General features: G+C 44.6%; 46 protein-coding genes, 1 tRNA gene and 1 riboswitch. Of the genes, 23 read left to right on the forward strand and 24 right to left on the reverse strand.

The genetic code is table 11. The features are described 5' to 3' along the window. Window positions 1–78 precede the first annotated feature (78 nt). Window positions 79–588, forward strand: a complete 510-nt coding sequence (gene dsbB, locus AB4517_RS06065; RefSeq protein WP_102394342.1) for a disulfide bond formation protein DsbB — start codon at window positions 79–81, stop codon at window positions 586–588. Between the two features lie 127 nt (window positions 589–715). Here the strand turns inward: dsbB and AB4517_RS06070 are convergent, their stop codons facing one another. Beyond that, entirely contained in the window at window positions 716–1,336 is a 621-nt protein-coding gene (locus AB4517_RS06070; RefSeq protein ID WP_017062164.1) for a YecA family protein, read from the reverse strand. 175 nt (window positions 1,337–1,511) lie between these two features. On the opposite strand from AB4517_RS06070, the gene dusC reads away from it, so the two are divergent. Next, the gene (gene dusC / locus AB4517_RS06075; RefSeq protein WP_017069187.1) at window positions 1,512–2,468 is read left to right on the forward strand and encodes a tRNA dihydrouridine(16) synthase DusC; all 957 of its coding nucleotides are present in this window, start codon (window positions 1,512–1,514) and stop codon (window positions 2,466–2,468) included. A gap of 150 nt (window positions 2,469–2,618) precedes the next feature. Here dusC and AB4517_RS06080 read toward each other — a convergent pair whose 3' ends face one another. The 3 genes from AB4517_RS06080 to yfbV all read right to left on the reverse strand — a co-directional run bounded on the left by AB4517_RS06080 (window position 2,619) and on the right by yfbV (window position 6,057). Then, window positions 2,619–4,085 carry a sensor domain-containing diguanylate cyclase gene (locus AB4517_RS06080; RefSeq protein WP_229647109.1) on the reverse strand — a complete coding sequence of 489 codons (1,467 nt, stop codon included), beginning with the start codon at window positions 4,083–4,085 and terminating at the stop codon, window positions 2,619–2,621. A 251-nt stretch (window positions 4,086–4,336) separates the two neighbouring features. Then, window positions 4,337–5,302, reverse strand: a complete 966-nt coding sequence (locus AB4517_RS06085; RefSeq protein WP_017062167.1) for an ABC transporter substrate-binding protein — start codon at window positions 5,300–5,302, stop codon at window positions 4,337–4,339. A gap of 302 nt (window positions 5,303–5,604) precedes the next feature. Beyond that, window positions 5,605–6,057: a terminus macrodomain insulation protein YfbV gene (gene yfbV / locus AB4517_RS06090; protein WP_017062168.1), complete on the reverse strand. Its 453-nt coding sequence runs from the start codon at window positions 6,055–6,057 to the stop codon at window positions 5,605–5,607. Window positions 6,058–6,398: 341 nt separating this feature from the next. Here yfbV and AB4517_RS06095 point away from each other — a divergent pair, with 341 nt between their 5' ends. Continuing rightward, window positions 6,399–7,595: an acetate kinase gene (locus AB4517_RS06095; protein WP_017107306.1), complete on the forward strand. Its 1,197-nt coding sequence runs from the start codon at window positions 6,399–6,401 to the stop codon at window positions 7,593–7,595. Between the two features lie 147 nt (window positions 7,596–7,742). After that, complete coding sequence (pta, locus tag AB4517_RS06100; protein ID WP_017062170.1) at window positions 7,743–9,908, forward strand: phosphate acetyltransferase; 2,166 nt, start codon at window positions 7,743–7,745, stop codon at window positions 9,906–9,908. An 82-nt stretch (window positions 9,909–9,990) separates the two neighbouring features. Here pta and AB4517_RS06105 read toward each other — a convergent pair whose 3' ends face one another. The 11 genes from AB4517_RS06105 to moaA all read right to left on the reverse strand — a co-directional run bounded on the left by AB4517_RS06105 (window position 9,991) and on the right by moaA (window position 20,131). Next, a complete protein-coding gene (locus AB4517_RS06105) occupies window positions 9,991–10,929 on the reverse strand; it encodes a glutathione S-transferase family protein (RefSeq protein WP_372148060.1) in 939 nt (312 codons plus the stop codon). A gap of 198 nt (window positions 10,930–11,127) precedes the next feature. Next, entirely contained in the window at window positions 11,128–12,114 is a 987-nt protein-coding gene (oppF, locus tag AB4517_RS06110; protein ID WP_017062172.1) for a murein tripeptide/oligopeptide ABC transporter ATP binding protein OppF, read from the reverse strand. Then, on the reverse strand, window positions 12,111–13,082 hold the full coding sequence (locus tag AB4517_RS06115; RefSeq protein WP_012603544.1) for an ABC transporter ATP-binding protein: 972 nt from the start codon (window positions 13,080–13,082) through the stop codon (window positions 12,111–12,113). The genes oppF and AB4517_RS06115 overlap by 4 nt, the downstream gene beginning before the upstream one ends. A 42-nt stretch (window positions 13,083–13,124) precedes the next feature. Then, entirely contained in the window at window positions 13,125–14,027 is a 903-nt protein-coding gene (oppC, locus tag AB4517_RS06120; RefSeq protein WP_017067675.1) for an oligopeptide ABC transporter permease OppC, read from the reverse strand. Between the two features lie 15 nt (window positions 14,028–14,042). Further along, window positions 14,043–14,963, reverse strand: coding sequence for an oligopeptide ABC transporter permease OppB (gene oppB, locus AB4517_RS06125; protein ID WP_017067676.1), 921 nt, complete (start codon window positions 14,961–14,963; stop codon window positions 14,043–14,045). Between the two features lie 103 nt (window positions 14,964–15,066). Then, the gene (locus AB4517_RS06130) at window positions 15,067–16,698 is read right to left on the reverse strand and encodes an ABC transporter substrate-binding protein (RefSeq protein ID WP_372084079.1); all 1,632 of its coding nucleotides are present in this window, start codon (window positions 16,696–16,698) and stop codon (window positions 15,067–15,069) included. Between the two features lie 652 nt (window positions 16,699–17,350). Next, window positions 17,351–17,806 (reverse strand): molybdopterin synthase catalytic subunit MoaE, encoded by a 456-nt coding sequence (gene moaE, locus AB4517_RS06135; protein WP_017062176.1) that lies wholly within the window; start codon window positions 17,804–17,806, stop codon window positions 17,351–17,353. 2 nt (window positions 17,807–17,808) lie between these two features. Continuing rightward, complete coding sequence (gene moaD, locus AB4517_RS06140; RefSeq protein WP_017063465.1) at window positions 17,809–18,054, reverse strand: molybdopterin synthase sulfur carrier subunit; 246 nt, start codon at window positions 18,052–18,054, stop codon at window positions 17,809–17,811. Beyond that, window positions 18,051–18,530, reverse strand: coding sequence for a cyclic pyranopterin monophosphate synthase MoaC (gene moaC / locus AB4517_RS06145; protein WP_004734026.1), 480 nt, complete (start codon window positions 18,528–18,530; stop codon window positions 18,051–18,053). The genes moaD and moaC overlap by 4 nt, the downstream gene beginning before the upstream one ends. Before the next feature lie 12 nt (window positions 18,531–18,542). Further along, the gene (gene moaB / locus AB4517_RS06150; protein ID WP_004734027.1) at window positions 18,543–19,055 is read right to left on the reverse strand and encodes a molybdenum cofactor biosynthesis protein B; all 513 of its coding nucleotides are present in this window, start codon (window positions 19,053–19,055) and stop codon (window positions 18,543–18,545) included. Between the two features lie 86 nt (window positions 19,056–19,141). Next, window positions 19,142–20,131, reverse strand: coding sequence for a GTP 3',8-cyclase MoaA (gene moaA / locus AB4517_RS06155; RefSeq protein ID WP_009848642.1), 990 nt, complete (start codon window positions 20,129–20,131; stop codon window positions 19,142–19,144). Next, window positions 20,120–20,272: riboswitch (molybdenum cofactor riboswitch) on the reverse strand. (Overlaps the previous gene by 12 nt.) 194 nt (window positions 20,273–20,466) lie before the next feature. On the opposite strand from moaA, the gene AB4517_RS06160 reads away from it, so the two are divergent. Further along, window positions 20,467–21,354, forward strand: coding sequence for a YvcK family protein (locus tag AB4517_RS06160; RefSeq protein WP_017062178.1), 888 nt, complete (start codon window positions 20,467–20,469; stop codon window positions 21,352–21,354). A gap of 74 nt (window positions 21,355–21,428) precedes the next feature. On the opposite strand, the gene luxU is transcribed toward AB4517_RS06160, so the two are convergent. From luxU to uvrB, 3 genes are all read right to left on the reverse strand, one after another. Next, window positions 21,429–21,773, reverse strand: a complete 345-nt coding sequence (luxU, locus tag AB4517_RS06165) for a quorum-sensing phosphorelay protein LuxU (RefSeq protein ID WP_017062179.1) — start codon at window positions 21,771–21,773, stop codon at window positions 21,429–21,431. 24 nt (window positions 21,774–21,797) lie between these two features. After that, complete coding sequence (gene luxO, locus AB4517_RS06170) at window positions 21,798–23,186, reverse strand: quorum-sensing sigma-54 dependent transcriptional regulator LuxO (RefSeq protein WP_004734031.1); 1,389 nt, start codon at window positions 23,184–23,186, stop codon at window positions 21,798–21,800. Window positions 23,187–23,490: 304 nt separating this feature from the next. Next, window positions 23,491–25,521 carry an excinuclease ABC subunit UvrB gene (gene uvrB / locus AB4517_RS06175; protein ID WP_372148061.1) on the reverse strand — a complete coding sequence of 677 codons (2,031 nt, stop codon included), beginning with the start codon at window positions 25,519–25,521 and terminating at the stop codon, window positions 23,491–23,493. 508 nt (window positions 25,522–26,029) lie between these two features. On the opposite strand from uvrB, the gene AB4517_RS06180 reads away from it, so the two are divergent. The 8 genes from AB4517_RS06180 (at window position 26,030) to nth (ending at window position 33,657) form a co-directional block, all read left to right on the forward strand. Continuing rightward, window positions 26,030–26,105: transfer RNA gene (locus AB4517_RS06180), tRNA-Asn, on the forward strand. Window positions 26,106–26,591: 486 nt separating this feature from the next. Continuing rightward, window positions 26,592–27,170, forward strand: a complete 579-nt coding sequence (rsxA, locus tag AB4517_RS06185) for an electron transport complex subunit RsxA (protein WP_004734039.1) — start codon at window positions 26,592–26,594, stop codon at window positions 27,168–27,170. A 2-nt stretch (window positions 27,171–27,172) separates the two neighbouring features. Continuing rightward, window positions 27,173–27,766: an electron transport complex subunit RsxB gene (gene rsxB / locus AB4517_RS06190; RefSeq protein ID WP_004734040.1), complete on the forward strand. Its 594-nt coding sequence runs from the start codon at window positions 27,173–27,175 to the stop codon at window positions 27,764–27,766. A 7-nt stretch (window positions 27,767–27,773) separates the two neighbouring features. Then, on the forward strand, window positions 27,774–30,476 hold the full coding sequence (gene rsxC / locus AB4517_RS06195) for an electron transport complex subunit RsxC (RefSeq protein ID WP_372148062.1): 2,703 nt from the start codon (window positions 27,774–27,776) through the stop codon (window positions 30,474–30,476). Further along, window positions 30,476–31,522 (forward strand): electron transport complex subunit RsxD, encoded by a 1,047-nt coding sequence (gene rsxD, locus AB4517_RS06200; RefSeq protein WP_017063459.1) that lies wholly within the window; start codon window positions 30,476–30,478, stop codon window positions 31,520–31,522. The genes rsxC and rsxD overlap by 1 nt, the downstream gene beginning before the upstream one ends. Before the next feature lie 13 nt (window positions 31,523–31,535). Continuing rightward, a complete protein-coding gene (rsxG, locus tag AB4517_RS06205; RefSeq protein ID WP_017061171.1) occupies window positions 31,536–32,165 on the forward strand; it encodes an electron transport complex subunit RsxG in 630 nt (209 codons plus the stop codon). Continuing rightward, a complete protein-coding gene (locus tag AB4517_RS06210; RefSeq protein WP_012603531.1) occupies window positions 32,165–32,857 on the forward strand; it encodes an electron transport complex subunit E in 693 nt (230 codons plus the stop codon). The genes rsxG and AB4517_RS06210 overlap by 1 nt, the downstream gene beginning before the upstream one ends. A gap of 164 nt (window positions 32,858–33,021) precedes the next feature. Beyond that, the gene (gene nth / locus AB4517_RS06215) at window positions 33,022–33,657 is read left to right on the forward strand and encodes an endonuclease III (RefSeq protein ID WP_017061172.1); all 636 of its coding nucleotides are present in this window, start codon (window positions 33,022–33,024) and stop codon (window positions 33,655–33,657) included. A gap of 180 nt (window positions 33,658–33,837) precedes the next feature. Here nth and AB4517_RS06220 read toward each other — a convergent pair whose 3' ends face one another. Further along, entirely contained in the window at window positions 33,838–36,591 is a 2,754-nt protein-coding gene (locus AB4517_RS06220) for a cation-transporting P-type ATPase (protein ID WP_017061173.1), read from the reverse strand. Window positions 36,592–37,356: 765 nt separating this feature from the next. Between AB4517_RS06220 and gloA the strand changes: the two genes are divergently transcribed. Then, complete coding sequence (gene gloA, locus AB4517_RS06225; protein ID WP_004734046.1) at window positions 37,357–37,773, forward strand: lactoylglutathione lyase; 417 nt, start codon at window positions 37,357–37,359, stop codon at window positions 37,771–37,773. 200 nt (window positions 37,774–37,973) lie between these two features. Further along, window positions 37,974–38,408 (forward strand): DUF2753 domain-containing protein, encoded by a 435-nt coding sequence (locus tag AB4517_RS06230; protein WP_004734047.1) that lies wholly within the window; start codon window positions 37,974–37,976, stop codon window positions 38,406–38,408. A 95-nt stretch (window positions 38,409–38,503) separates the two neighbouring features. Here AB4517_RS06230 and motY read toward each other — a convergent pair whose 3' ends face one another. Beyond that, a complete protein-coding gene (gene motY / locus AB4517_RS06235) occupies window positions 38,504–39,385 on the reverse strand; it encodes a flagellar protein MotY (protein ID WP_017063457.1) in 882 nt (293 codons plus the stop codon). A gap of 188 nt (window positions 39,386–39,573) precedes the next feature. On the opposite strand from motY, the gene rnt reads away from it, so the two are divergent. Both rnt and AB4517_RS06245 read left to right on the forward strand, forming a co-directional pair. Beyond that, on the forward strand, window positions 39,574–40,218 hold the full coding sequence (gene rnt / locus AB4517_RS06240) for a ribonuclease T (protein WP_017061178.1): 645 nt from the start codon (window positions 39,574–39,576) through the stop codon (window positions 40,216–40,218). A 65-nt stretch (window positions 40,219–40,283) separates the two neighbouring features. Continuing rightward, entirely contained in the window at window positions 40,284–41,609 is a 1,326-nt protein-coding gene (locus AB4517_RS06245; protein ID WP_048611564.1) for a Na+/H+ antiporter family protein, read from the forward strand. Window positions 41,610–41,799: 190 nt separating this feature from the next. Here the strand turns inward: AB4517_RS06245 and AB4517_RS06250 are convergent, their stop codons facing one another. Together AB4517_RS06250 and AB4517_RS06255 are read right to left on the reverse strand one after the other, a co-directional pair. Beyond that, on the reverse strand, window positions 41,800–42,429 hold the full coding sequence (locus tag AB4517_RS06250; RefSeq protein WP_372148063.1) for a DsbA family protein: 630 nt from the start codon (window positions 42,427–42,429) through the stop codon (window positions 41,800–41,802). Between the two features lie 98 nt (window positions 42,430–42,527). Further along, a complete protein-coding gene (locus AB4517_RS06255) occupies window positions 42,528–42,866 on the reverse strand; it encodes a Grx4 family monothiol glutaredoxin (protein WP_004741702.1) in 339 nt (112 codons plus the stop codon). A gap of 269 nt (window positions 42,867–43,135) precedes the next feature. Between AB4517_RS06255 and sodB the strand changes: the two genes are divergently transcribed. The 3 genes from sodB to AB4517_RS06270 all read left to right on the forward strand — a co-directional run bounded on the left by sodB (window position 43,136) and on the right by AB4517_RS06270 (window position 45,433). Continuing rightward, window positions 43,136–43,720: a superoxide dismutase [Fe] gene (sodB, locus tag AB4517_RS06260; RefSeq protein WP_004734050.1), complete on the forward strand. Its 585-nt coding sequence runs from the start codon at window positions 43,136–43,138 to the stop codon at window positions 43,718–43,720. A 247-nt stretch (window positions 43,721–43,967) separates the two neighbouring features. Beyond that, entirely contained in the window at window positions 43,968–44,471 is a 504-nt protein-coding gene (locus AB4517_RS06265; protein WP_261881426.1) for a VC2046/SO_2500 family protein, read from the forward strand. 278 nt (window positions 44,472–44,749) lie between these two features. Further along, complete coding sequence (locus tag AB4517_RS06270; protein ID WP_372148064.1) at window positions 44,750–45,433, forward strand: SDR family oxidoreductase; 684 nt, start codon at window positions 44,750–44,752, stop codon at window positions 45,431–45,433. A 186-nt stretch (window positions 45,434–45,619) separates the two neighbouring features. Here AB4517_RS06270 and adhE read toward each other — a convergent pair whose 3' ends face one another. Beyond that, a complete protein-coding gene (adhE, locus tag AB4517_RS06275) occupies window positions 45,620–48,325 on the reverse strand; it encodes a bifunctional acetaldehyde-CoA/alcohol dehydrogenase (protein ID WP_017061183.1) in 2,706 nt (901 codons plus the stop codon). 638 nt (window positions 48,326–48,963) lie between these two features. Between adhE and AB4517_RS06280 the strand changes: the two genes are divergently transcribed. After that, a complete protein-coding gene (locus AB4517_RS06280; RefSeq protein ID WP_017061184.1) occupies window positions 48,964–49,602 on the forward strand; it encodes a YchE family NAAT transporter in 639 nt (212 codons plus the stop codon). A 149-nt stretch (window positions 49,603–49,751) separates the two neighbouring features. Then, window positions 49,752–50,594, forward strand: coding sequence for an ion transporter (locus AB4517_RS06285; RefSeq protein WP_029235134.1), 843 nt, complete (start codon window positions 49,752–49,754; stop codon window positions 50,592–50,594). Between the two features lie 152 nt (window positions 50,595–50,746). On the opposite strand, the gene asd is transcribed toward AB4517_RS06285, so the two are convergent. After that, window positions 50,747–51,865 (reverse strand): aspartate-semialdehyde dehydrogenase, encoded by a 1,119-nt coding sequence (gene asd, locus AB4517_RS06290; protein ID WP_017061186.1) that lies wholly within the window; start codon window positions 51,863–51,865, stop codon window positions 50,747–50,749. A 500-nt stretch (window positions 51,866–52,365) separates the two neighbouring features. Here asd and nhaC point away from each other — a divergent pair, with 500 nt between their 5' ends. Next, window positions 52,366–53,802 (forward strand): Na+/H+ antiporter NhaC, encoded by a 1,437-nt coding sequence (gene nhaC, locus AB4517_RS06295; RefSeq protein WP_017063453.1) that lies wholly within the window; start codon window positions 52,366–52,368, stop codon window positions 53,800–53,802. Window positions 53,803–53,877: the final 75 nt, after the last annotated feature.

Genomic DNA, 53,877 nt, shown 5'->3' on the forward strand with positions numbered 1-53,877 from the left:
TTATCCAAGATAAAAAGCTCTGAGTAATCAGGGCTTTTTTATTTTATAGACAGGATTCAATTCGTGAACTTTTTAGCAATGATCAAAGACTTCTCTAAGGGACGTTTATCTTGGCTTTTACTGCTGGCTTTTATTGTCTTTTTTGAAGCGTGCGCTCTCTTCTTCCAACACGTGATGATGCTTGGTCCTTGCGTGATGTGTATCTATGAGCGCGTTGCTATGCTCGCTATCGGTGTTGCCGCCATGATTGGTGCGATTGCCCCGAATAACCCAATATCACGCTGGTTAGGCCTTGCTAGCTGGGGATTTGGCGCATACAAAGGTTTGATGCTTGCTTTAGAGCACGTCGATTACCAGTTCAATCCGTCCCCTTTCGCAACCTGCGACTTATTCGTAACCTTCCCTAGCTGGGCGCCTTTAAACCAATGGGCTCCGTGGATGTTTGAGGCTTACGGCGATTGCAGCAAGGTTGTGTGGCAGTTCTTCGATCTTTCTATGCCTCAGTGGCTAGTAATTATCTTTGCAGGTAACTTGGTTGCTTTCGGTATTGTGGTTATTTCTCAATTTGTGAAGTCGAAAAACGACTAACAGTAAGCCGTTGACACTTGGACAACAAAAAAGTCGACCACGAGGTCGACTTTTTTATTACTTAAGCTTTTGAACATATTAAGAGAGTCTGTTATTCACACAAACTAAGTTGCTCAACAAGCCGTGATTAGCTGCTTTTACCGCAGCATTGTTTAAACTTCTTGCCGCTTTCACAAGGGCAAAGGTCGTTTCGACCAATGTCTTTAAACGGGTTCACGCTCTGGGACTTATTGCCCAACATAGCTTCATCCGCTGCCATTGCCACTTCTGAGATCATCAGATCGACTTGACCCACTAAATCGGCAAGCGATGGTGGGTTAGTAAGCCCTGCAGCGATCATTTGTTGTTGAGTTTGCTCTTCATCAATCGCAAGCATCAAGGTGGTTAAGAGTGCTTGCAACATGCGCAGAGTACCATCCGCGACTGTCACGCTCTGCCACTGCTCTTCCACTGTTGGCCAAACCATCATGAAGCCTTCAGAAAAATCAGCGAACTGTTCGTTAAAGTCACCTTCAGCCAGTACGTCTGTTAATAGGTATTCATTACGCTGAATCAGGTTGTGCTGGCGATTAATCTGTTCTGTCACCGTTGTTACCAGCTCTTTACCCGCTTCAGGCGCAACGATAACCAGCCACTCTTCTGGATCGAGTGGTTTGGTCGCTAAGTTAGAGGCAAGGATTGCACCTTCCATAAACTGCGGAGTAATGTCAGTGATTGATTCTGGTAGGCTTAATAATTGATATGTCATGAAAGCTCTGGATATTGGGCATTTTCGATATTATAACGCCATCCTCCCAAAGATGTCGCTATTAAGAGACGAAACCATCATTAAGACATGCACCACACTCATAGTGACAATTCTGTAAGCACACCGTACAATCACGCCTCGAATTTTTCGGTTCATTCAGTTTTGGTAAAGCAACATGCGCGTAATACTTGGCCCTATGGAGGGCGTTCTAGACCACCTAATGCGTGAAATTCTCACAGAGATTAATGATTACGATCTCTGTGTGACAGAGTTTGTGCGCGTCGTAGATCAACTTCTTCCCCCGCATGTGTTCCACCGTATTTGCCCTGAGCTACATCAAGGCTCTCAGACCATGGCTGGTGTGCCAATCCATCTCCAACTTCTAGGGCAACACCCAAATTGGATGGCCGAGAATGCTTTTCAAGCTGCTAGCTTAGGCGCGAAAGGGATCGATCTTAATTTTGGTTGCCCAGCAAAAGCGGTCAACAAAAGTAATGGTGGCGCTTCATTGCTAAAAGAGCCAGAGCTCATCTATCAAGTGGTGAACGCCTGTCGAGAAGCGGTACCGGCACACATTCCTGTGTCCGCAAAGATTCGATTAGGTTGGGAGCATCCGGAAGAGTGCTTTGAAATCGTCGATGCCATCGAACAAGCCAAAGCTGACGAACTCACCGTGCATGCAAGAACCAAAGTTGGCGGCTATAAAGCCAGCGAAATCAAATGGGACTTCATCAATCAAATAAGAGAAAAAACATCTCTGCCGTTGATTGCTAATGGGGAGATCTGGAACTATCAAGATGGTCAAGATTGCATAGAAGCAACAGGCGTCGATTCATTAATGGTCTGCCGTGGTGCTTTCAATATTCCAAACCTTGGTAACGTCGTTAAGCACAACCACCAGAAAATGCCGTGGGATAAAGTCATTGAACTTTTGCTGCGCTATTCAGAGTTTCAAATTAAAGGGGACAAAGGCATGTACTACCCCAATAGAGTGAAGCAGTGGTTTGTTTATCTAAGTAAAGGCTACCCTGAAGCGAACGAACTGTTTAAAGAAATTCGTACTTTCAAAAAGGCGCCACCGATTGTAGAACGCCTTCAGCGTTATCAAGAAGAACGCCGCCAACCTGTTTAAGATTATGTTTAGGGTTAAATACCCAACGCTACAAACGTGTTTACCGGTGCAAATAAGCTTTGCTTGGTAGACACGTTCGCTCTTCCCTCTTTCATTTTCATTTTCATTTTCATTTTCATTTTCATACAAAGCATCGATTCAATAACGTGGTTAAAATTCAAGACGGTCTTTACCCGTCGTCTTAGCCACGTACAGCTTTTCATCGGCGTACTTAAATATCTCATCGAAGTTAAGTTTACTTTGCTCAGTTTCAACAATGCAGACACCGCCAGACACCGTAAATCCATTTGGAATAATGTCGGCTGAAGTGGAACAAATCGCATTCTTCACTCGCTCTAATGTTCTCATCAAAGTTTCACGATCTTCGCCTTTCATATAAACGACAAACTCTTCACCGCCAAACCGTGCTGCAACGTCACTGCTTCGAATACTGTTGCTGATCTGACGCGACATATAACGAATCACATCATCCCCCTTATCGTGGCCGTAGGTGTCGTTAATTGACTTAAAATCATCAATATCGAAGACGGTTAATGCAAACAGTTGATCGTGCTCTACACTGCGCCAGAACGCTTCTAAGCCACGACGATTCAATAACCCTGTCATAGGGTCTTTGGCTGCGAGATCTTTGAAGTAACCACGTTCAATATTGGAATTGACGTAGAAGAAGATGGTTACTGAGAACAGATACACAATGATGGCAACAATAAGGCTGTCTTTCTCGTAGACGAAAAAGTGCTCAACCTCTTTCGCGATGTCTAATTTGTAATACATCGCATGGTGAGACGAGACACCATCCAGTTTGATCTCGTGATAAAACGCCGCAGAATCTACCGGAGTCGCTAAAGTGGTATCAATGATATCGATCCGACCTGCAAGATGCTCATTCGAGTTTGCGAGCAGCTTGTCAGCATTAATATCCACCGACAGCATCCCTTGGTGAACGCCTTTATGGAATACAGGGATCGTCATACTGATTATACGGTCAAGGGAATCAAAACGATAACCAGGGCCTGAAAGGGTGAGTTGGTCAGGGTTGTTGGCTGTTTTCTGCCAATAAGGACGACTCTTTATGGTCGAGAGTAACTCTTTGCTCAGCCCTTTGGCAAAACCTTCAGGTGAAGAGATCACATAGCCGCTCGTATCAATAAAGTGCACGCCGGCATGGTATTCATCAAGCTGGGATAAAAATGAAAGAATAGGAGCTAACGCTATTTTTTCTGACGCGCTCTTATAACTATCACTGCTTTCAGAACAAAGAGACTCTTGACCAATTAGCATATAGTCGATATCGACAGAGGGAATGTCTGAGGTTTTACCGTCGGCAAGTAGCAATACATCAATAGGCCAGATTTGGCAAAGACCATCCACAACATGTTTGTTGTGATCAAGAAAGAGAGGGTTTCCTGATTTATAATAGTTGGAGAAGCTGTAGTCTAGGGCTGTCGCCACTTTTGTGGTTCTTTTGAACACATCTTCAATACGATGAAACTCACTACTGATATCTTTTTCTACCGCGTCAAAATGATTCTTTCCTATTAGGCCAAGTAACATCGCGGCGATCACAGCGGGAAACCCGAAAACAAAGGTTAGGCTAAAGTGCCTATTTACTTTCATATAATGTGCTCTTAGCGTTCAGCTATTTTCATTTTCCCCATTAATATTATTACATTAATCGGCAATTCGCTCGACGTAAAATAATGTAAATTGATATTAACGACACACCTAACGGTCAAATAACCGCTTACAAATGAATAAAATAGAGAAGCGCCAACATATAGAGCAGGTGAGTTTGTTATCTGAGCCCATTTCAATGCTGTTAATAATATGACTTATGGCCTATTAGCTCACCTAACACCAAACTCAATTCACCGGCTAATGACCGCACGCTCAATCACAGATTGAGGCACTGTCACGCCAAGCTCACGAGCAGCATCTAGGTTGACCACCAGCTGAGAGCTCTGCGCAGTTTTGACACTCAACTTCCCGGGCTTCTGTCCTTCCAAAATGGCTGCGACATAATCCGCGGTCTGAACCCCAACATCATAATAATCTAGACCTAAACCAGCAATCGCTCCCTTTCCGACATAAGATGTGGCGCCTGCGACGACTGGCGTATCTGCATGGTTAGCCGCTTTGATAAGACCCTCCATGCCGCTTGCAACCGTATTATCGGTCAAGGCATAGATAACATCGGACTTCTTAGCAATGGATTCTGCTTTTGCTTCGACATCGTCAACAGTCAGCGCTTTTTCGGTGTGAAGTGTATAACCGAAATCTCGAGTTGCCTTTCTCAATAACCCAACTAACGCAACGGCATTTGCTTCTGCTGGGTTGTAAACTACACCGATTGAATTAGCTTCAGGGAGCAGTTCTTTGATTAATGACACATGCTGAGTGATCGGAGATAAGTCAGAAAGCCCCGTGACATTACGCCCCGGCTTTTCTAATTGTTTAACGAGCCTAGCGCCGATAGGATCCGTAACCGCGGTAAACACGATAGGAATCGAGCGAGTCGCCGACACTAAGGCTTGTGAAGTCGGTGTCGCGATACCAACAAGTACATGTGGATTTTCACTGACGAGCTCTCTGGCAATCTTGGCTGCCTGAGCCGGGTTACCATTCGCCATTTCATAGGAGAATTCTAAGTTCTTACCGGGTTCATAACCATTGGCTCTCAATCCTTCAAGAAGCCCTAAACGTGTCGCATTCAGATCTGGATGGTCAACAACTTGTGAAACCGACACTTTGGCAACGTTTGCCATTGCATTGCCAGTCCATAGCAACATCAAGCAACTTAAAACCGCTGCCAATACCTTTCTTACAGAACTCATTATCGCTCCCTGAATCAAGCTCTACCCGTCATTACTCGCTCAAAGAGAACAACATCAAAATCACTATTGACATTATTACCAGTAACCATTGATAACTTGAAGTGATATTTAACAAAAATACAACAAGGCTCGAGTTATGTGAGAAAGGTTATATTGACTTCGGAGGAAGGTAAGAAACCAAGTGAATAAGGACAGGTAAGCTAAACGGAAAGTAATCGAGGTAACAAAAAGAGGAGCAAATCTGAGAACAAGCTATAGAAGATGAATAGTTGTTCTCAGACAAGAGGGAGAGCTGGGATTCTTTAGAACCAACGCTCCATTGAGGATTTATCTAACTGACGAAAGGCACGATTTAAAATGATTGCCAATTCTTTATAGCGAGGGCGCGGCTTCATAGGCTCTAACGCAAAACCCGTTTCAGTGATCTTTTCATGCAGTTCGCGGTACCACGATACTAGCGCCGGCGGAAGTTGTGTATTTGAGCGATTGCCCAACCACCACATACCTTGTAGCGGCAAGCTGATCGCAAACAAAGCCATAACCACAGCCTGTGGCATCGCTTGGTAATTATTAAAGACCATTTGTGTAAGAACACTGATAGCGGCAATCGCAGGCATCACTTTCACGCCAAAACGGGTCGCTTTAATAATGCGTTGTTCTGGGAAGATCGCGTTTAACTCTTTTCGGACGGGCCAGAGATCCATGTACTTTTGGCCATCTTTTAAACTACTAGCTAAACCAACTCTATTGCTCATATGAGTCTCCCATTAAAAAAAAGTTGAAATCATCAACTAAAAACACAAAAATTTGACGAAAAATAATATTCTTTCAAATTTTTTTGTTATATTTGCACAATATCGCTATTATTTGCAGACCTCAATCTCATTGTTGCCCTTATTTACAATTTAAGCAACTTTGAGAAGACTTCTGCAAGGAATGCACAAGCCTCTTTTTGATAAAGAGCGCTTTCACTTTATACGGAAATTAACGTTTTTTTGACCAAGGTTAGTACGCAAGCCTATGTGCTTCGACTATTCTTGAGATTAATTTTCATCCTTAACTGATTTCGATCAGAAAAATAAACAGGTAGTCATTAATGTCTAAGCTAGTTTTAGTTTTAAACTGTGGTAGTTCTTCTCTTAAATTCGCTGTTGTTGATGCAGAAACAGGTGCGGAGCACCTAACTGGTCTTGCTGAGTGTCTAGGTCTTCCAGAAGCTCGTATGAAGTGGAAACTTGATGGCAAGCATGAAGCACAACTAGGCGCGGGCGCAGCTCACGTAGAAGCACTATCTTTCATGGTAGAAACTATTCTTGCTTCTAAGCCTGAGCTTAAAGCTAACCTTGGCGCTATCGGTCACCGTATCGTACACGGTGGCGAGCAGTTCACTTCTTCTGCACTTATCACTGATGAAGTTCTTAAGGGTATTCAAGACGCTGCGACTTTCGCACCTCTTCACAACCCTGCTCACCTTATCGGTATCGAAGCGGCTCAACAGAACTTCCCTGGTCTACAAAACGTTGCTGTTTTTGACACTGCGTTCCACCAAACAATGCCTTCTGAGTCTTACCTATACGCTCTACCGTACAACCTGTACAAAGAGCACGGCATCCGTCGTTACGGCATGCACGGTACTTCTCACCTATTCATCACTCGTGAAGTTGCAGGCCTACTAAACAAGCCAGTTGAAGAAGTTAACATCATCAACTGTCACCTAGGTAACGGCGCTTCTGTTTGTGCTATCAAGAACGGTCAATCTGTAGATACTTCTATGGGTCTTACTCCTCTTGAAGGTCTTGTAATGGGTACTCGTTGTGGTGACCTAGATCCTGCGATCATCTTCCACCTACACGACGCTCTTGGTTACTCTGTTGAAGAAATCAACAACATGCTAACTAAAGAGTCTGGTCTTGCTGGTCTAACTGAAGTGACTTCTGACTGCCGTTTCGTTGAAGACAACTACGGTGAGAAAGAAGAAGCAACTCGTGCAATGGACGTGTTCTGTCACCGTCTAGCTAAGTACGTTGCTGGTTACACTGCAACTCTAGAAGGTCGTCTAGACGCAATCACTTTCACTGGCGGCATCGGCGAGAACTCAGGCCCAATCCGTGAAATGGTTCTAAACCGCCTAGGCATCTTCGGCATCGAAGTTGACGGTGAAGCTAACCTTAAAGCTCGTTTCGGCGGCGAAGGTACTATCACTACAGCTAACAGCCGTATCCCTGCAATGGTTATCTCTACTAACGAAGAGCTAGTAATTGCTGAAGACACTGCGAAACTAGCAGGTCTTTAATTGATTTTCCTGACTAGCTTCACTCGAAGCTAGTCAGTTTTTCATATCAAGAAAATGGGGCTCAACTTCTATTCCTACCCCAATTTAAATATCGGTGGGAATAGCAGTTGAGCTTTTTTTATTTCCAATAGTCAAAGGTGTTCGTCAATGTCACGTACTATTATGCTTATCCCTACAAGCGCTGGTGTTGGTCTTACTAGTGTTAGCATGGGTGTTCTTCGCGCTATGGAGCGTAAGGGCGTAAGTGTTTCTTTCTACAAGCCAATCGCTCAGCCTCGCAGCGGTGGTAACCAACCAGATCTAACGTCTACTATCATCAGCGCAAACAGCGACATTAAGATTGGTGAGCCAATCGCAATGACTAAAGCTGAAGCTTTGATCGGTAGCGAAAAAATGGACGAACTTCTTGAGTCTGTTGTTGAGCAATACAACAAGATCAACAAAGACGCAGAAGTTACGCTAATCGAAGGTCTAGTACCTACTCGTAAGCACCCATTTGCTAACCAAGTGAACGCGGAAATCGCAAAAACACTTGGCGCGGAGATCGTATTCGTTGCGACTCCTGGTACTGACAACCCTACGCAGCTTAAAGAGCGTATAGAAGTAGCATGTTCTAACTTCGGCGGTACTAAGAACAAAAACATCAAAGGCGTAATCATCAACAAGCTTAACGCTCCTGTTGATGAGGCTGGCCGTACTCGCCCTGACCTATCTGAAATCTTTGATGATGCAGACAGCGCTCAGCAAGCGAACCTTGAAGTAATGCAAATCTTCAACTCTAGCCCTATCCGTGTTCTTGGCTGCGTGCCATGGAGCATCGATCTAATCGCAACTCGTGCGGTTGATATGGCTAAGCACCTTAACGCTGAAATCGTTAACGAAGGTGAAATCTCAACTCGTCGTATTAAGAGCATCACTTTCTGTGCACGTTCTCTACCGCACATGATTGAGCACTTCAAACCAGGCTCACTGCTAGTAACTTCTGCAGACCGTCCTGACGTTATCGTTGCTGCGGCTCTTGCTGCGAAAAACGGTGTTGAGATTGGCGCAATCCTGCTTACTGGCGGTTACGACATTCCAGAAAGCATTGCTAACCTTTGTGCACCAGCATTCGCTTCAGGTCTACCGATCTTCAAGGCTCAAGGTAACACTTGGCAGACATCTCTAAACCTACAGAGCTTCAACCTAGAAGTTCCTGCAGACGATAAAGAGCGTATCGAGTTCGTTAACGATCACGTTGCAAGCCACATTGATGGCCCTTGGATTGATTCTCTATCTGAAGGTACTCAAGGCATCCGTCGTCTAAGCCCACCAGCATTCCGTTACCAGCTAACTGAATTTGCTCGTAAAGCGGCTAAGCGCATCGTTCTTCCTGAAGGTGATGAGCCACGTACAGTTAAAGCTGCGGCTATCTGTGCTGAGCGCGGTATCGCAACGTGTGTACTTCTAGGTAACCCTGAAGAAATCCGTCGCGTTGCAGCGCAGCAAGGTGTTGAGCTTGGCGCTGGCGTTGAGATCATCGATTCTGCATCAGTTCGCGAAAACTACGTAGCTCGTCTAGTAGAACTTCGTGGCGCTAAAGGTATGACTGAAGTTGTTGCTCGTGAGAAGCTAGAAGATTCAGTATTCCTAGGTACTATGATGCTTGAAGCTGGCGAAGTTGACGGCCTAGTTTCTGGTGCTGTTCACACAACGGCGAACACTATCGTTCCTCCGTTCCAGATCATCAAGACTGCTCCTGATGCTTCTATCGTATCTTCGATCTTCTTCATGCTTCTGCCTGATCAAGTTCTTGTATACGGTGACTGTGCGATCAACCCAGATCCAACAGCTGAACAGCTTGCTGAAATCGCTATCCAATCTGCAGATTCTGCTGCGGCATTCGGTATCGACCCACGCGTTGCTATGATCTCTTACTCTACTGGTGAATCTGGTAAGGGTGCAGACGTAGATAAAGTACGTGAAGCGACGAAGCTTGCTCAAGAGAAACGTCCAGATCTAGTGATCGACGGTCCTCTACAATACGATGCTGCTATCATGGAAAACGTTGCTGCTTCTAAAGCACCGAACTCTCCAGTAGCTGGTAAAGCGACTGTATTCGTATTCCCAGACCTAAACACTGGTAACACGACTTACAAAGCGGTACAACGTTCAGCAGATCTAGTATCTATCGGTCCAATGCTTCAAGGTATGCGCAAGCCAGTAAATGACTTGTCTCGTGGCGCTCTAGTAGACGACATCGTTTACACAGTAGCTCTAACGGCTATCCAAGCAGACCAAGCTGCGCAAGCTGAAGAAAAAGTAGTTAACTAATTTTCTTTTTCAGAAAGCAAAAACCCTAGATGTTTATCTAGGGTTTTTTTACGCCTGAAGAAAAGCGGATTAATTAATGATTCTAACCACGTCCGTGAGGCGAATCTAAATCCAGATCAGGCCCTTTAGGCACCACTTGAGTCGGGTTGATGCCCGTATGGCTGTAATAGTAGTGGCGCTTGATGTGGTAGAAATCCGTCGTCTCTTTAATACCCTCTATTTGATAGAGCTCTTTTAGATAACCTTGGATATGTTTGTAATCCGCAATTCGTTGCTTGTTACACTTGAAGTGACCCACATACACAGCATCGAATCGAACCAAGGTCGTGAACAACCGCCAATCCGCTTCAGTAACCTGCTCTCCCGCTAAATAACGTTTCTCACTAAGATGCGCATCCACTTTATCTAACGCTTCAAATAACGCTTCATACGCCTCTTCGTAGGCTTCTTGTGTTGTCGCAAAGCCGGTTCGGTATACGCCGTTGTTGATGTTTGGGTAGATATAATCATTCCACTCATCAATCTTCTTGGACAACTCCCACGGGTAGTAATCATCGGTGTTACCCGTTAGCTCGTTAAACTCTGAGTTAAACATGCGAATGATTTCAGACGACTCGTTACTCACAATGGTGTTGGTTTTCTTATCCCACAGCACAGGTACCGTTACTCTACCCGAGTAGTCAGGCTTGGCTTGAGTGTAGATTTGGTGCATGCGGGTATGGCCAAATAGAGGTTCAGGTAACCCCATTTGCCAACCTTCACTCATCATGTCTGGGCAAACAACCGTCACGTCAATGTGATCGGTTAGGTCTTTCAGCTCACGGAAGATAAGGGTTCGGTGCGCCCAAGGGCAAGCCAATGATACGTATAAGTGATAACGGCCGCTTTCCGGCTGAAACTGCGCGCCCGGTTTGTTCTCTATCCAGTGACGAAAGCCCGCATCTTCACGAACAAACTTACCACCGCTTTCTTTGGTGTCGTACCACACATCGTGCCAAACACCTTCAACTAACTTACCCATATCCAAACCTCTGTCATCGAAACTTTTCTCTAGTATAAAAAAAGCCAACTTTTTCAAAACTAGAAGAAGTTGGCTTAGTTGTTCGAATATTTTGATGAAGCTTGTTGAGCGAACCAATAAGCCTAAGACAAAAAAAGCGCGACTCTAATAACTAGTCGCGCTTAAGCCTGTCACAGGCTGAACCGTTTTAAATAGGCTCTAGACTTGTACGTGCAAGCAAGATACTGCGTGAACGTCATCGCCTTGAATCGTTGGCTTAGTTTGCGCACACGCCTCTGTTGCTTGTGGGCAACGAGTACGGAACACACAACCTGATGGCGGATTGATTGGCGATGGGAGATCACCTTCCAACATCTGAATGGTTTTGCTGCGCTCTAAGCGTGGGTCTGGAATTGGAACTGCAGACATCAACGCTTTGGTGTATGGGTGCTTAGGATCAGAGAACAATGCATCTGATTCGCCAAGTTCTACCGCGTTACCTAGGTACATCACCAATACACGGTCAGAGATGTGTTTAACCACTGACAAGTCGTGCGCGATGAATACCAAAGACAAACCAAGTTCTTTCTGTAGCTCTTTCAGAAGGTTAACTACTTGAGCTTGGATAGATACATCCAGTGCAGAAACAGGTTCATCACAGATGATCATCTTAGGTTTCAAGATTAGCGCACGTGCAATACCAATACGCTGACACTGACCACCAGAGAATTCATGAGGGTAACGGTTGATTACGTTGGGTAGTAGACCAACCTTTGCCATCATCTCTTTAACTCTGTCCTTCACTTCTTGTTTAGAAAGTTCAGGGAAGAAAGTCTCTAGAGGCTCAGCAATAATATCGCCTACTGACATACGTGGGTTAAGCGATGCTAGCGGGTCTTGGAAGATCATCTGAATCTCTTTACGAGTCTCACGACGCTTCACTTCCTGCATCTTAGTTAGGTCTTGACCTAACCACATCACTTGACCTTCAGTCGCTTCAACCAAGCCGATAATCGCACGGGCAAAAGTCGACTTACCACAACCAGACTCACCTACTACACCCAGAGTCTCTCCTTCGTAAAGGTGAACATCAACACCATCAACCGCTTTAAGGTTTGATGGTTTTGCCCAAGGCCAAGCAGACTTAGCTGCAATGCTAAAGTGAACTTTCAGGTCTTTAATATCTAATAGTAATTCTTTACTCATTTTGTCCAAGTCTCCCAATCTGAAAAACAAGCACGCTGACGGTCTTTAGCAAATGGCTGCAAAATCGGTGCTTCTTGCTTACAACGGTCCATTACACGGTGACAACGGTCTTGGTAAGGACAACCTGTTGGTAGGCGAAGTAAGTTAGGTGGGTTACCTGGAATCGTCGGTAGAATTTCACCTTCGGTATCCAAACGAGGAATCGCTTTAAGCAGGCCTTCCGCATATGGGTGGCTTGGCTCGTAGAAGATTTCATCAACCGTGCCGTACTCCATTGTACGACCCGCGTACATCACAAGTACTTTGTCACATGAGCCAGCAACAACACCCAAGTCATGGGTGATCATGATGATTGCCGTATTGAACTCATCTTTAAGTTCGTTCAGCAATTCCATGATTTGCGCTTGAATGGTTACATCCAGTGCCGTTGTTGGTTCATCAGCGATAAGTAATTTAGGACGACACAGCAGTGCCATTGCGATCATCACACGCTGACGCATACCGCCAGAAAATTCGTGTGGGTACATGGTGATACGCTTACGTGCTTCAGGGATTTTAACCGCTTCAAGCATGCGTACTGATTCTTCAAACGCCTCTGCTTTACCCATGCCTTTGTGCAGCATAAGTACTTCCATCAACTGATCACTTACTTTCATGTAAGGGTTCAGTGAGGTCATTGGATCTTGGAAGATCATCGCGATCTGTTCAGCACGAACCTTGTTCAGTGCTTTTTCAGGCAGGTTGAGAATTTCATTGCCTTCAAACTTTGCACTGCCTGAGATGATGCCGTTCTTAGCCAGCAGCCCCATCAGTGCAAATACCGTTTGTGATTTACCTGAACCCGACTCACCAACAATACCCAGCGTTTCGCCTTGGTTAAGTGAGAAGTTCAAGTCGTTTACTGCGGTTACGATACCATCTTGTGTGGTAAATTCGACGCGCAGATCTTTGACATCTAATAAGCTCATTATTGCTTCCTTAATCTTTTATAGCTTTTAATTGCTATTTCGTTATCTGTCTTTTGGATCAAGCGCGTCGCGCAGACCATCACCTACGTAGTTAAAGCAGAACAGCGTAACTACCATGAATGCCGCAGGGAATGTCAATTGCCAGATTGCAACTTCCATTGTTTGCGAACCTTCTTGAAGCAATGCGCCCCAGCTTGTCATAGGCTCTTGAACACCAAGACCAAGGAAAGATAAGAATGATTCTGTAAGGATCATGCTTGGAATAAGCAACGTAGAGTAAACCGCTACGATACCCAGTACGTTCGGTACGATGTGACGTGTAATGATCTTCCATTTGCTTACACCACATACGTGTGCAGCTTCAATGAACTCTTTACTACGTAGGCTCAACGTTTGACCACGTACAATACGCGCCATATCTAGCCAAGCAATCGCACCAATAGCAACGAAGATTAGGACGATGTTACGACCAAAGAACGTTACCAGTACGATTACTAGGAACATGAATGGCACTGCGTACAAGATCTCTAGGATACGCATCATCACTCGGTCAGTACGACCGCCGATGAAGCCTGAAGCTGCACCGTAAAGCGTACCAATCAGTACCGCTACGAAGGCACCCATCACACCAACCATCAATGAGATACGACCACCGATAAGAGTACGAACGTACAAATCACGGCCTAAGCTATCAGTACCAAACCAGTGGTCCGCGCTTGGCGCTGCATGCATTGCGTACCAGTCAGTATCATCATAAGTGTACTGAGCAAGCATCGGTAAGAAGATAACCGCCAGTACCATAAGCGTAAGAATAAACAGGCTTACCATTGCCGCTTTGTTTCGCATAAAACGAATGCGGGCATCCTGCCACAAACTGCGACCTTCAATCTCTAAGCTCTCAGAGAACTTTTCGATCGCTTCTAAATTTTCTTTTTTCTTCAACATAACCATGCGTCCCTGTTAGTAGCGAATTTTCGGGTCAATTAGCGCTAGCAAAATATCAACGATTGCGTTGAACAAGATGAATAGGAAACCAATCAAGATGGTTACACCCATTACTAGCGAGTAGTCACGGTTAAACGCGGCGTTAACAAACAGCTTGCCGATACCTGGTAGGCCGAAGATGGTTTCAACAACAACAGAACCTGTAATGATACCTACAAACGCAGGTCCCATATAAGAAACGACAGGCAGCAGTGCTGGCTTCAGTGCATGTTTTAGAACGATGTAACGGTAACTTAGGCCTTTTGCACGAGCAGTTCGGATAAAGTTACTGTTTAGCGTTTCAATCATGCTACCGCGAGTAATACGAGCAAATGTGGCTACGTAAAGAAGAGACATCGCGATAACTGGCAGGACGATGTACATATAAGTACCGCCGTGCCAACCACCTGCTGGGAATATGTTCCAGTGCAGAGAGAACAGGTAAATAAGCGCTGGAGCCAACACGAAGGATGGCATTACTACCCCGAGCATAGCGGTCGACATTATGGTGTAGTCAATCCAGGTGTTGTGCTTCAAGGCGGCAATCGTCCCGACCGATACTCCCATAATCAGGGTAAAGATAAAGGCAATAAAACCTACCTTCGCAGATACTGGAAGTGCGACTGCGATCAGCTCATTTACGGTGTAATCTTGATATTTGAATGATGGACCAAAGTCACCTTGAACGATGTTAGTCAAGTACGTGGTGTACTGTTCAAATACAGGTTTATCTAAGCCGTATTTAGCTTCGATGTTAGCCATAACTTCTGGCGGTAATGGGCGTTCGCTCGAAAACGGGTTACCCGGTGCAAAACGCATGAGAAAGAAAGATATAGTGATCAACACCAACATGGTTGGAATCGCTTCGAATATCCTTTTCATAATGAATTTAAGCATAAACTCACTCTTTTCAGTCTGTGACAATTAAAAATTAAATAGACACTGCGTGCGATTTCTCGCACACAGGTCTAAGTTAGTTATATTTTATTTTTATAGGAGGTTATTTTGCTTTGATATAAAGATCTTTTGAATAGATCTTATCTTCGGCGTTACCTTCTGGGTAACCACCTAGCTGAGGTGATACAAGACGTGTTGTAACGTACTGGTAGACTGGAGCAATTGGCATGTCTTTAGCTAGCAATTTTTCTGCTTCGATGTATAGCTTAGTACGCTCTTCTTCTGAAGTAGAGCTTAGTGCTTTATCGATAATCTTGTCATAGTCTGCGCTCTTATAGTGCTGACCAGCAGTTGTATTTTGACTAACCATCAATGTTAGGAATGAAGATGCTTCATTGTAGTCACCACACCAACCTGCACGAGCAACGTCAAAGTTACCAGTATCTTTACTGTCTAGATATGATTTCCACTCTTGGTTTTCGAGTTTCGCGTTAATACCAAGCTCTTTCTTCCACATTGATGCGATTGCTACAGCAAGCTTCTTGTGGTTTTCAGACGTGTTGTAAAGCAGGTTAAATTCAAGTGGGTTGCTCTTCGTGTAGCCCGCTTCTTCAAGAAGACGCTTCGCTTCAGCAATACGCTCTTTTTGAGAAAGTTGACCATACTCTGGAGTTACCGGGTCAAAACCAGCAGTAATTTCAGGAGTCAAGAAGTAAGCTGGTTTTTGACCTTGACCAAGAATCGCTTTCGTCACGATGTCACGATCCATCGCATAAGACATTGCTTTACGAACACGTACGTCGTCGAAAGGTGCTTTCTGTGCATTAAATTGGTAGTAATAAGTACACAGGTTACCCTTAATGTTTACATCTTCTGGGTATTCTTTCTGTAAGCGACGGAAGTGCTCGTTAGGAACTTCGTATGTGAAATCTAGTTCGCCAGAGAGGAAGCGGTTCATTTCCGCTACTTGGTTTTCGATTGGTAAGAATGTTACTTTGTTAAGAACTGTATGTTCGTTATCCCAATAATTTTCGTTGCGTACTAGTTCAAGACGCTCGTTAACTACCCATTGATTTGGAACAAATGCACCATTACCAACAAAGTTTTCAGGCTTAGTCCACTGGTCACCGAATTTTTCAACAGTTGCTTTATGTACTGGCTTCACTGTTGTGTGACCCATCATCATTACGAAATATGGGACAGCTGTATCTAAAGTCACTTCTAACGTGTAGTCATCTAAAGCTTTAACGCCTAGTTCACTCTTGTCTTTCTTACCCGCAACGATGTCTTTCGCATTCGCCATCTTGGTATATTCCATGTACCAAGCGTATGGAGAAGCAGTTAAAGGATCAACCGCACGTTGGAAGCTGTAAACGAAGTCATTTGCCGTTACAGGATCGCCGTTAGACCATTTTGCGTCTTTACGTAGGTGGAAAGTGAATGTTTTGTTGTCTGTCGTTTCCCAGCTTTCAGCTACTCCTGGGATAGTATTGCCGTCGCCATCTTGGTTCACTAAACCTTCTAGAAGGTCACGAATTACGTGAGATTCTGGTACACCTTGAGATTTGTGAGGGTCGAGTGTTGCTACTTCAGTACCATTACCGCGAACCAGTTCCTGAACTTTTGCCAGTTCTGTGCCTGCTGGAACTTCAGCAGCGATAGAAAGAGTAGAAGAGGCAGCCACTGCCAAACCAGCACCTAGAAGAAGGGCCTGAGTGATTTTATTCTTGTACATTTAATAAACTCCAAGTTTTATGTATTGCATCCATGACTTCTTTGCTTGGTTCACTGAACGGCAGTGATTTAGATTTATTTAGCTCAAAATTTAAGCATAAAAATCTAAAACCTTACAAAGATTGAGGCACACACTATCAACCATTGAAGTAATTTGCCACAAACAAGTCGCAAAAAATCGGATAATTCTCCGAAATACTTAAGGTATCAGTGTAAATATCTAAAAAATCCCAAATCAGTAGTGACTTGCATAGAGGGATTAATTAAAAAACAGCCTTTAGTGTTGATGTGTCTGTGTTGATGCTTTTTTTTAGCATCTTATGCTAGAACACTGAGCGCAAATTAACATTAATGCCACATGAAATCTAATTGCACATCACATATCACCTAAACCGTCTACACTATTTGTGAGGATAATCACTTTATACAAGACAGCATAATGCTCTGCACCAAACCGGGTTATCCAATGCACCAATCAAGACAAAATTACGCGCTGAATTTATATGCAACCACAATGAATTATCATTTATCAAATCAATGATTATCTATAAATAGATTTATAGCAGGTACAAAAAAACCGACCTAAGTGGTCGGTTTTTGACTGTCTCATATACAAATGAGTAAATGCTGAAGCAACATCACTTTAAGAGAAATTACTTCTCCCAGCGTTCCGCTGCTTTCGTGTCTGAATCACGAGAATCAACCCAACGCGTCGTTTCGGTCGTGCGTTCCTTTTTCCAAAAGGGAGCCTTGGTTTTCAGGAAGTCCATAACGAATTCACAGGCTTCAAATGCAGCACCACGGTGTGCACTGGATACACCAACGTAAACAATCTGGTCGCCGATATCTAAGTCACCTACACGGTGGATAACACGCATCTTCTGAATAGGCCAGCGAGCCTCAGCTTGGTCACAGATCTCGCTCAGTGATTTTTCTGTCATACCCGGATAGTGCTCCAGAGACAAACCAATCACATTGTCGCCAAGGTTCATGTCGCGAACTTTACCAACGAACGTCACAATCGCTCCGGCAGCTGTACCTTGAGCCAAGTAGTCGTATTCGTCGCCTACCGAGAAGTCCTCAGCTGTCACTAATACTCTTGGATCCATGCTTAGCCTCCAGTCACTGGTGGGAAGAAAGCCACTTCGTCGCCGTCTTTCACTTCAGCTGTCAGAGGTACGATTGATTGGTTAAGTGCAGCCAGAAGCTTCCCCTCTTCCAATGCGATATCCCATTTGCCTTCTTGTGTCACAAGATGACTACGAATCGCTTCAATCGTCTTAAATTGTGCATCAACTTCAACGCTGTCCACACCAACAAGTTCACGAGTTTGAGCAAAGAAAAGTACTGTAATCATGACTCCACCTTAAAGTGACCAGATTTACCACCTGTCTTCTCTAGCAGGCGCACGTTTTCGATAACAATGTCTTTCTGAACAGCTTTACACATATCGTAAATCGTTAACGCAGCCACAGAAGCAGCCGTTAGCGCTTCCATCTCTACGCCCGTCTTACCCGCAAGCTTACAAACAGATTCGATGCGAACCTTGTTTTCAGACTCGATAGCTTCAAGCTGCACTTCTACTTTAGTTAATAGCAGAGGGTGACACAGGGGAATCAGATCCCACGTCTTCTTCGCCGCTTGAATACCCGCAATACGTGCCGTTGCGAAAACATCACCTTTATGGTGGCTACCAGAGACAATCAGCTCTAGCGTTTCTGCCGACATTTGAACGAAGGCTTCCGCTCTCGCTTCACGTACTGTTTCCGCTTTAGCCGATACATCGACCATGTTTGCTTCGCCAGACGCGTTAATGTGTGTAAATTGGCTCATACTCAAACCGCCTTATACAGAAAGGTGTGGCATGAAGTTACAAGGACGGTGGCTAGCATCCATCTGTTGCTTGATGATCTTAGTCCAACCGGTGCGGCAAGCGCCTGTAGAACCTGGCATCGCAAAGATAACCGTGTGGTTAGCAAAACCCGCAATCGCACGAGATTGAATTGTCGAAGTACCGATCTCTTCGTAAGATACTTGACGGAATAGCTCACCAAAGCCTTCTACTTCTTTGTCGAACAGTGGCTTAAGCGCTTCAGGCGTACTGTCACGAGAAGTGAAACCAGTACCACCCGTGATCATGATAGCTTGTACGCTTTCATCAGCGATCCATTTAGATACGATCGCACGGATCTTGTACATGTCATCAATAACGATTTGCTTATCAACCACGTTGTGACCCGCTTCTTTAGCATGCTCTGCTAGGTAACCGCCTGAAGTGTCGTTTTCTTCTGTACGAGTATCTGAAACCGTTAGTACTGCGATGTTTGCTGCTTGGAATTTGCTTTCTGCGTGACCCATTTGTTCACCTATATAAATTTTTCATTAGACTGATTCGCCCAGCCTGAAGAAGCTGAGCGATAAAATGCTTTAGAGTGTGTAGCGGGTTAACCGCCGATTGACGCCAAGTTTGGAGTCATGCCGCTGTTGCCATCGTGTAAGAAGTGGCTAACGGACTTGGTTTGAAGCTGAGCCTGAATTCGATCAATGAGTTCTTGCTCTTGTTGATCTTCTTGAATCAGATCTCTCAGTTCAACACCATGGTCGCCAAACAGACATAAGTGAAGTTTACCGGTCGCAGAAACGCGCAGTCGGTTACAACTCTCACAAAAGTCTTTCTCGTAAGGCATGATCAAACCGATTTCACCCTTGTAGTCTGGGTGGACAAACACTTGCGCCGGGCCATCGTTAACGGCTTTGACTTTTAACAGCCAACCATTAGCAATAAGCTGGTTGCGAATCGCAACGCCAGACACATGATGTTTATCGAACAACTCGTCCATCTCGCCGGTTTTCATCAGCTCGATAAAACGTAATTGAATAGGTTTGTCTTTGATCCAATTAAGGAAGGCTGGTAATTCCTGACTATTGAGGTCTTTCATTAATACGACGTTGACTTTGACTTGTTCAAAGCCAACCTCAAACGCTTTATCAATGCCTCGCATAACCTCAGTAAACTTATTCTCACCAGTGATCTGATGGAACATGCGCGAATCTAAACTATCCACGCTCACGTTTATATGGGTTAAACCAGCATCACGCCATTGCCCTACTTGTTTCTCCATGCGGTAGCCATTCGTTGTGGTGGCTACTTTTTCGATGCCTGGGGTAGAAGCAACGGTATGTATGATTTCAGGAAAGTCTTTACGCAGACTCGGCTCTCCGCCTGTAATGCGGATCTTTGAGGTACCACAATCTGCAAACGCTTTAACAACGCGTTTGATCTCGGGAACACTTAAAAAAGACGAGTTTTTTTGCCCTGACGGTTTGTAACCATCTGGCAAGCAGTAAGTACATTTAAAGTTACAGACGTCTGTAACCGACAAGCGCAAGTAATAAAACTTGCGATGGAATCTATCTTCGAATTGTTGCGCCACGGAACACCTTTCCAAACACGGGAGGCATAATCATTTCCAATTAAGCCCTTGTGACAACATGTCACTGGCTCTTGATGCGTATCGGTACAGCAAATACCACTGTGCGACTTAGCATGCGAGAGCTCGGAGTTATGGCAACTGAGCGTTATATTCACACGCGCAGTAGCTGAGTAATAAAATACTTAATATTTGTACGTGAATCTAGCTCTGATGGTAAAAAACGGGTCACATCGGCAAAAAAAACGTATCAAACGCTCAAAATAACTCTTGTTGAGTATATAGCGAGAAGCATTTAACCTAAATTATAGTTGGTAATAACCTAACAAGAACAATAAATGAATATTTACTCTTCAAAGAAAGTCGTAGCAATCGGCGGTGGCCATGGCTTAGGTCGCATGTTAGCTGCATTAAAAGACTTTGGTAACAACGCAACTGGCATTGTTGCAACGACAGATAACGGCGGTTCCACCGGACGTATTAGAGATTGCCAAGGTGGCATCGCATGGGGAGATACACGCAACTGTATCAACCAATTAATCACAGAGCCTTCAATCAGTTCGATGATGTTCGAATACCGCTTTCGTGGTCAAGGTGAGCTAGACGGTCATAACTTGGGTAACCTAATGCTGACGGCGTTAGACAACCTTTCCGTTCGCCCATTGGAAGCAATTAACCTGATTCGAAATATGCTCAAGGTCGATGTCAATATCGTGCCGATGACTGAGCATCCTTCAGACCTCACGGCTCTATCAATGGACGGCCGCTGGGTTACCGGCGAAACCAACGTTGATGACATGACGGAAAAGCTGCGCATGATGGACTTGTCTCCAGAAGTGCCAGCAACCAAAGAAGCCGTTGCTGCCGTTGAGCAAGCAGACTGCATTGTCCTTGGCCCTGGAAGCTTTTTAACCAGTGTGATGCCCCCTCTTCTCCTTCCAGAGATTGGCAAAGCAATCTCTGAGAACACCAAGGCAAAAGTTATCTTCGTTGAAAACCTTTCACCAGAGCACGGTCCCGCAGGGAAAATGACGCTTCAAGAGCAATTGGAGTGGTGTGAACGTACCTGTAAGGCAAGGAAAATAGACATCGTGTTAGGCAATGAACCTCACCCGGAACTAGAAGTGCAATGGAATTGTGTGACCACAGATCTTGCATCGGCAAACCGAGATTGGCGACACGACCGTGTGAAGCTTCAACAAGCCATTGAAGCCCAGTTGGCGTAGCCATAGGTTCAAGCGACAAACAACAAAAAAGGAGCATGCTGCTCCTTTTTTAATCTCAGTAATAACTCGCTGTTTTAAAGGTCCGTCATCAACTGCTGATATTCAGTGTACGTCGATAACAGGAGGTCTTGCATATCTTGAAAATCAATCTCGGTTACAGGCAACGCTTGCTTCACTTTTGCGTCTAAGCTAATCGCAAAACTACACAAAGAATCCGCACCAAAGCTTGCTGCGCTGCTCTTAAGCGCATGACTGATATCAGCCAAGTACTTAGAGGTATCCGACTCTTTATTTATCTCTAGGTGTTCGTAGTAGCCTTTCAACTCACCTAAAAAGATTTCCAGTAAAACCGGGACATTCTCTTGGCCTATTTCGCCGGCAAGCTCATCAACTTTTTGCTGATTTAATACTTTCGTCATTATTATTTTCTTATTGTTTGTTGATTACTGCTTCGCATTCCACGTTTGCAACTTACGGTATATCGTCGATGGACTGACATCTAAGAAACCTGCCGCACGAGGGATGTTGCCATCACACGCTTTAATGGCCTGCTCGATAGCCGTTTTCTCAGTGATCCACAATGGGAAAATATCTTTTACCGTGATGTCTTCATTCTGCTTCTCTTTCAATCGCAGACTGTTTTCAATCGGTTGGTTCAACGGTGGTGGAAGCATGTTGAGAGTAATCTCTTTGCCGTTATTCAAAACCACCACGTTCCGCAACACGTTTTGTAGCTGACGAACGTTACCCGGCCACTCATATTGATTAAAGCGATCAAGTACTTCCTGAGCAAAACGTACAAACGCCTTCCCCTCCTCGACCGACATATAGCCTAGCAGAGAATACGCGATCTCGATGACATCTTCACCACGCTCACGCAATGGCGGCAAGTGCAATGGAATCACGTATAAACGATAGTATAAATCTTCTCTAAAGCGACCTTCTTGTACTTCTTTCCAAGGGTCACGGTTGGTCGCACACACAAAACGAACGTCGACACTCTTCATCTTCGAAGAGCCGACTTTTTGGAAAGTACCGGTTTGGATAAAGCGCAGCAGCTTGGTTTGCAGCTCTAAGTCCATTTCGCACAGTTCATCAAGGAACAGTGTTCCACCATCAGCAAGCTCAGCAGCACCTTGGCGATCGGTCGCAGCACCGGTAAAGGCACCTTTAACGTGGCCAAACAGCTCACTTTCAATCAGGTCTTTAGGGATAGCGGCACAGTTAATCGCGATGAACGGCTTATCGCCACGCTTACTCGCCGCATGAATGGCTTCTGCACATACCTCTTTACCGGTACCACTTTCACCAGTAATGAAAATGCTCGCCTTACTCGATGCAGCAGAATCGATAGTTCGGTAAACCTGCTGCATGGTTTGGCTGCTGCCGATAAAACCTTGGTAGTTCTGGTTTCCCGGGTGTTCCGAGCTATTTTTAAGTTTGGTGGCTTTGCGGATCGCATTATTCACCGTAATACGGAGTCGGTCGGCTTCACACGGTTTGATAAGGAAATCTTGAGAGCCATGACGCATCGCTTCTACAGCGGTATCGATAGAGCCGTGAGCCGTCATGAAGATAACTGGAACTTCAGGGTATTTTTGTTTTACAGCAAATAGTACGTCCATACCCGTCATATCAGGCAGACGTAGATCTAATAAAATAAGGTCTGGGATTCGATGATTCAAACTCTCGATTGCATCGCGGCCAGTGCCGACAATGTTGATATCAATTTCGAGCGGTGTAAGATACGAGCGATATAAAGCTGCTACCGAAGCGGTATCCTCTACCATCAACAAATACTTCGATTTGTTATCTAGCGTTTTTGATTGCATATCCTAGCCATTTATAATTTGCATTTCTTATTATAGTCGCATTCCGCTTTGCATTATGCAAATATTAGCCACAGTATTTGTAGTGTGTTTTTTTACTTGCTTCAAACAATCAATGTTTTATCTATCTGGCACGAACGATGCAACGGTATAAATGACCTTCGGGTCACCTAGCCAACTGACGTTGTTAGTGGACCGATTGTTCACAAACGTAAGCCAGTAGAACATTTACTACTGGCTGTTTTTTTGTCTGAAACACTCTCAATTCTTGTGTTGAGGGGGATCAATTCTCGAGCGAAAAGTGAGATTAGCTGTTGGTAATAAACTGCTTTCTTAACTGATCAATTTCATCACGCTTCTGTGCGGCCAATTCAAATTCCAGATTCTGAGCATGCTGATACATCGCAGATTCTAGCTTGCTGATCTCTTTATCAAGCTGTTGCGGCGTAAGTACGGCATAACTTTCAGAAGGCTCTGCCACCTTAGATAGTGGAACTTGTTTCGATTGGCGCTGCTGCTTCGACTTGGTTAGATCACCCAGTTCCATAATGTCTTTGATATTGCGTTTCAACGCTTGCGGAGTGATGCCTTGCTCTTCGTTGTAGGCTTGCTGTTTCTCGCGACGACGATCGGTTTCATCAATCGCTTTTCTCATCGACTTAGTAATCGAATCACCATAAAGGATTGCTCGACCTTCCAAGTTACGAGCAGCACGACCAATGGTTTGAATCAGAGAACGCTCAGAACGCAAGAAGCCCTCTTTATCTGCATCAAGAATCGCCACCAGCGACACTTCAGGCATATCCAAACCTTCACGAAGTAAGTTAATGCCCACTAACACATCGAACTTGCCCAAACGTAGGTCTCGGATGATCTCTACACGCTCAACGGTATCGATATCCGAGTGCAAGTAACGCACTTTAACGCCGTGCTCACTTAGGTATTCGGTTAAGTCTTCTGCCATTATCTTGGTCAACGTGGTAACCAAAACACGCTCTTCTTTCACTGAACGGATTCTGATTTCAGACAGCAAGTCATCCACCTGCGTCGCGACAGGTCTTACTTCGATGATTGGGTCTAACAGACCAGTAGGACGTACCACTTGATCAGCAATCTCGCCATCTGATTTTTCAATCTCGTAATTACCTGGTGTTGCCGACACAAAAATCGTTTGTGGGGCTATAGACTCAAATTCTTCAAACTTCATTGGACGGTTATCCAATGCAGAAGGCAGTCTAAAACCAAACTCGACCAAGGTTTCTTTACGAGAACGGTCACCTTTATACATCGCACCAATTTGCGGCACAGTCACGTGTGACTCATCGATGATCAGCAAACCATCATCAGGCAGGTAGTCAAATAACGTTGGCGGCGCTTCCCCTTCCGCACGGCCGCTCAAGTATCGTGAATAGTTTTCGATACCGGAACAGAAGCCAAGCTCAGTCATCATCTCAATATCAAACTGAGTTCTTTGAGAGATACGCTGCTCTTCCAAAAGCTTATTGTTGTCTTTTAAGTATTGAGCACGATCGCGCAGTTCGTCCTTGATGTTCTCAATCGCCTCAAGGATTTTTTCTCTTGGCGTTACATAGTGAGTTTTTGGATAAACCGTAAAGCGCGGCAAGTCTCTTTGTTTCACCGCACCAGTCAGAGGATCAAAAATACTAATGCAGTCCACTTCGTCATCGAACATCTCAATTCGAACCGCATCTTGGTCAGATTCAGCCGGAAAGATATCAATCACCTCACCACGAACACGGAACTGACCACGTTCAAAGGCGACATCGTTTCTTGAATATTGCAGCTCAGCCAAACGGCGCAAAATATCACGCTGGTCCATCACCTCGCCACGACTCAAATGAAGCATCATCTTCAAATAAGACTTAGGATCACCCAGACCGTAGATAGCCGACACAGAAGCCACAATGATGGCGTCTTTTCGTTCTAATAAGGCTTTGGTTGCCGAAAGCCTCATTTGTTCGATATGAGCGTTCACAGACGCATCTTTCTCGATGAACGTGTCCGTGGTTGGAACGTAGGCTTCAGGTTGGTAGTAATCGTAGTAAGAAACGAAATACTCAACGGCATTGTTTGGAAAGAAAGATTTCATCTCACCGTAAAGTTGAGCCGCCAATGTCTTGTTAGGCGCTAACAGAATCGCAGGTCTTTGAGATTGGGAAATGACGTTGGCAAGGGTAAAGGTTTTACCTGAGCCCGTTACCCCTAGTAGAGTTTGATGTGCCAAACCAGAATCTAATCCGTCTAGTAATTTGGTTATCGCTGTCGGCTGATCACCGGACGGGCTGTAGTCCGATACCAAGTCAAAGAGTTTACTCATAGGTCGCCATTTCCATACTGTTTTTTTAATCAGGTCATTGTCACTCTAGGAGGAGTGTCGTTGCAACAATTATCTAGAGAAATGCATCTTAAGATCAGAGATCAGTTATAGCTTTTATTTTTAGAACTTGGTATTATCCGTGCCCTGCAAAGTTTCCCCAGCTAAATTACTCGAATTTTAATCCACTACTTTTCCCCAAAAAACCTAAAAATACCGCTTGTTTTACTGTTCGTTTTATAATCTACAAAAGTTATAGAATTGCGACATTTTGCTATAAATCTTTTAAATACATTACGTTAGATAAGGTTTTTACATTTTTCGATTTATCCCGATTATTGTTGTTAAAGTTTCACACACACACTTATCCACAATTTTGGTGGATAACTAAAGCAAAGCTAAATCCTATAAGGCGTTCAAGAAAGTAAAGTTTTTTATCTTACTTTTTTCTGATATTTTTTATTGACAGAAATCCGGACAATTATTAGAATTCGCGTCGCTAACAAGCAATTCCCCTTTAGTTCAGTTGGTAGAACGGCGGACTGTTAATCCGTATGTCGCAAGTTCAAGTCTTGCAAGGGGAGCCAAATTCAGAAAAAAGCTCAATCGAAAGATTGGGCTTTTTTCGTATATAACTGCGACTAACTTGTTCCAAGTTAATGTCACAAACCTAGCCGCCCGCGTTCAAGTCTCGACAAGGGGGCCAAATTTAAAAAAGCCGCATCACTCGATGCGGCTTTTTGCGTTTTAGTGCTTTGGGAGCGTATTCGACTCGCAGCTTTCCTTCTCTTTTTGATAGTTCTGAGCACCAAAACCCACAAATATGACCCTATTCGTAGGAAGCAAATCGAGTTCAATTCAAGAATGATCTTATGAAAGATCCAATTCAACTACTCCTACAAACTTGTCTCACGAAGTAAAAATTGGCCGTCTATACTTACGGTAACTTTAATAATCAATCGATTACCTGATGTTTTTTTCACCAAGTGTCTAAATCCCTAGTGATCCTTGGTTGTTATTAGGTGAGCAAAGCAGGATAATATCGGGATCGGAATCTCAAGAATTAATCCATTATGACCGAATACCTTTTGTTGTTGGTTGGCACAGTGCTGGTCAATAACTTTGTGCTAGTGAAGTTTTTAGGACTATGTCCATTTATGGGAGTCTCCAAGAAACTGGAGACTGCGATTGGCATGGGCCTCGCGACGACTTTCGTTCTAACGTTAGCGTCGGTCTCTGCATACCTAGTAGAAACCTACATCCTTACCCCTCTGGGTATTGAATACCTGCGTACCATGAGTTTCATCTTGGTTATCGCGGTGGTTGTTCAATTTACGGAAATGGTCGTTCACAAAACCAGCCCGACTCTTTATCGCCTGCTGGGTATCTTTCTGCCTCTTATCACCACCAACTGTGCGGTATTAGGTGTGGCACTTCTGAACATCAATGAAAACCACAACTTCATTCAGTCGATCATCTATGGTTTCGGCGCAGCGGTGGGTTTCTCTCTTGTATTGATCTTATTTGCTGCAATGCGTGAACGTATTGCGGTTGCTGATGTTCCAATGCCATTCAAAGGCGCATCGATTGCGATGATCACAGCAGGCCTAATGTCTCTGGCATTCATGGGCTTTACTGGGTTGGTGAAATAAACATGAGTACCATTTTAATTGCGATCATTGCGCTAGCCGTTTTAGCCGCTGTTTTTGGCGCTATTTTGGGCTTTGCTTCTATCCGTTTTAAAGTTGAAGCTGATCCTATCGTCGATCAAATCGACACCATTTTACCGCAAACTCAATGTGGCCAGTGTGGCTACCCTGGCTGTCGCCCATACGCAGAGGCGATCGCTAACGGAGACAAGATCAACAAATGTCCTCCGGGCGGCCAAGCAACCATTGAGAAGCTAGCAGATTTAATGGGCGTAGAAGTTGAAGACTCCGCTCATGACTTAGATAACAAAGTAAAAACCGTTGCCTTCATTCACGAAGATATGTGTATCGGCTGTACCAAGTGTATTCAAGCCTGCCCTGTTGACGCCATTGTTGGTGGCACCAAGGCACTGCACACAGTAATTAAAGATGAATGTACAGGTTGTGATCTATGTGTCGCACCGTGCCCTACTGACTGTATTGAAATGATTCCAGTGGCAACAACGACTGAAAATTGGAAATGGCAGATGAACATCATCCCTGTTACTGATATCACTAACCAAGCGACTGATGCGACTGCGTCAGAGCCTAAAGCATAGGGTTAGTATGATCTCTTTAATTGAACAAATTCGCACGGGCTCTATTTGGAACTTCCCTGGTGGCGTGCACCCTGCTGAAAACAAGAAACAGTCGAATACTACTGATATCGTCCATGCAAGGCTTCCAGAAGAAATCGTTCTTCCTGTGAAACAGCACATCGGTAAGCCGGGGAACCTATTGGTTGCTGCTGGCGACACTGTGTTAAAAGGTCAGCAACTTACGGCCTTAGACACAGGTTTTACTTTGCCAGTACACGCACCAACATCGGGTGTGATTACCGCTATCGAACCGCGAACTACCGCTCACCCTTCAGGCTTGAGCGAAATATGCGTGGTTATTAAACCTGATGGCCTAGACACTTGGATTGAAAAAAATCCAGTTGAAGATTTTTCGACAAAGACTTCTGACGAACTGCTTGATGTGATTCGCCAAGCTGGTATTTCAGGCATGGGCGGCGCAGGTTTCCCTACGGCTAAGAAGCTTCAATCAGGCTTAGGTCGTACCGACATTTTGATCGTCAACGCTGCGGAATGTGAACCTTACATCACCTCTGATGACAAGTTGCTTCAAGAACATGCCGACGAAGTATTAAAAGGCATCGAAGTGGTTGAACACATTCTTCAACCAAAGCTGACGGTTATCGGCATTGAAGACAACAAACCAGATGCGATAAAAGCACTTGAGATTGCAGCGAAAGACAAAGATATCGTCATTCGCGTTATCCCAACCAAATACCCTTCTGGTGGTGAGAAGCAACTTATCAAGATCCTCACCAACAAAGAGGTTCCAGCTGGCGGCATTCCTGCAGACATTGGTGTTTTGGTTCAGAACGTCGGCTCTCTTTACTCGATTAAGCGAGCGGTAATTGACGGCGAACCTGTGGTTAACCGCGTTGTGACATTAACCGGTAAAACCTTTAAGCAACCTCGTAACGTTTGGGCGCTATTAGGCACACCAGTACATGAGTTACTTGAAGAGTTTGGCTACAAAGCAGATAAAAAACTGCCGCGTTTAATTTTGGGCGGCCCGATGATGGGCTTTACCTTGCCGCATGCCAATGTGCCAATCACCAAAACGTCGAACTGTATTTTGGCGCCAACGCGTCGTGAGATCTCACCAAGCACTTACGAGATGGAATGTATCCGTTGCAGCGCATGTGCTGAAGCTTGCCCTGCGTCTCTACTTCCTCAACAACTGCAATGGCACGCCAAAGCCAACGAGTTGGATAAGTGTGAAGAGCTAAATATTAAAGACTGTATTGAATGTGGTGCATGTGCATTTGTCTGCCCAAGCGAAATCCCTCTTGTTCAGTACTATCGCCAAGCAAAAGCTGAAATCAAAACTCGAAAAGATGAAGCCGCTGCTGCAGAACGCGCCAAGATTCGTTTTGAAGAGAAGAACGCTCGTATGGAGCGTGATAAAGCCGAACGTGAAAACCGCTTTAAAAAAGCCGCAGATAACCGCCGTAAAGATATGAAAACATCCGGCGGTGATGATGCTATTGCTGCTGCGATTGCTCGTGTTAAAGCACAAAAAGCCGCTGCGGATCAGGCTCCGAATGAAGAACCAGCAGTGAAACCTGCGGTTGCTGCCGCTATTGCGAAGGCAAAAGCGAAACAAGCTGCAGCTCAAAAAGCGGAAGGCGCTGAACCAGACAACTCTGAAGTGTCTAAACTGCGTGAAGAGCGCAAGCGTCAAGCGAGAGAGCGCAAGGCACAACAAGCAGCAGCCGATACTCCTGCAGAAAGCTCAGGCGATACGAAGAAAGACGCCGTTGCTGCTGCGATTGCTCGCGCTAAAGCGAAGAAAGCACAGCAAGCGGAATCTGCTTCGGATGCTCCTGTTGAAAGCTCTGGCGATGCTAAGAAAGATGCTGTCGCTGCGGCCATTGCTCGTGCTAAAGCCAAGAAAGCTCAACAAGCTGAATCTGCTGCTGAAGCTCCTGCTGAAAAATCCGGCGATGCCAAGAAAGATGCTGTTACTGCCGCTATCGCTCGTGCTAAAGCCAAAAAAGCCCAGCAAGCGAAGCAAGCAGAAACATCTGAACCAGTGGTTGAAGTTGAAACCGAGACTCAATCGGAGCAAGTCGACCCTAAGAAAGCTGCTGTTGCTGCGGCCATCGCTCGCGCTAAGGCTAAGAAAGCACAGCAAGCGACACAAGAAACAACCGAAGCTCCTGAACCTGCAGTTGAAACTGAAGCTGGAAGTTCTGGCGATGCTAAGAAAGACGCCGTTGCTGCCGCTATAGCCCGTGCTAAAGCAAAAAAAGCACAGCAAGCTAAGCAAGCAGAAACATCTGAACCAGTAGTTGAAGTAGAAACTGATACTCAATCTGAACAGGTCGATCCGAAGAAAGCTGCTGTTGCTGCCGCTATAGCCCGTGCTAAAGCAAAAAAAGCACAGCAAGCTAAGCAAGCAGAAACATCTGAACCAGTAGTTGAAGTAGAAACTGATACTCAATCTGAACAGGTCGATCCGAAGAAAGCTGCTGTTGCTGCAGCTATCGCTCGTGCTAAAGCGAAAAAAGCCCAGCAAGCGAAACAAGACGAAACAGTAGAAACGCCAGAGCCAGTGCTCGAAGTGGCAGCTGAAACTCAATCTGAAGCTGTTGACCCTAAAAAAGCAGCCGTTGCTGCCGCTATTGCTCGTGCTAAAGCAAGAAAAGCACAGCAAGAGCTAGATAAAAAGAACAATGAGGAGAAAGAGTAGTGGCCTTCTTTATCGCCAGCTCACCGCACGCGCATAGCCGTAGAAGCACCCCAGATCTAATGAAATGGGTGGCTATTTGTGCATTGCCAGGTCTACTAGCTCAAACCTACTTCTTTGGATGGGGTACCCTCATCCAGTTAGTATTTGCTATTGCACTTGCTGTTACCTTTGAAGCAGCCGTCATGCTATTGAGAAAACGCCCGCCAGTAATGGCACTGCGTGATTACAGTGCTGTTGTAACCGCTTGGCTACTGAGTGTCGCGATTCCCCCACACTCTCCGTGGTGGATCCTCGTCATTGGTATGTTCTTCGCTATTATTATCGCGAAACACTTATACGGCGGTCTAGGGCAGAACCCATTTAACCCTGCGATGGTCGCTTACGTTGTTTTGCTGATTTCATTCCCAGTTCAAATGACCAGTTGGAATGCTCCCGCGAGCCTGACAGCAGAAGCAACAAGCTTTATTGACTCATTCTTGATGATCTTTACTGGCTTCAATAACGAAGGTTTGTCTCTGCAACAAGCACGCCTTGGCATTGATGGCACCACAATGGCGACGCCGCTTGATGCATTCAAAACGGCATTAACGGCAGGCAATACTGCCTCAGAAGCACTATCTCAACCTCAATTTAGTTGGTTAGCTGGCGTAGGCTGGGAGTGGGTAAACCTTGCTTACCTAATCGGCGGTTTAGTGCTGATTAAGCAACGTGTTATTCAATGGTATATCCCTGTGGCTTTCATCGGCAGTCTTACTCTGTTTAGCTTAGTGTTCTTAGTGCTCACTCCTGGTGAAACCGCTTCTCCAACCATTCACCTTCTGTCTGGCGCGACTATGCTTGGTGCATTCTTTATTGCAACCGACCCAGTTTCAGCATCCACGACAGTCAAAGGTCGCTTAGTGTTTGGCGCTCTGATCGGCGGTTTAGTCTTTATCATCCGCAGTTGGGGTGGTTTCCCTGATGGCGTGGCGTTTGCTGTATTGTTAGCCAACATGTGTGTTCCACTGATTGACTACTACACCAAACCTCGCACATACGGTCACTAAGGGAGCGGATACCATGCTAAATGCAATTAAGAAAAACGGCCTTGTACTCGCGATTTTTGCGTGTGCTTCGACGGGTTTGGTCGCGGTAACTCACTACCTGACCAAAGATCAGATCAAACAACAAGAACAGGCTCAGTTACTGTCTGTTCTTAACCAAGTGATCCCACACGATCAGCACGACAACGAGCTGTTTTCGTCTTGTACTTTGGTTCAAGCAGAAGAGCTTGGTACTGAGCAAGCGATGCCGGCTTACATTGCTAAGCTTAATGGTGAGCCAAGCGCGATTGCGATCGAAGCGATTGCACCAGACGGCTACAATGGCGCGATTAAAGTCATTGTTGGAATGAAAACTGACGGTACTATTTTAGGTACTCGCGTGCTTTCTCACCAAGAGACTCCGGGCTTGGGTGATAAGATTGATCTGCGTGTGAGTGATTGGATTCTTTCGTTTGCAGGTAAGCAAGTGACGGATTCTAATCTAGACCGTTGGAAGGTTCGTAAAGACGGTGGTGATTTTGACCAGTTTACTGGCGCTACTATCACGCCAAGAGCAGTCGTGAAGTCAGTCAAACAAGCGGTCCAGTACGTTAACCAAAACAACCAAGCATTGCTTGCTCAACCTCTAAATTGTGGTGGTGAATAATGAGTGACCATAAAACATTGATCAAAAATGGCATGTGGGCCAATAACCCTGCCCTAGTGCAACTTCTTGGGTTATGTCCGCTGCTGGCTGTATCGTCAACAGTCACTAACGCACTTGGGCTAGGCATTGCTACCTTGCTTGTACTGGTCGGCTCAAACGTTTCTGTTTCTTTGGTTCGTAATCATGTGCCAAAAGAAGTACGTATCCCAGTATTCGTAATGATCATTGCCTCGCTAGTAACCTGTGTTCAATTGCTGATGAACGCTTACGCCTATGGGCTTTACCTCTCTTTGGGTATCTTCATCCCGCTGATCGTAACCAACTGCATCATCATTGGTCGTGCGGAAGCCTTCGCTTCAAAAAATGAAGTGCTACCAGCGGCTCAAGATGGTTTCTGGATGGGTCTAGGCATGACATCAGTATTGGTCGTGTTAGGTGCGATGCGTGAGATTATTGGTAACGGGACCCTATTTGATGGCGCAGACCTGCTGCTTGGTGACTGGGCTTCGGTGTTACGAATCCAGATATTCCAATTTGATAACAGCTTCTTGTTAGCCCTGCTTCCACCGGGTGCCTTCATTGGTGTTGGTTTCTTAATTGCTTTGAAAAATATCATCGATAACCAAGCAAAATCTAGACAACCAAAACAAGAAAAACCAGTCATTGAACGCGCTCGCGTTACCAATGCCTAATAAGTTAAATTAGCTTAAACCTCGCTGAGTTAGCTCAACCACTCAGCGGGGGAAATCAGATCTAAACAGTACATATAATAATGACGCTCATAAGAGCGCGTAACCGATGATAAAGCAGAAGCAATCCAAGCTTCATGCCCTAACTATTTGAAAGTAATGTCGCTATGAACAATGTAAAACGAGTAGAAATACTTGAGCGTTTAAGAGAAAACAATCCAAAGCCAGAGACTGAGCTTAACTGGAACAGCCCATTCGAGCTGCTGATTGCCGTTCTATTGTCTGCACAAGCAACCGATGTCAGCGTGAACAAGGCGACGGATAAGCTGTACCCTTTAGCCAACACTCCGCAAGCAATTTTCGACCTAGGTGTTGATGGCTTAAAAGAGTATATCAAGACCATCGGCCTATTTAACTCAAAAGCAGAAAACACCATCAAAACGTGTCGTATGCTGCTTGACCTACATAATGGTGAAGTACCGGAAGATCGCGCTGCATTAGAAGCCCTTCCAGGTGTCGGTCGTAAAACAGCAAACGTAGTGTTAAATACCGCATTCGGTTGGCCAACCATTGCCGTTGATACTCACATCTATCGTGTATCAAACCGCACTAAGCTAGCGATGGGTAAAACCGTCGACGATGTCGAAGCAAAACTACTTAAAGTTATCCCAAAAGAATTCAAACTGGATGTCCACCATTGGCTCATTCTTCATGGACGTTACACCTGTGTCGCACGTAAACCACGCTGTGGCAGCTGTATCATTGAAGACCTCTGTGAATTCAAAGAAAAGAGCGAAGATTAGTCTTTCCGTTCACAACGATTAATCAATACGGCAGCGCTTAAAGCGCTGCTTTTTTATTGCCACTCTCTAGAATCCGCCTCTACATAAGTTTTCACTTCTAATTCTGCGTTCCCAAGACAACAGGCATAAAAAATCCCGCCTTTTATGGCGGGATTCAATTATTTAGCTAAGAAGTCTGTCTTAGATAAACTCCACTTTAGTCACTTCTTTGATAGCAGATAGAACAAATGTTGGTACTGCTGCAATGAAGATTAACGATATTAAGTGATTAAACTCTAGCGCTTCTGTGCTGAATACCAACTGACCGAAGCTTGTGTACACAACGCTTAAAGACAAGATAGCCGATACTGCCACCGCACCAAGTAGGTAGTGGTTAGTGAACGGATTCTTACGATAAATCGTTGTAAACGTACGTGCATCGAACAAGCTCCAAAGTTGAGCAAAGATCAGTGTTAAAAACGCAACGGTTTGTGCGTATTGAGCACTGTAACCACCGTCGAGTGCGTAAGAGAATGTCACAAAGCTTAGACCACCTAATGCGAGACCACGAGTTAGGATACGAGCGCCTAGACCATTAGAGAAGAAGCCTTGGTCACGTTTGCCTGGCTTACGCTCCATGAGATCTTTCTCTTCTGGCTCAACACCGAGTGCGAGTGCTGGTAGACCATCAGAAACGAGGTTAACCCATAAAATCATTAGTGGAGTTAGCGGAAGTACTACATCTGGTCCCATGAGTAGGAATGCAAATAGGATTACCGAAACCTCACCCACGTTCGCTGTAAGTGCTTGGCGGATAAACTTACGTAGGTTATCGAAAATTTGACGACCCTGACGTACCGCCTTCACGATAGTACTGAAGTTGTCATCCAACAGGATAAGGTCACCTGAGTCTTTCGCAACAGACGTACCTGTAATACCCATCGCAACACCAATGTCTGCACGACGCAGTGCTGGCGCATCGTTCACGCCGTCACCGGTCATAGAGGCAACTTCATTGTTCTCTTGCTGCGCTTTTACGATACGCAGCTTGTGCTCTGGAGTAACACGGGCAAATACTGCAACCTGAGAACAGATAGACAACAGCTTCTCGTCATCCATTTGGTCAAGCTCAGCACCCGTTACCACTAGATCGTCTTCGCTACGGATGATTCCGATTTCACGAGCAATCGCTGCTGCCGTGACTGCGTGGTCACCGGTAATCATTACCGTACGAACACCAGCGCTATAACAGCTATTTACTGCATCGCGTACTTCTGGGCGTGGTGGATCCATGATGCCATAGATACCCAGGATGCTGACGTCTTTTTCAAGCTCAGGGAAATCTAACTCAAGCTCTTCTTCTTTTAATTCACGGAAACCAACGGCAAGTGTACGCAGAGCATCACCACCAAAGGTTTGGATTGCCGCTTCAAAGTTTAAATGAAGCTCTTGAGACGGTGCGGTATCGAGAGCCAAGTTGCCTGAAACTTCACAGCCAACCGTTGGTACGAAACCACCGTCAACCATGAAGCTGGTTGATTTACCAAGAACAACATCTGGCGCACCTTTCAATGCTAGGAAGTGCTTACCTTGTGGGTCACGAACGATAACAGAAGCCATCTTACGACCAGAATCGAACGGGAACTTCTTAACGATTGAGTAGCCACCCGTTGATAGCATTTCATCTTGTTTAAGACCTGCTTTTGCAGCTGCAACAATTAGTGCACCTTCTGTCGGGTTGCCACGAACCGTCCATTTACCATCAGCATTTACATATTCAGCATCGTTACAAAGCGTTGCAACAACAAGACCTTTCATCATTGCAGGGCTGTTTGTCGCTTCGACATTGTGACCTTTGGTAATGAATTCACCCTTAGGATCAAAACCTTTACCTGACACATCCCAGTAACGACCAGACACATCGTACGCTTTCATCACCTGCATTTGGTTTTGTGTTAGCGTACCGGTTTTATCTGAACAGATAACGGTTGTAGAACCAAGCGTTTCGATTGCTGCTAGCTGTTTAGCCAAAGCATTATTCTTAACCATCTTAGTCGAGCCCATCGTTAATACGATAGTAACCACCGTTGGTAAACCTTCAGGAATAGCGGCAACCGATAAAGAGATACCTGTTGTTAGGATTTCTAACCATGGCATACCGTGGTAAACACCGATAGCACAAACAATAGCAACAACCACAAGAGCAACAACCAATAATGCGAGTGCGATGGTGTCCATACGCTCTTGCATTGGTGTTTTCGTCTCTTCCGTTTGGTTCATCATATCAGCGATGTGACCAACTTCAGTTTGCATACCTGTGCTTGTTACCACAGCAAGGCCTGTACCTGTAGTCACGATTGTTGTCATGAAGCCCATGTTCTTCTGATCGCCAAGACCAAGGGTCTCATCTTCAAGGCGTTCAGACTGCTTATTCACTGGCTCAGATTCACCGGTCAGTGCAGCCTCATCTACCGTCAGACGGTTTGACTCAAGAATACGAACATCAGCAGGCAGAATATCGCCAGTATTAATTTTGATGATGTCACCAGGAACGAGGGTTTTAGCTGGAACACTGATCCATTTACCATCGCGCATCACTTCGGCTTCTGGAGCTGCCATTTCTTTTAGCGCTTCCATCCCTTTCTGAGCTTTAAATTCTTGCCAGAACGCGATACCAGTATTGATAAGGATAATCACTGCAATAGCCATAGCATCAATCGCGTGGCCAGTAGACCAAGAAACGATTGCACCAACAGCTAGAATAAAAATCAGTGGGTTTTTATATTGATGAATATACAGTTCCCACGCAGAAGCTGACTCTTGTGCAGTCAGTTCGTTAGTGCCGTGCTTCTCTAAGCGTGCATCCGCTTCAGAAGTTGATAAACCTGTCGTTTGATCTGCGTTCAGTTCGTTTAAAACATCTGAACTTTGTTGTGTAAACCATTTACTCGTCATTTGAGTACTCCACATCAATGCCTCACGCCGAGGCTAATGTAATAAAATAATACTTATTCTTATGTGATAGAAAAATCGCACAAATCAAAAGTGAATATTTAGTCGATTTGGTGCGCTTGAAAAACTATATAGTAAGGATTGTCTATTTAGCAAAGATCGCAAAAGATACACTTGATACACACTTGACAACTACTTTGAAAACACAACCACATCAAACATAAAACATAAAACAAACAATACAAGCCCAAACTATTGTTTAAAAAAGATAAGCACAAAAAATAGACACCCTTTGCATTTTCGTAAAAACCATTGGTTATCGGCGTATTTTATCGAAAATTCCTTAATAACGAAGTAAAACATCGGAATAACCTTTCTATAAACAGGGAGATGTTGGCGTAATCATAAATTGATAAAATGGAAAGTTAGATGCCAATTGTAAAAACGAAAGGAAATCAGCAACAAGATGGAGATATAAGTCACAATTCAACAACCAAGGCCATTCTTGGCCATTACAAAAAAGACCAACACTCAAACTTACTATTTATGCAAAACTGCGAATTAAGCGCTAGTGACTGACAAATTAATAAGGCCGTCGCTCTTTAATTTCTTGTAATACAAATAAGAAAAAAGGCAGAGGGGGAGAGTAAGATAGATGATGAGAATAAGAAAATATGACCAAACTCATCATCTCTTTGGTGTTGCTTATGAGCTTGCTCATATATAGTGCTATAAAAGAAACAACCAATAACAAGCTAGGAGCAAATCATGTCAAACGGTCGTATTTTACACACCATGCTACGCGTGGGTGATCTAGACAAGTCTATCGAGTTCTACACCAATGTAATGGGCATGCAGCTATTACGTAAGAACGAAAACAAAGAGTACGAATACACACTGGCTTTCGTTGGCTTTGGCGACGAATCTCAAGGCGCAGTGATTGAGCTGACTTACAACTGGGGCACCACGGAATACGATCTTGGCTCTGCTTTTGGTCACGTTGCTATCGGTGTTGATGACATCTACACAACGTGTGATGCGATTAAAGCAGCTGGCGGCAACGTAACGCGAGAAGCGGGTCCGGTTAAAGGCGGCTCTACACACATTGCGTTCGTTAAAGATCCTGATGGCTACATGATTGAGCTGATTCAGAACAAACAAGCAAGCGCAGGTCTAGAAGGTTAATTCCTTAACCTCTTTGAGAAGTTGAGTTTGAACGCCTGATGAAATGAAAAACGAAGCGAGCACTATGCTCGCTTCTTTTTTATCACTCTCACCATAATCGATATTCTTTACCAATTATTCTTAACAATCTCATTGATGAAACTTTACATGATAATGATTATCATTTAAATTAACCACCTATTGATTAGTGAGGTAATACAATGATTAGCGAATGGGAAAAACACACGTTACTTGCCGATACTGCATTGCAGCTCGACGATCCTGTACGAAGTATTCTTCATTATCAGCAGGCTTTGAACTTAAGTGAAGAAATTACAGAACGCACCGATATTCAAGCCGATGAACGCTTACTGATCTCGGTGATTTCTTGCCACAATCTTGCTCAATTCTGGCGTTGGGCTGGCGACACTGAATACGAGCTCAAGTATCTTCAACTGGCTTCCGAAAAGGTACTCACACTGATCCCTCAGTGCCCTAATACTCAATGTTCAAGCTTTATCGATTCTATTGGTTGCTGTAAGAAAGCGCTGATCGATTTCATGAAACGCCACCCAAACCCTAAAATTGCCTCTATGGTGGAGAAGATCGATACCGCGACCAACTGTGAAATGATCGCCCGCTTCCGCTTGAACTAAACAAGTTACGTCCAAACAACGACTCCAAATCTAAAACATAAAAAAGCCCGTCATCAAGACGGGCTTTGTCATTTCAAAACAAGCTATTGTTTAGCTTAAACCTGTGTACGACCTAAAGAGATCACAACACGTCGGTTCTTGTCTTTACCAATTGGCGAGTTATTGTCTGCAATCGGACGACGCTTACCATAGCCTTGTACTTGAATACGATCTTCTGGCAAGCCTAGAGATTTGAAGTACTCTCTTAACGATTCCGCTCTGCGCTCTGAAAGGTTTTGGCTAATCCCTTTGCTGTCGACAGAGTCGGTGTACGTTGCCACCAGCACAAGGTCGATGTCTTGATTATAGCGAACGTAATCAGCAATCTGGCTCAGCCTTTTACGCGACGATTTATTAAGCTGATCGCTGTTGCGGTCGTAATGCAAAATAGTGAAAGAGATATCTTCAAAGCTGTAAGGCAGCAGATTAGCAACACAGTCACTGAACACATTGTATTTTTCTTGGAATAGCACTGACGACAACGACACTTCGATACGTTGATCTCGGCTCTGCCACTCTTGGTAGCTGAATGTCGGATAACGCCCTTTCTCCAACTCACTCAAGATGCCCCAAGCTGTTTGACCACCGACATAGCCATCAAATTGTTGGAAGAACTTAATGGTTGTCATGCGATCAGCACTTTCACCCGGACGCCAAGGTGGCGGCATCGAAATCAAGCTGACATTACGCGTCGCACCCATTGGGCGACGCATTTTAAGCTCAAAGTCCAAAATGATTTTTTTACTCGCGCGAGATGAGAACTCAGCATCACCAAAGTTTGGAATTGGGTGAACCAAGCGACATTCTAGTGGCGTGTTGGCCACCATCTCCCATGTCGACTGTTGAGGAGATGCTCCGTAACGCTTTTCTTGTGCCATGACCGATGACGACACAAGTAGCGAAAATAGCATTGAACCTGTTATGAGTTGTTTCTTCATAAAGTGGAGTATCTCTTAAGCAATTCGTTTAACAATGCAGCCAATTGCCGCATTTTTCTCTCACGTTCAAATATGCAATTATCAAGCCGTAATGGGTTAGGTAATTTATGATTTATTGCCCTTCCCTAGTTTTTATCACTGCTATTATCTGCAATAATGCAGCCTTAATCACACTTATTTGGGCTAACATGACTGTAGAAAACGAAGCTCTGACCCTAAAAAAACGCTTTCGCGGCTATTTTCCAGTGGTCATCGACGTGGAAACCGCAGGGTTTAACGCTGAAACCGATGCATTATTAGAAATCTGTGCCATTACATTAAAAATGGATGAGAACGGAGATCTGCACCCTGCATCAACGCTTCATTTTCACATTGAGCCTTTTGAAGGCGCAAATATAGAGCAGGCAGCATTAGACTTTAACGGAATTAAAGACCCATTTAGCCCATTACGTGGTGCTGTGTCGGAACAAGAAGCCCTTAAAGAAATCTACAAGCTAGTGAGAAAAGAACAAAAAGCTTCAGATTGCAGTCGCGCAATCATGGTTGCTCACAACGCTACATTCGATTTGAACTTCGTTAATGCGGCAAGTGAGCGCTGTAAGCTTAAACGCGTCCCTTTCCATCCATTTGCTACTTTTGACACTGCAGCTCTTAGTGGTCTTGCCTACGGTCAAACCGTTTTGGCTAAAGCTTGCCGCACTGCAGGGATGGAATTTGACAACAAAGAAGCACACTCTGCTTTGTATGATACGCAAAAAACCACAGAGTTATTTTGCGGCATTGTAAACAAATGGAAAGCCCTTGGTGGTTGGCCTCTTGTTGACGAAGAATAAAAAATAGAGTCGGTAAACGTTTTTTCGTATTGCCTTCATAAAAAACACAACATCCCGAGAATAATATGAATCCTGTTGTAATTTCAGTTTGCATCATGCTTGTTTTAGCTTTGATGCGCGTAAACGTAGTCGTTGCTCTGACGTTCAGTGCAATTATCGGTGGCGTAGCCTCTGGTATGAGCTTGAACGACGCAGTCGCGGCTTTCGAAAGTGGATTAGGCGGCGGTGCAACGATTGCACTTAGCTACGCTATGCTTGGTACATTCGCTGTTGCTATCTCACGTTCTGGTATCACAGATCTCCTTGCTCAAAGTGTTATCAAACGCATTCACGGCAAAGAGAACAGTGCGGCATCGACTGGTCTTAAATACGGCATCCTTGCGTCGTTGATCTTAGTGACTATGTCTTCGCAAAACGTGATTCCAGTACATATCGCCTTCATCCCAATCTTAATCCCACCTCTACTAGGCGTATTCGCAAAAATGAACCTAGACCGCCGTCTAGTTGCGTGTGTACTTACTTTTGGTCTGATTACACCTTACATGGTGCTACCGATTGGTTTTGGTGGCATCTTCCTAAACAACATTCTGCTTAAAAACCTTCACGACAATGGTCTTGAAAACGTAGTAGCAAGCCAAGTGCCAATGGCGATGTTGTTACCCGCTGCGGGCATGATCTTCGGTCTTCTTACTGCAGTATTCTTTACTTACCGTAAGCCTCGCCAATACAAAGAAACCTCTCACACTGTTGTTTCAACAGAAGTGAAAGAGATCAACAAGAAGCACATCTTAGTTGCAGCGGCGGGTATCGTAGCTGCGCTAACAGTTCAACTGTCGACGGGCTCTATGATCATCGGTGCTCTAGCGGGTTTCATGGTATTTACCTTCGGTGGCGTCATTGCTTGGAAAGAGACACAAGATGTCTTCACCAAGGGCGTTCACATGATGGCAATGATCGGTTTCATCATGATTGCAGCGGCAGGTTTCGCGGCAGTTATGAAGCAAACAGGTGGCGTTGAATCTCTGGTTGAAGCACTTTCAACAAGTATTGGCGACAACAAGCCTCTAGCAGCACTACTTATGCTAATTGTTGGTCTATTGGTTACTATGGGCATTGGTTCTTCGTTCTCTACGATTCCAATCCTTGCAACTATCTACGTTCCATTAGCAGCAGCATTTGGCTTCTCGCCTATGGCAACAATCGCCCTAGTAGGTACAGCTGCAGCACTTGGTGATGCGGGCTCTCCGGCTTCTGACTCAACATTAGGTCCAACGTCTGGTCTAAATGCTGATGGTCAACACGAGCACGTATGGGAAACCGTAGTTCCAACATTCCTGCACTACAACATCCCACTGATCGTATTCGGTTGGATTGCAGCCATGGTTCTGTAATTAGGTTTGTAGTTAAAGAGCCCTACACTCACTTTTATAAAGACCGCCTCGTGCGGTCTTTTTTGTCTCTGAGATTCATTCTACTCTTCCTTCCGCTCACTCTCATTGAACTAGCGACACCAAACAAAAAAGGCTTACTCTGATGAGTAAGCCTCAGAAATCATTGCGAATACAGATGACTCTCGCTGAATTACGCAGTGGGAACATTACTCACTAAAATTTCGCGAATAGACTTAAGCGTCGCTTCCGTTGAATGATAATCCAATTCAACTTCACTAAAGATGCCGTTCACTTCAAGCATTAAGGTCGGGTAAGAAAATACACCCATCGCTTCTTTAAAGCCTAGCTGGTCATCTAACTCACTTTCCAATAACTTGCTAGAAAGGTCATTTTCAAACTGTTGAACATTCATACCTAGCTCTTCAGCCAACTGCAAATGTGTGTCTTGGCTATGTGGCAACATCGCACGAAGGTAGTAAGCATGTTGAATCGCTTCAAGCATCGCTTCGTAGTGGTCTTGAAAACCTGCAGCAATCACGGCACGGCACGCAGGGTAAGTACTGCGAACAGGTTGGCACTCTGTCCAAAAATCATGGTTAAACTCAGTACCCAACTTAGCTTCGATCTGCTTCCAAATCGCTTGCAGCTTGCCTTTCATCTCTTCTGACATTGGCTCATCAGAATCCGGAGCCAAACCACCCACTACATAGTTAAACTCAATGCTCGCAGGCAATTGTTGTTTCAATAACTCAAGTGTTGGCTTGTAACCCCAACACCAGCTGCACATTGGATCATGCACATAATGAAGTTTTACGTTCATTGTTCATTCCTTATCGAGTCAATGATTCGATCAATTCAAACAAAAAAGGAGCCTGATTAAGGCCCCTCATTTTAACTATTCAGCGCAAAGGCTAGAACTTATTCAGCGTCATCGCCAGCAACTTTAGCCGCTGCTTCTTTGATGATTGGCTGAAGTTCGCCTTTTTGGAACATCTCAAGAATGATGTCACAACCACCGATTAGCTCACCTTCAACCCAAAGTTGTGGGAAAGTTGGCCACTGTGCGTAAGCAGGAAGCTCTGCACGGATATCAGGGTTTTGTAGGATATCTACGTAAGCAAATTTTTCGCCACATGCCATTAGAGCTTGAGACGCTTGAGAAGAGAAACCACAGCTAGGTAGCTTAGGAGAACCTTTCATGTACAGTAGAATAGTGTTTTCTTCAATTTGCTGTTTGATTTTATCGATAGTTTCCATTGCTTCCTCGTTAATGGATTACGGCTTTTATTGCCTTTATTCTACCCCAAACTAAAAGAATAAAAACCATATAAAAAAAGCGGGTAACAAGCTAAGCTAACAATTCACACAAAAGTGATGAAATAAGCTTTTAATAAAGTAAAAACTTGCTAAACTATATCGCAAGTCAGCAAATTGACCATGGTTGGCAGTATAGCGAGCCATGAATAATAATATCACTGGAAGCAATCGAAAGAGTTAACTCTTTCATATCAATGGAGAATTGAGCAATGGCATTTGAACTACCGGCTCTTCCTTACGCGAAAGACGCGCTAGAACCACACATCTCAGCAGAAACGCTAGATTTCCACCACGGTAAGCACCACAACACTTACGTTGTTAAGCTAAACGGTCTTATCCCAGGTACTGAGTTTGAAGGCAAAACACTAGAAGAGATCGTTAAGACTTCTACTGGTGGTGTTTTCAATAACGCTGCTCAAATCTGGAACCACACGTTCTACTGGCACTGTCTTGCTCCTAAAGCAGGCGGCGAACCAACTGGCGCTGTTGCAGAAGCTATCAACGCTGCATTCGGTTCTTTCGAAGAATTCAAAGCGAAATTCACTGATTCAGCAATCAACAACTTCGGTTCTTCTTGGACTTGGTTAGTTAAGAAAGCTGACGGTTCTCTAGACATCGTTAACACTTCTAACGCTGCTACTCCTCTAACAGAAGAAGGTGTTACTCCACTTCTAACTGTTGACCTATGGGAACACGCTTACTACATCGATTTCCGCAATGTTCGCCCTGACTACATGGCTGCATTCTGGAACCTAGTAAACTGGTCTTTCGTAGAAGAGAACCTAGCTAAGTAATTATTGCTTACGCTGCGCTATTTATAGCGAGTTATCTATTGAAAGCTCATGCCTCGGCGTGAGCTTTTTTGTATCTGTCGTGTTCCACAAAATCTAAACATTTCGTAATAAACCCGCCAATAGCGCTTACTTCTCGAACTATTGATAGCCTTCTTCCCAACCCTACATAAATTCTCTATTTGCCTGTAATTAAACACTAAAGTTTGCCGACTCCATGCCGTTAAAGGTGTATCCAATGAGAGGCGACATGCAAATACATACTTTAGACAAAGCAGGAATCATCAACGAACTGAAGTTCGGCATCGGGATCAGCCAAGCGGTTGAGCAAGGTCGCCGTGCAGATTTCGCGTTGCTGTTATCTATGTTTTCTAATGATGTCCGTGATTGCACGCCAATTGACACCATTGAAATCACAGAGACAAATGAAGATCGCCTGCGCAAACAATTTGGCGTAGCAGAACCTCAACAACTGCGTTCAAACCAGTCTTCATATGAGATTTCAGCTCAGCAATCTAATCATTTTCATCAAGCTAGCCTTGCCAGCGCCAAACTCAGCCATTACTTGAAACCTGAAGCGCTTGCCTTCATGCCTGAAGATACAGCCGACTTACCCGAAGAGGTTTACCAAAACCTTTCTGGTCATGACCGACGCAAACTCGCAAACAAGCATTTACCTGATTTGCCACATGCCACGCTCTACAATGAGCTAACCACCGCGCAACGTCAGTATCAAATTCAAGCTCAAGTATAGCGGTCGCCTACCTTTCCCTTTTTCGCTGTCTATCCATAGCTCTTCTTCGACTAACTCGCACACTTCAAAGTATTCACACGAATGATATGAACCACTAGCCTTAGGCAACCTAAAAACACCTGATGTCGTTTACCGCTTGAAGTTACTACAAAATGTGACGTGCCACTAAGTTCATAAAAACTTATTAATTGGCACACCTTAGTTTGAACCAATTCACACCCGTTGTATAAATTTTAACCCATCCTTATCCGACATGGACGATTTGTTTAGGTACTGGGATGGAAATAAAAAGCTCAATCATATTGGTGACATCTGCCGGCTCGCGACTGGGGGGGGCGATTGCGAACCACTTTGTTAACCTTGGAGCCACCGTCATCCTTTGTGATAAAGACACGGAAGCACTTAAAGCGACGTATCTACAGTGTGCCCGGTTTTCTGACTCTGTTTACCACTACACGCTCAAAGGCAATGACAGCCAAGCGATTCTCAGCGTATATGATTTTATTCAAACCACCTTCAACACGACACCCGATGTGCTGGTCAATAACTGGATAAGCTCCCCAATGCCTAGCCTAATTGGCGATCAGCCTGTGAGCAGCTTTATTAATGATCTCTCATCGATGGCATCGACCCTGTTCGCATTTGGGCAAATCAGTGCTGAGAGATTGCGAGAGGAAGATAAGGAAGGCGTGATTGTGAATGTGATATCTCATGATGACTTTCACGATGTGTCTGGCTTAGAGAGCGCAAACTCAATGATCACTGGCTTTACCCATAGTTGGGCGAAAGAGCTGACTCCCTTTGGCATTCGAGTCGGTGGCGTTGCTCCCGCCGTTCATAACTCCGATGGCAAGCTCAACCGATGTCACTGGGCGCAGCTGCAAGACGAGCTGACCAGAACAACCGAATACATTGTCTCGAATGACTACTTCAGTGGGCGAGTTGTCGCGGCAGAGGTTTAACTCCCTATTCCAATTGAACATGACTGGCTCAGCTCATATTAAGTAGCAGAGCTATTGCCTCTCAATCCGTTTTACAAACGAACCAAACATAAAAAAAGCCCCAGTCTCTCGACTGGGGCTTTCATCTTTTCCCGATAGATAAGTATCGTGCTAGCGAAAACTTATCTCAAAACTAATGCTTACTTATTATGCGTTAGCTTTTTCTTTTTTAGCTTTTGGCGCTTTCGCTTCAGCTGGCTTTTGGTCTGCTTTCTTAAGGATAACTGTAGTACCTTCGAAAGTTTCGCCTTCAACGTATGGTTGGCCGAAGTAAGAAGTTGTTAGAACTTCTTTTAGCTCAGTGATTAGAGGGTAACGTGGGTTAGCACCTGTACACTGGTCATCGAACGCTTCAACAGCTAGCTCGTCTAGTTTAGCGATGAAGTCAGACTCGTTAACACCCGCAGCTTGGATAGATAGTGGGATGTCTAGGTCAACTTTAAGCTCTTCTAACCAAGTCAGTAGACGTTCAATCTTCTGAGCTGTACGGTCACCAGCTTGGCTTAGGCCTAGGTGGTCAGCAACTTCAGCGTAACGACGACGTGCTTGTGGACGGTCGTACTGAGAGAATGCAGTCTGCTTAGTTGGGTTATCGTTCGCGTTGTAACGTACAACGTTTGAGATAAGTAGTGCGTTAGCAAGACCGTGTGGTAGGTGGAACTCAGCACCAATTTTGTGAGCCATTGAGTGACACACACCTAGGAATGCGTTCGCAAATGCTACACCAGCGATAGTTGCTGCGTTGTGTACTTTCTCACGAGCTATTGGGTCAGCCGCACCATTTTTGTAGCTTGATGGTAGGTATTCTTTAAGCATCTTAAGAGCTTGAAGAGCTTGACCGTCTGAGTACTCGTTCGCTAGAACAGATACGTAAGCTTCAAGAGCGTGAGTTACTGCATCGTAACCACCGAACGCTGTTAGAGACTTAGGCATGTTCATTACTAGGTTCGCATCAACGATAGCCATGTTTGGCGTGATTTCGTAATCAGCTAGTGGGTATTTAGCACCAGTCTTGTCGTCAGTAACAACAGCGAATGGAGTAACCTCTGAACCTGTACCTGAAGTTGTAGTGATACATACAAGCTCAGCTTTTTGACCCATTTTAGGGAACTTGTAGATACGTTTACGGATGTCCATAAAGCGCATTGCTAGTTCTTCGAAGTGAGTTTCTGGGTGCTCGTACATAACCCACATGATCTTAGCAGCATCCATTGGAGAACCGCCACCTAGAGCAAGGATTACGTCAGGTTGGAAGCTCTTCATTGCTTCAGCGCCTTTCTCAACAACAGATAGCGTTGGATCCGCTTCTACGTCGAAGAAAGTTTGAACTTCGATGCCTTGTGCTTTAAGCAAGCTAACTACGTCATCTGCGTAACCGTTGTTGAATAGGAAACGGTCAGTTACTAGGAATGCGCGTTTCTTACCTTCTAGGTCGCTCATTGCGATTGGAAGGCTACCACGACGGAAGTAGATAGACTTAGGTAGTTTGTGCCACAACATGTTTTCAGCTCGCTTCGCTACAGTTTTCTTGTTGATAAGGTGCTTAGGACCTACGTTCTCAGAGATAGAGTTACCACCCCATGAACCACAACCTAGAGTTAGAGAAGGTGCAACGTTGAAGTTGTACAGGTCACCGATACCACCGTGAGTAGTCGGGATGTTGATTAGGATACGAGCAGTCTTCATCTTGTCACCGAAGTAACGGATGCGGTCTGCGTTAGTATCTTGGTTAGTGTAAAGACCAGATGTGTGACCGATACCACCGATTTCAACCATAGTTACCGCTTGAGCAACTGCGTCTTCGAAGTCATCTGCGCGGAATAGACCTAGAGTTGGAGATAGTTTCTCGTGAGCGAATTCGTCATCGTAAGAAACTTTACCAAGACCTTCACCTACAAGTACTTTTGTATCAGCAGGAACTTTAACACCAGCCATTTCAGCGATTGCTGGAGCAGGTTGACCTACGATTTTAGCGTTTAGGTTGCCGTCGATAAGCAGAACTTTACGTACTTTATCAGCGTCAGCTTTAGATAGAACGTGAGCTTTGTGAGAAGCGAAACGCTCTTTAACTTCGTCATATACTTCGCTAACTACGATTGCAGCTTGCTCAGAAGCACATACTACACCGTTATCGAAAGTCTTAGACATAAGGATAGATGCTACAGCACGTTTGATGTCAGCTGTTTCATCGATAACGACAGGAACGTTACCAGCACCAACACCGATAGCAGGCTTACCTGAAGAGTATGCTGCTTTAACCATGCCTGGACCACCAGTAGCAAGGATAAGTGCGATACCGTCGTGCTTCATAAGCGCGTTAGAAAGCTCTACAGATGGTTGGTCGATCCAACCGATGATGTCTCTTGGAGCACCAGCTGCAACAGCTGCGTCTAGAACTAGTTTCGCTGCGTCGTTAGTTGAGTTCTTTGCACGTGGGTGTGGCGAGAAGATGATGCCGTTACGTGTCTTAAGAGAAATTAGAGATTTGAAGATTGCTGTAGAAGTTGGGTTCGTTGTTGGAACGATACCACAGATGATACCTACAGGCTCAGCGATAGTCATTGTGCCTAGGTTGTCATCTTCTTCTAAGATGCCACATGTTTTTTCGTCTTTGTATTTGTTGTAGATAAATTCAGATGCAAAGTGGTTTTTGATAACCTTATCTTCAACAATACCCATTCCAGATTCAGCAACTGCTTGTTGAGCAAGTGGAATACGAGCGTGGTTAGCAGCAAGAGAAGCTGCGCGGAAGATTGCGTCTACTTTCTCTTGAGAGAATGTTGCAAACTCTTCTTGTGCTGCTTTAACGCGAGCTACTAGAGCATCAAGTTCCGCTAAGTTAGTTACAGGCATGGTGGATCTCCTAAAATAATAAATATTAAAAACTTTTTATTAAATTCGCTGCTTGCCGTTAACCTTAAACACCAGCGTTCTTAGTAAATTGCTTTCAGGGCTGAGTATATTATTTCACTGTGTGAAAAAAATTGACCCAGATCAGTTACCCAAAAAGAATTAACCAGAAAGTAGTAAGGCAATCGCAAAAATGAACTTAAGAGCATGATTTATATAGATTAAACTCACACTTTTCGTTCGCGCAAAAAACAAGCAAACAGACAACTTTTTTCTACATAGCGTAATAAACTGTAAAAAAGTTTCATTTTTAGTCCGTTAAATTACATGTATACAGCTATATTCGTGCTACTGAGAGTATATCCATAGCGTTGTACGGGCTAGATTCTGACATAATTTTTATTAATTTCGTGCGTCGGTTAACAGTTATTCAATAATAAATTACAAAATGAAACACTACCAACTAGCTTGCAACAGGCTTAAAACAAAAGTGAGATTCAATTAGTTTTTCTAAAAAGAATCACCCATTTCAAGTTAGTTTTTTTCATTCGCGTAAATTGAGTTTGTCCCTTACATTACGCGCCTAAACTATTCACAGATCAACCCTTCAACCTTAAGTACGCTAACTGGAGATCGCTCTCATGCAAGGCTTAGAACTCGCAATTTTTATGCAATTCTTCCTTGGGCTTGTTGCTGCCGTAAACCCAATCGGCATCATGCCTGTTTTTGTTTCTCTTACTGCTCATATGCCGCCAGAAGAGAGGAACAGGACAGCCTTACAAGCAAATATTGCTGTTGCCGTGATCTTGATTATGTCACTTGTTGCAGGGCAAATGCTTCTTGATATGTTTAGCATCTCGTTGGATTCATTCCGCGTTGCTGGTGGCTTACTGTTATTGAGCATCGCATTTTCGATGATGAGCGGTAAGCTCGGTGAAGATAAGCAGAACAAACAAGAGAAGTCTGAATACATCAGCAAAGAGCAGATCGGCGTTGTTCCACTTGCTATGCCGCTAATGGCAGGCCCAGGTGCAATCAGCTCGACCATTGTTTATGGTTCTCGCTACCCTGCTGCTATTGATACGGTCGGCATCGGCATTAGCATCATCGCATTCGCAACGTGCTCTTGGCTTTTGTTCCGTTCAGCGCCGGTTATCGTTCGCTTTTTAGGTCAAACGGGTATCAACGTGATCACTCGTATCATGGGTCTGATTCTTGGCGCATTGGGCATCGAGTTCATCGCCAATGGCCTACGTAATCTGTTCCCAGGCTTGGCATAACGTTTAACAACATTTCGGTTGCTCTATAAAGGGCAACAATATTGAAATATAGATGAGGCGAGTAAAGCAATTGGGCTTTCACTCGCCTCGTTATTATGAAGCTTGTATAATGACTGTTAATGCATTTAACAGAAGACGAACCTCTCCTTATGTCACGCAAGCCACTCAAGCATCATTTGTACGTCATTATCTTTGGTACTCACACGCCAGCCGGACGTGCATTTGATATAACTCTGATCGTTGCAATCTTGGCTTCGCTGTTGGTTCTGATCTTAGAATCCATCCCTAATGTGATGACCGAATGGTCACAACAGCTGCGTTATATCGAATACACCTTCACTGCACTCTTCACTCTTGAGTATTTGTTAAGGCTCTATTGCTCCCCAAAGCCAAAATCTTACGCCACCAGTTTTTATGGTGTCGTTGACCTATTGGCGATTCTTCCGACCTACCTAGCAATCATCTTCCCAGGCGCTTCATTTATGGGTGTGGTGAGACTGCTGCGTGTGATGCGTATCTTCCGAATTCTAAAGCTGGTTCGCTACCTGCAAGATTCCAATATTCTGTTGCGCTCACTATTAATGGCACGACGAAAGATACTGATCTTCTTTAGCACCGTCGGCATCTTGGTGGTTATCTTTGGCGCCTTGATCTTTGTTATTGAAGGTCCTGACAATGGCTTCACCAGTATTCCTCACAGTATCTATTGGGCCATCGTGACTATCACTACGGTAGGTTATGGTGACATGGTGCCGCAGACCGCGCTTGGTAAAGCCATAGCATCACTGACCATGCTATTGGGTTACTCTATCTTAGCAGTGCCAACCGGGATCATTACTGCAGAACTCAGTAATGAGATGAACTCGCACAAAGAGTTGGTTAAGTGCCCGAATTGTAACCGAGCGGGTCATGATTCAGACGCCATGTATTGCAAGCACTGTGCTAGCGAATTAGCGGATCCAGACAAGCGTGTCGTCACCGACGAGAAATAAAAGCAGACACGAGATTCGAGTAGCGAGATGCGAAGAGATTTAAGGGCAGTTTCGAGGGCCGAATAACGAGGTAGCAATAAACTAAAAAGGGTTGACGTTTGTCGTCAACCCTTTCGGTTTATCAGCTAATAGAATTTAAGCAATCTTGCCTATTACGATTTCTCAGCAAGGATTATGCGTAGAGTACGACGTAGTGGTTCTGCAGCACCCCAAAGTAGTTGGTCACCAACCGTGAAGGCGTTTAGGAAGTCGTTACCCATCGACATCTTACGCAGACGACCGACAGGTACAGACATTGTGCCTGTTACTTTCGCTGGTGTTAGCTCCTGTGCCGTGATGTCGCGGTCATTAGGAATCACTTTAACCCAATCATTGTGCGTTGCGATGATCTCTTCGATCTCGTCCATTGGCACGTCTTGCTTAAGCTTGATCGTTAGTGCTTGAGCGTGACAACGCATTGCACCGATTCGTACACAAGTACCATCAATTGGGATTGGCTGACCATCTAGACCAAGAATCTTGTTCGCTTCAACACCGGCTTTCCACTCTTCTTTACTCTGACCGTTTTCACGCTTCACATCGATCCAAGGAATCAGTGAGCCTGCAAGCGGAGCACCAAATTGGTCTGTTGGGAATGAAGATGAACGAATCGTATCAGCCACTTTCTTATCGATATCAAGAATTGAGCTTGAAGGGTTTGCTAACTCAGAACTTACGCTGTCGTTGATCACACCCATTTGTGAGATCAGCTCACGCATGTTCTTAGCACCCGCACCAGAAGCTGCTTGGTAAGTCATGGCACTCATCCACTCAACCATGCCTTTCTCGTACAGACCACCTAGAGCCATAAGCATTAAGCTCACAGTACAGTTACCGCCAACGAACGTGTTGGTGCCGCTGTGAATGCCTTGCTGGATTTGAGCCAAGTTAACAGGATCAAGAGTGATGATTGAATCAGCATCCATACGCAGAGTAGATGCTGCATCAATCCAGTAACCTTTCCAACCTGCTTGACGCAGTGCTGGGTATACTTTTGATGTGTAATCGCCGCCTTGACAGGTAATCACAGCATCAAGCTGTTTTAGGCTATCAATATCAAAAGCGTCTTGAAGTAGACCCGCATCTTTACCACCTAAAACAGGGGCAGGAATACCAATCTGAGATGTGCTGTAATAAACAGGCTCAATCAAGTCGAAGTCTTTCTCTTCAACCATACGTTGCATCAGTACAGAACCAACCATACCGCGCCAACCAACTAGACCTACTCTCATCGCTCACTCTCCATGTATAAATTAAAAATTGCTCTCCCCCATCTATAAGTTTTTCAGAAACAGAACTCAAGTGCTTTTTGTCAAAAAGTGTAACTTTTTCGTTTCTTTTAAGTGAACGTAATGAATCGTGCAGTTATCTCTGTATCGACATTCCATCTCCACCTCATTGATTAAGCGTCCATTATCGTCAAATTCAAACATTTACATCGCCAAAGTCGATTCAATCGACGCTCATCACAAACAGTAAATCCCTCTTTTAAACCAAGGTTAATCAGAGTTTTATTTTACAAAACGAAAACAACGTGCGACAGATTTCAACATGTAACAATCATGAATGTAACAAAAATTTAGATTATGAAACCACAATTGATTGAGTTAACAGTCAAATATTACAACTTGGGCGTATTTTTTCGATATAATAAACTAATTACTGTAGTGTCCGTTTTGCACCACACACTATAACGAAGCACTATAAATGCTCGAAATCACAAGAGGCTTTTATGAAGCAGAGTAAAACTCGCCTACCGAACCTATTGCAGGTATTCATCGCGTTAGGACTATTTCTATCCCTTGCTTTTTCCTTTACTGCAAAGCTTGACCTTCCAATTCAACTTGCCTTGTATATTGGCTGGTTCATTATCATGGTTCTTGGTATTCGTCTTGGACACCAATACAAAGACTTAGAAAAAGCAGCACTCAAAGGAATATCCAATGGCTTAGGCGCGGTTTTAATACTTTTAGCCGTTGGCGCTCTTGTTGGTACTTGGATCTCAGGCGGGATCGTACCTACTATCATTTACTATGGTCTGAAAGCTATCCACCCTTCTATCTTCCTTTTAGCGACCATGATCATCTGTTCTCTAACTGCATTGGCGACCGGTACTTCTTGGGGTGCTGCGGGTACAGCAGGTATCGCGATGATGGGTATCGGCCAAGGCCTAGGTGTTCCAGCACCGATTACTGCAGGTGCCGTGCTGTCAGGCTGTTACTTCGGTGACAAGATGTCTCCTCTTTCTGATTCAGTGATTCTGGCTTCTTCAATGTCTGGTGTTGAAGTGGTTGAACACATCAAGGGCATGCTTCCAGTTGCGTTAATCAGCTACGTGATTACAGGCATCATGTTTACTGCGTTTGGTTTCCACTACGCGGGCAACGTTGACATGAGCCAAGTAGACTCTGTAATCAAAGCAATGGAAGTTCAGTTCTACATCACGCCTTACTCATTCGTTCCGGTACTTATCGTGCTTGGTCTGTTGGCTTTCCGTATGCCTTCATTCCCGGTCATCAGTTTTGGTTCTCTGCTGGGTATTATCTGGGCAGTCATGATCCAAGATATCGACTTCCTAACGGCATTCAACACGGCTTGGGCACCGTTCTCAATCTCATCTGGCGTAGAGTTTATTGATTCGATTCTTAACCGTGGCGGCATGTCTTCAATGCTGGGTTCAGTTGCGGTTATCGTATTTGGTCTAGGTTTTGGTGGCTTACTGGATAAAGTGGGCGTACTAGAGACAATCGCTAAGGTGTTTGAGCGCCGCGTAAACAGCGCAGGTTCACTAGCGACTAGCACAATTGGTACGGCTTTCATGGGTAACGTATTCGGTTCTGCAATGTACGTATCGTTAATCCTTACACCAAAAATCTGTGCGAAAAACTACGACCGTTTAGGCTACAAACGTAAGAACCTATCGCGTAATGCTGAGTTTGGTGGCACGTTAACGTCGGGTATGGTTCCGTGGAGTGATAACGGTATCTACATGGCGAGTATTCTTGGTGTTGCGACGCTGTCTTACGCACCGTTCATGTGGTTAAGCTTCATCTGTATCATCGTGACTATCGTGACATCTTACATGGGTTGGTTCGTTGATAAGTGTGAACCAACAGCACCAGCGTTTGAAGCTGAAGAAGCAACAGAGTTAAGCAAGCAACAAGCTTAAGTTCAGGAGCTAACGCTTTCGAACATAACTCAAAACGTTAATGGTTAAATGCAAAAAGAGCGCCCTAGGGCGCTC

It is taken from the genome of Vibrio sp. 10N.222.52.C3 (assembly GCF_041474195.1).
Lineage (GTDB): Bacteria > Pseudomonadota > Gammaproteobacteria > Enterobacterales > Vibrionaceae > Vibrio > Vibrio crassostreae_C.

Excerpts from the sequence above, each read along its gene's own strand:
- nth (WP_017061172.1), top strand. The coding sequence starts at position 33,022 with ATGAACAATGTAAAACGAGTAGAAATACTTGAGCGTTTAAGAGAAAAC.
- AB4517_RS06250 (WP_372148063.1), bottom strand. The coding sequence starts at position 42,429 with ATGAACGTAAAACTTCATTATGTGCATGATCCAATGTGCAGCTGGTGT.
- nhaC (WP_017063453.1), top strand. The coding sequence starts at position 52,366 with ATGAAGCAGAGTAAAACTCGCCTACCGAACCTATTGCAGGTATTCATC.
- dusC (WP_017069187.1), top strand. The coding sequence starts at position 1,512 with ATGCGCGTAATACTTGGCCCTATGGAGGGCGTTCTAGACCACCTAATG.
- AB4517_RS06130 (WP_372084079.1), bottom strand. The coding sequence starts at position 16,698 with ATGTACAAGAATAAAATCACTCAGGCCCTTCTTCTAGGTGCTGGTTTG.
- AB4517_RS06085 (WP_017062167.1), bottom strand. The coding sequence starts at position 5,302 with ATGAGTTCTGTAAGAAAGGTATTGGCAGCGGTTTTAAGTTGCTTGATG.
- AB4517_RS06105 (WP_372148060.1), bottom strand. The coding sequence starts at position 10,929 with ATGGGTAAGTTAGTTGAAGGTGTTTGGCACGATGTGTGGTACGACACC.
- AB4517_RS06095 (WP_017107306.1), top strand. The coding sequence starts at position 6,399 with ATGTCTAAGCTAGTTTTAGTTTTAAACTGTGGTAGTTCTTCTCTTAAA.
- rnt (WP_017061178.1), top strand. The coding sequence starts at position 39,574 with ATGACTGTAGAAAACGAAGCTCTGACCCTAAAAAAACGCTTTCGCGGC.
- AB4517_RS06230 (WP_004734047.1), top strand. The coding sequence starts at position 37,974 with ATGATTAGCGAATGGGAAAAACACACGTTACTTGCCGATACTGCATTG.
- AB4517_RS06115 (WP_012603544.1), bottom strand. The coding sequence starts at position 13,082 with ATGAGCTTATTAGATGTCAAAGATCTGCGCGTCGAATTTACCACACAA.
- gloA (WP_004734046.1), top strand. The coding sequence starts at position 37,357 with ATGTCAAACGGTCGTATTTTACACACCATGCTACGCGTGGGTGATCTA.
- motY (WP_017063457.1), bottom strand. The coding sequence starts at position 39,385 with ATGAAGAAACAACTCATAACAGGTTCAATGCTATTTTCGCTACTTGTG.
- sodB (WP_004734050.1), top strand. The coding sequence starts at position 43,136 with ATGGCATTTGAACTACCGGCTCTTCCTTACGCGAAAGACGCGCTAGAA.
- oppF (WP_017062172.1), bottom strand. The coding sequence starts at position 12,114 with ATGAGTAAAGAATTACTATTAGATATTAAAGACCTGAAAGTTCACTTT.
- uvrB (WP_372148061.1), bottom strand. The coding sequence starts at position 25,521 with ATGAGTAAACTCTTTGACTTGGTATCGGACTACAGCCCGTCCGGTGAT.
- dsbB (WP_102394342.1), top strand. The coding sequence starts at position 79 with ATGATCAAAGACTTCTCTAAGGGACGTTTATCTTGGCTTTTACTGCTG.
- oppC (WP_017067675.1), bottom strand. The coding sequence starts at position 14,027 with ATGTTGAAGAAAAAAGAAAATTTAGAAGCGATCGAAAAGTTCTCTGAG.
- AB4517_RS06285 (WP_029235134.1), top strand. The coding sequence starts at position 49,752 with ATGTCACGCAAGCCACTCAAGCATCATTTGTACGTCATTATCTTTGGT.
- AB4517_RS06080 (WP_229647109.1), bottom strand. The coding sequence starts at position 4,085 with ATGAAAGTAAATAGGCACTTTAGCCTAACCTTTGTTTTCGGGTTTCCC.
- moaB (WP_004734027.1), bottom strand. The coding sequence starts at position 19,055 with ATGGGTCACGCAGAAAGCAAATTCCAAGCAGCAAACATCGCAGTACTA.
- AB4517_RS06255 (WP_004741702.1), bottom strand. The coding sequence starts at position 42,866 with ATGGAAACTATCGATAAAATCAAACAGCAAATTGAAGAAAACACTATT.
- oppB (WP_017067676.1), bottom strand. The coding sequence starts at position 14,963 with ATGCTTAAATTCATTATGAAAAGGATATTCGAAGCGATTCCAACCATG.
- AB4517_RS06270 (WP_372148064.1), top strand. The coding sequence starts at position 44,750 with ATGGAAATAAAAAGCTCAATCATATTGGTGACATCTGCCGGCTCGCGA.
- luxO (WP_004734031.1), bottom strand. The coding sequence starts at position 23,186 with ATGCAATCAAAAACGCTAGATAACAAATCGAAGTATTTGTTGATGGTA.
- rsxC (WP_372148062.1), top strand. The coding sequence starts at position 27,774 with ATGATCTCTTTAATTGAACAAATTCGCACGGGCTCTATTTGGAACTTC.
- rsxG (WP_017061171.1), top strand. The coding sequence starts at position 31,536 with ATGCTAAATGCAATTAAGAAAAACGGCCTTGTACTCGCGATTTTTGCG.
- AB4517_RS06210 (WP_012603531.1), top strand. The coding sequence starts at position 32,165 with ATGAGTGACCATAAAACATTGATCAAAAATGGCATGTGGGCCAATAAC.
- AB4517_RS06160 (WP_017062178.1), top strand. The coding sequence starts at position 20,467 with ATGAATATTTACTCTTCAAAGAAAGTCGTAGCAATCGGCGGTGGCCAT.
- moaC (WP_004734026.1), bottom strand. The coding sequence starts at position 18,530 with ATGAGCCAATTTACACACATTAACGCGTCTGGCGAAGCAAACATGGTC.
- AB4517_RS06070 (WP_017062164.1), bottom strand. The coding sequence starts at position 1,336 with ATGACATATCAATTATTAAGCCTACCAGAATCAATCACTGACATTACT.
- asd (WP_017061186.1), bottom strand. The coding sequence starts at position 51,865 with ATGAGAGTAGGTCTAGTTGGTTGGCGCGGTATGGTTGGTTCTGTACTG.
- luxU (WP_017062179.1), bottom strand. The coding sequence starts at position 21,773 with ATGACGAAAGTATTAAATCAGCAAAAAGTTGATGAGCTTGCCGGCGAA.
- AB4517_RS06245 (WP_048611564.1), top strand. The coding sequence starts at position 40,284 with ATGAATCCTGTTGTAATTTCAGTTTGCATCATGCTTGTTTTAGCTTTG.
- moaE (WP_017062176.1), bottom strand. The coding sequence starts at position 17,806 with ATGGATCCAAGAGTATTAGTGACAGCTGAGGACTTCTCGGTAGGCGAC.
- adhE (WP_017061183.1), bottom strand. The coding sequence starts at position 48,325 with ATGCCTGTAACTAACTTAGCGGAACTTGATGCTCTAGTAGCTCGCGTT.
- yfbV (WP_017062168.1), bottom strand. The coding sequence starts at position 6,057 with ATGAGCAATAGAGTTGGTTTAGCTAGTAGTTTAAAAGATGGCCAAAAG.
- rsxB (WP_004734040.1), top strand. The coding sequence starts at position 27,173 with ATGAGTACCATTTTAATTGCGATCATTGCGCTAGCCGTTTTAGCCGCT.
- pta (WP_017062170.1), top strand. The coding sequence starts at position 7,743 with ATGTCACGTACTATTATGCTTATCCCTACAAGCGCTGGTGTTGGTCTT.
- rsxA (WP_004734039.1), top strand. The coding sequence starts at position 26,592 with ATGACCGAATACCTTTTGTTGTTGGTTGGCACAGTGCTGGTCAATAAC.
- AB4517_RS06220 (WP_017061173.1), bottom strand. The coding sequence starts at position 36,591 with ATGACGAGTAAATGGTTTACACAACAAAGTTCAGATGTTTTAAACGAA.
- moaD (WP_017063465.1), bottom strand. The coding sequence starts at position 18,054 with ATGATTACAGTACTTTTCTTTGCTCAAACTCGTGAACTTGTTGGTGTG.
- AB4517_RS06265 (WP_261881426.1), top strand. The coding sequence starts at position 43,968 with ATGCAAATACATACTTTAGACAAAGCAGGAATCATCAACGAACTGAAG.
- AB4517_RS06280 (WP_017061184.1), top strand. The coding sequence starts at position 48,964 with ATGCAAGGCTTAGAACTCGCAATTTTTATGCAATTCTTCCTTGGGCTT.